Source organism: Streptomyces sp. CNH287 (assembly GCF_000424825.1).
In genome coordinates, this window is record NZ_AUKQ01000012.1 from 112020 (window position 1) to 166656 (window position 54637).

At 73.3% G+C, this 54637-nt stretch carries 60 protein-coding genes and 1 pseudogene (2 of these 61 only partly in view); 34 read left to right on the top strand and 27 right to left on the bottom strand.

The window, feature by feature from the left end:
- Positions 1-764, bottom strand: the 5' portion of a protein-coding gene (locus H299_RS33945; protein WP_051262424.1) for a DJ-1/PfpI family protein. The gene continues 202 nt to the left of window position 1, outside the view; only the first 764 of its 966 coding nucleotides appear in the window; it begins with the start codon at positions 762-764; its stop codon lies beyond the left edge, outside the window.
- 190 nt (positions 765-954) lie between these two features.
- Between H299_RS33945 and H299_RS0113315 the strand changes: the two genes are divergently transcribed.
- On the top strand, positions 955-1842 hold the full coding sequence (locus tag H299_RS0113315; protein WP_078512729.1) for a DJ-1/PfpI family protein: 888 nt from the start codon (positions 955-957) through the stop codon (positions 1840-1842).
- Between the two features lie 116 nt (positions 1843-1958).
- Positions 1959-2456 carry an SgcJ/EcaC family oxidoreductase gene (locus H299_RS0113320; RefSeq protein ID WP_027748814.1) on the top strand — a complete coding sequence of 166 codons (498 nt, stop codon included), beginning with the start codon at positions 1959-1961 and terminating at the stop codon, positions 2454-2456.
- 29 nt (positions 2457-2485) lie between these two features.
- On the opposite strand, the gene H299_RS0113325 is transcribed toward H299_RS0113320, so the two are convergent.
- Positions 2486-3316 (bottom strand): alpha/beta fold hydrolase, encoded by an 831-nt coding sequence (locus tag H299_RS0113325; RefSeq protein ID WP_051262425.1) that lies wholly within the window; start codon positions 3314-3316, stop codon positions 2486-2488.
- 57 nt (positions 3317-3373) lie between these two features.
- Between H299_RS0113325 and H299_RS0113330 the strand changes: the two genes are divergently transcribed.
- The gene (locus H299_RS0113330) at positions 3374-3745 is read left to right on the top strand and encodes a MerR family transcriptional regulator (protein ID WP_027748816.1); all 372 of its coding nucleotides are present in this window, start codon (positions 3374-3376) and stop codon (positions 3743-3745) included.
- Positions 3746-3786: 41 nt separating this feature from the next.
- On the opposite strand, the gene H299_RS33950 is transcribed toward H299_RS0113330, so the two are convergent.
- The 4 genes from H299_RS33950 to H299_RS33955 form a co-directional block, all read right to left on the bottom strand.
- Positions 3787-5370, bottom strand: a complete 1584-nt coding sequence (locus tag H299_RS33950; protein ID WP_051262426.1) for a serine/threonine-protein kinase — start codon at positions 5368-5370, stop codon at positions 3787-3789.
- Positions 5371-5673: 303 nt separating this feature from the next.
- Positions 5674-6525 carry an alpha/beta fold hydrolase gene (locus H299_RS0113340; protein ID WP_037758902.1) on the bottom strand — a complete coding sequence of 284 codons (852 nt, stop codon included), beginning with the start codon at positions 6523-6525 and terminating at the stop codon, positions 5674-5676.
- 35 nt (positions 6526-6560) lie between these two features.
- Complete coding sequence (locus tag H299_RS0113345) at positions 6561-6848, bottom strand: DUF397 domain-containing protein (protein WP_037758903.1); 288 nt, start codon at positions 6846-6848, stop codon at positions 6561-6563.
- The gene (locus tag H299_RS33955; RefSeq protein WP_051262427.1) at positions 6821-7675 is read right to left on the bottom strand and encodes a Scr1 family TA system antitoxin-like transcriptional regulator; all 855 of its coding nucleotides are present in this window, start codon (positions 7673-7675) and stop codon (positions 6821-6823) included. The genes H299_RS0113345 and H299_RS33955 overlap by 28 nt, the downstream gene beginning before the upstream one ends.
- A gap of 126 nt (positions 7676-7801) precedes the next feature.
- Between H299_RS33955 and H299_RS33960 the strand changes: the two genes are divergently transcribed.
- Genes H299_RS33960 through H299_RS0113365 form a run of 3 tightly spaced genes read left to right on the top strand, consistent with a single transcriptional unit; the run spans position 7802 to position 9037 of the window.
- Positions 7802-8098, top strand: coding sequence for a hypothetical protein (locus H299_RS33960; protein ID WP_158692323.1), 297 nt, complete (start codon positions 7802-7804; stop codon positions 8096-8098).
- A 1-nt stretch (position 8099) separates the two neighbouring features.
- A complete protein-coding gene (locus tag H299_RS33965; RefSeq protein ID WP_051262428.1) occupies positions 8100-8408 on the top strand; it encodes a hypothetical protein in 309 nt (102 codons plus the stop codon).
- Positions 8405-9037 carry a DUF433 domain-containing protein gene (locus H299_RS0113365; RefSeq protein WP_027748819.1) on the top strand — a complete coding sequence of 211 codons (633 nt, stop codon included), beginning with the start codon at positions 8405-8407 and terminating at the stop codon, positions 9035-9037. The genes H299_RS33965 and H299_RS0113365 overlap by 4 nt, the downstream gene beginning before the upstream one ends.
- Before the next feature lie 118 nt (positions 9038-9155).
- Here the strand turns inward: H299_RS0113365 and H299_RS0113370 are convergent, their stop codons facing one another.
- Entirely contained in the window at positions 9156-9938 is a 783-nt protein-coding gene (locus H299_RS0113370) for an SDR family oxidoreductase (protein ID WP_027748820.1), read from the bottom strand.
- Positions 9939-10019: 81 nt separating this feature from the next.
- On the bottom strand, positions 10020-11111 hold the full coding sequence (locus tag H299_RS0113375; protein WP_027748821.1) for a phosphotransferase: 1092 nt from the start codon (positions 11109-11111) through the stop codon (positions 10020-10022).
- 246 nt (positions 11112-11357) lie between these two features.
- Between H299_RS0113375 and H299_RS0113380 the strand changes: the two genes are divergently transcribed.
- The gene (locus H299_RS0113380; RefSeq protein ID WP_027748822.1) at positions 11358-13430 is read left to right on the top strand and encodes a PhoX family protein; all 2073 of its coding nucleotides are present in this window, start codon (positions 11358-11360) and stop codon (positions 13428-13430) included.
- Positions 13431-13572: 142 nt separating this feature from the next.
- On the opposite strand, the gene H299_RS0113385 is transcribed toward H299_RS0113380, so the two are convergent.
- Positions 13573-14358, bottom strand: a complete 786-nt coding sequence (locus H299_RS0113385) for a helix-turn-helix domain-containing protein (RefSeq protein WP_078512702.1) — start codon at positions 14356-14358, stop codon at positions 13573-13575.
- Between the two features lie 221 nt (positions 14359-14579).
- Between H299_RS0113385 and H299_RS33970 the strand changes: the two genes are divergently transcribed.
- Together H299_RS33970 and H299_RS33975 are read left to right on the top strand one after the other, a co-directional pair.
- Positions 14580-15008 (top strand): ATP-binding protein, encoded by a 429-nt coding sequence (locus H299_RS33970; RefSeq protein ID WP_051262430.1) that lies wholly within the window; start codon positions 14580-14582, stop codon positions 15006-15008.
- An 83-nt stretch (positions 15009-15091) separates the two neighbouring features.
- Positions 15092-15763: a ScbR family autoregulator-binding transcription factor gene (locus H299_RS33975; protein WP_037758905.1), complete on the top strand. Its 672-nt coding sequence runs from the start codon at positions 15092-15094 to the stop codon at positions 15761-15763.
- Between the two features lie 24 nt (positions 15764-15787).
- On the opposite strand, the gene H299_RS0113400 is transcribed toward H299_RS33975, so the two are convergent.
- Genes H299_RS0113400 through H299_RS0113410 form a run of 3 tightly spaced genes read right to left on the bottom strand, consistent with a single transcriptional unit; the run spans position 15788 to position 17501 of the window.
- A complete protein-coding gene (locus H299_RS0113400) occupies positions 15788-16129 on the bottom strand; it encodes an Asp23/Gls24 family envelope stress response protein (protein WP_027748824.1) in 342 nt (113 codons plus the stop codon).
- Complete coding sequence (locus tag H299_RS33980; RefSeq protein WP_051262431.1) at positions 16126-16914, bottom strand: Asp23/Gls24 family envelope stress response protein; 789 nt, start codon at positions 16912-16914, stop codon at positions 16126-16128. The genes H299_RS0113400 and H299_RS33980 overlap by 4 nt, the downstream gene beginning before the upstream one ends.
- Positions 16905-17501 (bottom strand): RNA polymerase sigma factor, encoded by a 597-nt coding sequence (locus H299_RS0113410; RefSeq protein ID WP_051262432.1) that lies wholly within the window; start codon positions 17499-17501, stop codon positions 16905-16907. Before H299_RS0113410 ends, H299_RS33980 begins: the two co-directional genes overlap by 10 nt.
- Positions 17502-17688: 187 nt before the next feature.
- On the opposite strand from H299_RS0113410, the gene H299_RS0113415 reads away from it, so the two are divergent.
- The gene (locus tag H299_RS0113415) at positions 17689-18198 is read left to right on the top strand and encodes an Asp23/Gls24 family envelope stress response protein (RefSeq protein WP_027748826.1); all 510 of its coding nucleotides are present in this window, start codon (positions 17689-17691) and stop codon (positions 18196-18198) included.
- 78 nt (positions 18199-18276) lie between these two features.
- On the opposite strand, the gene H299_RS0113420 is transcribed toward H299_RS0113415, so the two are convergent.
- Positions 18277-18693 carry an ATP-binding protein gene (locus tag H299_RS0113420; RefSeq protein ID WP_051262433.1) on the bottom strand — a complete coding sequence of 139 codons (417 nt, stop codon included), beginning with the start codon at positions 18691-18693 and terminating at the stop codon, positions 18277-18279.
- A 293-nt stretch (positions 18694-18986) separates the two neighbouring features.
- On the opposite strand from H299_RS0113420, the gene H299_RS40415 reads away from it, so the two are divergent.
- The 9 genes and pseudogenes from H299_RS40415 to cobF all read left to right on the top strand — a co-directional run bounded on the left by H299_RS40415 (position 18987) and on the right by cobF (position 26547).
- Positions 18987-19082, top strand: coding sequence for a putative leader peptide (locus tag H299_RS40415; protein ID WP_106965788.1), 96 nt, complete (start codon positions 18987-18989; stop codon positions 19080-19082).
- Between the two features lie 306 nt (positions 19083-19388).
- Positions 19389-19943 carry an NADPH-dependent FMN reductase gene (ssuE, locus tag H299_RS0113425; protein WP_027748828.1) on the top strand — a complete coding sequence of 185 codons (555 nt, stop codon included), beginning with the start codon at positions 19389-19391 and terminating at the stop codon, positions 19941-19943.
- Positions 19936-21015: an ABC transporter substrate-binding protein gene (locus tag H299_RS33985; RefSeq protein ID WP_051262434.1), complete on the top strand. Its 1080-nt coding sequence runs from the start codon at positions 19936-19938 to the stop codon at positions 21013-21015. The genes ssuE and H299_RS33985 overlap by 8 nt, the downstream gene beginning before the upstream one ends.
- A 5-nt stretch (positions 21016-21020) precedes the next feature.
- On the top strand, positions 21021-21860 hold the full coding sequence (locus tag H299_RS0113435) for an ABC transporter ATP-binding protein (protein ID WP_051262457.1): 840 nt from the start codon (positions 21021-21023) through the stop codon (positions 21858-21860).
- Positions 21857-22765, top strand: a complete 909-nt coding sequence (locus H299_RS0113440) for an ABC transporter permease (protein ID WP_078512705.1) — start codon at positions 21857-21859, stop codon at positions 22763-22765. The genes H299_RS0113435 and H299_RS0113440 overlap by 4 nt, the downstream gene beginning before the upstream one ends.
- Before the next feature lie 73 nt (positions 22766-22838).
- Positions 22839-24194: an LLM class flavin-dependent oxidoreductase gene (locus H299_RS0113445; protein WP_027748830.1), complete on the top strand. Its 1356-nt coding sequence runs from the start codon at positions 22839-22841 to the stop codon at positions 24192-24194.
- A 97-nt stretch (positions 24195-24291) separates the two neighbouring features.
- The gene (locus H299_RS33990) at positions 24292-25263 is read left to right on the top strand and encodes a TauD/TfdA dioxygenase family protein (RefSeq protein ID WP_078512706.1); all 972 of its coding nucleotides are present in this window, start codon (positions 24292-24294) and stop codon (positions 25261-25263) included.
- Between the two features lie 80 nt (positions 25264-25343).
- Positions 25344-25679, top strand: a pseudogene (locus H299_RS33995) (winged helix-turn-helix domain-containing protein); the annotation flags it as partial.
- A 70-nt stretch (positions 25680-25749) separates the two neighbouring features.
- Positions 25750-26547, top strand: coding sequence for a precorrin-6A synthase (deacetylating) (gene cobF / locus H299_RS0113460; RefSeq protein ID WP_027748831.1), 798 nt, complete (start codon positions 25750-25752; stop codon positions 26545-26547).
- On the opposite strand, the gene H299_RS0113465 is transcribed toward cobF, so the two are convergent.
- The gene (locus tag H299_RS0113465) at positions 26477-27277 is read right to left on the bottom strand and encodes a cobalt-precorrin-6A reductase (RefSeq protein WP_027748832.1); all 801 of its coding nucleotides are present in this window, start codon (positions 27275-27277) and stop codon (positions 26477-26479) included. The genes cobF and H299_RS0113465 overlap by 71 nt on opposite strands.
- Before the next feature lie 185 nt (positions 27278-27462).
- Between H299_RS0113465 and H299_RS0113470 the strand changes: the two genes are divergently transcribed.
- The 8 genes from H299_RS0113470 (at position 27463) to H299_RS0113505 (ending at position 36521) form a co-directional block, all read left to right on the top strand.
- Complete coding sequence (locus H299_RS0113470) at positions 27463-28098, top strand: XRE family transcriptional regulator (protein ID WP_027748833.1); 636 nt, start codon at positions 27463-27465, stop codon at positions 28096-28098.
- Positions 28099-28158: 60 nt separating this feature from the next.
- Entirely contained in the window at positions 28159-29403 is a 1245-nt protein-coding gene (locus tag H299_RS0113475) for an FAD-dependent oxidoreductase (RefSeq protein ID WP_051262435.1), read from the top strand.
- Positions 29400-29657 (top strand): (2Fe-2S)-binding protein, encoded by a 258-nt coding sequence (locus tag H299_RS0113480; RefSeq protein WP_027748835.1) that lies wholly within the window; start codon positions 29400-29402, stop codon positions 29655-29657. Before H299_RS0113475 ends, H299_RS0113480 begins: the two co-directional genes overlap by 4 nt.
- Positions 29654-31195, top strand: coding sequence for an FAD-dependent oxidoreductase (locus H299_RS34000; RefSeq protein ID WP_078512707.1), 1542 nt, complete (start codon positions 29654-29656; stop codon positions 31193-31195). The genes H299_RS0113480 and H299_RS34000 overlap by 4 nt, the downstream gene beginning before the upstream one ends.
- On the top strand, positions 31192-32115 hold the full coding sequence (locus H299_RS0113490; RefSeq protein WP_027748836.1) for a dihydrodipicolinate synthase family protein: 924 nt from the start codon (positions 31192-31194) through the stop codon (positions 32113-32115). Before H299_RS34000 ends, H299_RS0113490 begins: the two co-directional genes overlap by 4 nt.
- 1 nt (position 32116) lies before the next feature.
- Positions 32117-33151 carry a proline racemase family protein gene (locus H299_RS0113495; protein WP_027748837.1) on the top strand — a complete coding sequence of 345 codons (1035 nt, stop codon included), beginning with the start codon at positions 32117-32119 and terminating at the stop codon, positions 33149-33151.
- A gap of 291 nt (positions 33152-33442) precedes the next feature.
- On the top strand, positions 33443-34894 hold the full coding sequence (locus tag H299_RS0113500) for an alanine/glycine:cation symporter family protein (protein WP_027748838.1): 1452 nt from the start codon (positions 33443-33445) through the stop codon (positions 34892-34894).
- A gap of 112 nt (positions 34895-35006) precedes the next feature.
- Positions 35007-36521: an aldehyde dehydrogenase (NADP(+)) gene (locus H299_RS0113505; RefSeq protein WP_078512708.1), complete on the top strand. Its 1515-nt coding sequence runs from the start codon at positions 35007-35009 to the stop codon at positions 36519-36521.
- A 68-nt stretch (positions 36522-36589) separates the two neighbouring features.
- Here the strand turns inward: H299_RS0113505 and H299_RS0113510 are convergent, their stop codons facing one another.
- Positions 36590-37858, bottom strand: a complete 1269-nt coding sequence (locus H299_RS0113510; protein ID WP_051262436.1) for a cytochrome P450 — start codon at positions 37856-37858, stop codon at positions 36590-36592.
- Between the two features lie 270 nt (positions 37859-38128).
- Between H299_RS0113510 and H299_RS0113515 the strand changes: the two genes are divergently transcribed.
- Positions 38129-39130: a Scr1 family TA system antitoxin-like transcriptional regulator gene (locus H299_RS0113515; RefSeq protein ID WP_078512709.1), complete on the top strand. Its 1002-nt coding sequence runs from the start codon at positions 38129-38131 to the stop codon at positions 39128-39130.
- Positions 39131-39179: 49 nt separating this feature from the next.
- On the opposite strand, the gene H299_RS0113520 is transcribed toward H299_RS0113515, so the two are convergent.
- Entirely contained in the window at positions 39180-40202 is a 1023-nt protein-coding gene (locus H299_RS0113520; protein ID WP_027748842.1) for a hemolysin family protein, read from the bottom strand.
- Positions 40199-41587, bottom strand: a complete 1389-nt coding sequence (locus H299_RS0113525; protein ID WP_027748843.1) for a hemolysin family protein — start codon at positions 41585-41587, stop codon at positions 40199-40201. Before H299_RS0113525 ends, H299_RS0113520 begins: the two co-directional genes overlap by 4 nt.
- Positions 41588-41997: 410 nt before the next feature.
- Between H299_RS0113525 and H299_RS0113530 the strand changes: the two genes are divergently transcribed.
- On the top strand, positions 41998-42453 hold the full coding sequence (locus H299_RS0113530; protein ID WP_027748844.1) for a tellurite resistance TerB family protein: 456 nt from the start codon (positions 41998-42000) through the stop codon (positions 42451-42453).
- A gap of 290 nt (positions 42454-42743) precedes the next feature.
- Here H299_RS0113530 and H299_RS0113535 read toward each other — a convergent pair whose 3' ends face one another.
- Both H299_RS0113535 and H299_RS0113540 read right to left on the bottom strand, forming a co-directional pair.
- Complete coding sequence (locus H299_RS0113535) at positions 42744-43745, bottom strand: M56 family metallopeptidase (protein WP_027748845.1); 1002 nt, start codon at positions 43743-43745, stop codon at positions 42744-42746.
- Positions 43746-43749: 4 nt separating this feature from the next.
- The gene (locus tag H299_RS0113540) at positions 43750-44205 is read right to left on the bottom strand and encodes a BlaI/MecI/CopY family transcriptional regulator (protein ID WP_078512732.1); all 456 of its coding nucleotides are present in this window, start codon (positions 44203-44205) and stop codon (positions 43750-43752) included.
- 79 nt (positions 44206-44284) lie between these two features.
- On the opposite strand from H299_RS0113540, the gene H299_RS34005 reads away from it, so the two are divergent.
- Both H299_RS34005 and H299_RS0113550 read left to right on the top strand, forming a co-directional pair.
- A complete protein-coding gene (locus tag H299_RS34005) occupies positions 44285-44590 on the top strand; it encodes a DUF2087 domain-containing protein (RefSeq protein ID WP_037758906.1) in 306 nt (101 codons plus the stop codon).
- Between the two features lie 150 nt (positions 44591-44740).
- Positions 44741-45187 carry a nitroreductase family deazaflavin-dependent oxidoreductase gene (locus H299_RS0113550; RefSeq protein WP_027748847.1) on the top strand — a complete coding sequence of 149 codons (447 nt, stop codon included), beginning with the start codon at positions 44741-44743 and terminating at the stop codon, positions 45185-45187.
- 24 nt (positions 45188-45211) lie between these two features.
- Here the strand turns inward: H299_RS0113550 and H299_RS39600 are convergent, their stop codons facing one another.
- The 3 genes from H299_RS39600 to H299_RS34010 are packed head-to-tail and all read right to left on the bottom strand — an operon-like array spanning position 45212 to position 47017.
- The gene (locus tag H299_RS39600; RefSeq protein WP_027748848.1) at positions 45212-45556 is read right to left on the bottom strand and encodes a CU044_2847 family protein; all 345 of its coding nucleotides are present in this window, start codon (positions 45554-45556) and stop codon (positions 45212-45214) included.
- Between the two features lie 51 nt (positions 45557-45607).
- Positions 45608-46057 (bottom strand): hypothetical protein, encoded by a 450-nt coding sequence (locus H299_RS0113560; protein WP_027748849.1) that lies wholly within the window; start codon positions 46055-46057, stop codon positions 45608-45610.
- A gap of 21 nt (positions 46058-46078) precedes the next feature.
- Positions 46079-47017, bottom strand: coding sequence for a trypsin-like peptidase domain-containing protein (locus tag H299_RS34010; RefSeq protein ID WP_037758907.1), 939 nt, complete (start codon positions 47015-47017; stop codon positions 46079-46081).
- A 268-nt stretch (positions 47018-47285) separates the two neighbouring features.
- On the opposite strand from H299_RS34010, the gene H299_RS0113570 reads away from it, so the two are divergent.
- Positions 47286-47705 (top strand): PPOX class F420-dependent oxidoreductase, encoded by a 420-nt coding sequence (locus tag H299_RS0113570; RefSeq protein WP_027748850.1) that lies wholly within the window; start codon positions 47286-47288, stop codon positions 47703-47705.
- A 9-nt stretch (positions 47706-47714) separates the two neighbouring features.
- On the opposite strand, the gene H299_RS0113575 is transcribed toward H299_RS0113570, so the two are convergent.
- The 3 genes from H299_RS0113575 to H299_RS0113585 form a co-directional block, all read right to left on the bottom strand.
- Entirely contained in the window at positions 47715-47903 is a 189-nt protein-coding gene (locus H299_RS0113575) for a hypothetical protein (protein ID WP_027748851.1), read from the bottom strand.
- A gap of 321 nt (positions 47904-48224) precedes the next feature.
- Complete coding sequence (locus tag H299_RS0113580) at positions 48225-48902, bottom strand: hypothetical protein (protein WP_027748852.1); 678 nt, start codon at positions 48900-48902, stop codon at positions 48225-48227.
- Positions 48903-49106: 204 nt separating this feature from the next.
- Positions 49107-50030: an NAD-dependent epimerase/dehydratase family protein gene (locus tag H299_RS0113585; RefSeq protein ID WP_027748853.1), complete on the bottom strand. Its 924-nt coding sequence runs from the start codon at positions 50028-50030 to the stop codon at positions 49107-49109.
- 173 nt (positions 50031-50203) lie between these two features.
- Here H299_RS0113585 and H299_RS0113590 point away from each other — a divergent pair, with 173 nt between their 5' ends.
- On the top strand, positions 50204-50971 hold the full coding sequence (locus H299_RS0113590; protein WP_027748854.1) for an IS5/IS1182 family transposase: 768 nt from the start codon (positions 50204-50206) through the stop codon (positions 50969-50971).
- 229 nt (positions 50972-51200) lie between these two features.
- Here H299_RS0113590 and H299_RS0113595 read toward each other — a convergent pair whose 3' ends face one another.
- Complete coding sequence (locus tag H299_RS0113595) at positions 51201-51419, bottom strand: hypothetical protein (RefSeq protein WP_027748855.1); 219 nt, start codon at positions 51417-51419, stop codon at positions 51201-51203.
- A 245-nt stretch (positions 51420-51664) separates the two neighbouring features.
- Here H299_RS0113595 and H299_RS37570 point away from each other — a divergent pair, with 245 nt between their 5' ends.
- Positions 51665-54127, top strand: coding sequence for a coiled-coil domain-containing protein (locus tag H299_RS37570; RefSeq protein WP_158692324.1), 2463 nt, complete (start codon positions 51665-51667; stop codon positions 54125-54127).
- 325 nt (positions 54128-54452) lie between these two features.
- On the opposite strand, the gene H299_RS0113610 is transcribed toward H299_RS37570, so the two are convergent.
- A protein-coding gene (locus tag H299_RS0113610) for a CatB-related O-acetyltransferase (RefSeq protein ID WP_486587265.1) crosses the window boundary here: on the bottom strand, positions 54453-54637 show its end. Its footprint extends 415 nt past the window's final position; the window shows 185 of its 600 coding nt (coding positions 416-600); its start codon lies off the right edge, out of view; the stop codon is at positions 54453-54455.

Below are 54637 nucleotides of genomic sequence, written 5' to 3' on the forward strand. Positions count from 1 at the left end.
GGCGTCGTGCCGAGGTGGGCGGAGAAGAGGCGGGTCAGCTGGCGGGCGCTGACCCCGGCACGGTCCGCGAGGGCGCCGGGCCGCAGGTCGGCGGCGGGGTGTGCGGTGATGTAGCCGACGAGGTCGCGTACGAGGCGGTCCTCGGGGCCGGGACCGGCCAGGAACACGCTGATCTGGGCCTGGTCCGCCGGGCGGTGCAGATAGGCCACCAGCTCACGGGCGGTCGCGCGGGCCAGCGTGGGTCCGTGGTCCTCCTCGATCAGGGCCAGCGTCAGGTCCAGCGCGCTGGTGACGCCCGCCGAGGTGTAGACGTGGCCGTCGCGGATGTACAGCGGCGCGAGGTCGACCTCCACCGCCGGGTGGCGGGCGGCGAGTTCGTCCCCGTGGCCCCAGTGCGTGGTGACCCGGCGTCCGTCCAGCAGCCCGGCGGCGGCCAGCACGTACGCGCCCGTGCACACCGAGGCGAGGCGGCGGGTGCGGGCGGCCAGCCGCCGTACCTGGGAGAGCAGTTGGGGATCGGCGGCGGCGGCCCCGTGCCCGGCGCCGCCCACGACGACCAGGGTGTCCAGCTCGCCCGTGACGGCGGCCAGCGCCGCACCGGCGCCCAGCCGGATGCCCGAGGAGCTGTGCACGGCCCGCCCGGCGTGGGTGGCCAGTTCGATGGTGTACGGAGGCGTCGCGCCCAGCCTGTTGGCGAGGTCCAGGGCGCCGCTGGGGCAGGCGATGTCGAGGATCTGCGCGTCGTCGTAGCCGACGATCACCACCCGCCGACGGCCGCCGCGCGCGCCGTCCCTGCGGTCCAAGGCGTCCCTACGGTCCAAGGCGTCCCTACGGTCCAAGGCGTCCCTACGGTCCAAGGCGTCCATGCGGTTCATACCATCACGCGGGACATGCTCCGCAGGAAGCGGGACATGGCCCGCCCGCCGCGTGCGCTGCGGCGGCAGAGTGCCCCGCATGACGCATACTCCGGACACCTCACCGCAGCCGGACTCCCCGTCCGCGCCCGGCACTTCACCCCACCAGGGCACCGACCGCCCGCACCGCCGCACGGTGCTGCGCGGCGCCGTCGCCGGGACCGGCCTGGCGGCGCTCGGCGCGGTCACCGCCTCGGGCGCGAGTGCCGCCCCCGCCGCCCCCGCCGCCGCACCCGCCTCGGCCGGGAGCTGGGGCGCCGAGGAGCGGAGCGGGGAGCCGCGCGGCCCGCACATCGGCGTCCTGCTGTTCGACGGCTACACCCTGCTCGACCCCGTCGGCCCGTCCGAGGTGCTGTGCAGGCTCCCGGACGCCCGCCTCACCATGATCGGCGAGCGCCGGGGCCCGGTCGTCTCGGACACCCGCGATGTGTCCGTGCACGCCGAGCGGTCCATGGACGAGATCCGCCGGCTGGACGTGCTGGTCGTGCCCGGCGGCGGCGAGCGCGGGACGCTCGGGGCCATCGGCAACCCCCGGATGCTCCGCTGGATCGCCCGGATGGACCGGCACACCACCTGGACGACCTCCGTCTGCACCGGCTCCCTGATCCTCGGCGCGGCCGGGCTGCTGCGGGGCCGCCCCGCCACCACCCACTGGAACTCCACGCCCTACCTGGCCGACTACGGCGCCCGGTACCAGGCGGACCGCTACGTGCGCTCCGGGAAGTACCTCACCGCCGCCGGGGTCTCCTCGGGCGTGGACATGGCGCTCCTGCTGGCCGCCCGCATGTCCGGGGAGACGGTGGCGCGGGCGATCCAGCTTGCCATCGAGTACGACCCCCAGCCGCCGTTCGACAGCGGCTCGGCGGAGCACGCCTCCCCGGAGCTGAAGGCGCTCGCGCTGCGCCTGCTCGTCGACTCGCAGAGCTGATCGTCTCCGCCGCCGTCGCGCAGTTGACTTGAACCTCGGTTGAAGTCGCATGCTGTCGGTGTGCCGCCCGCCGGATGCGGGCGGCACACCGAACCGCTCGACGCGAGGAGATCCCCATGAGTTTCCAGGTCACCGGCGTAGCCGCCCCCCAGTCAGAGGTGGACGCCATCACCGAGCTGGTCGCGGGCGTGCAGCACGCCCAGCAGAACGCGCTCCCCGACGCCTTCCTGGACTTCTTCCGGCCCGACACGGTCTGGACCACCGCCCACGGCAAGCGGCTGTTCGGCCTCGACGAGATCAGCACCTTCACCCGCAAGGTGCTCCCTCCCCAGGCCGACAACCCCATCACCGCCTCGTACCAGGTGGAGCACATCCTGTTCATCCGCCCCGACGTGGCCGCCGTCAAGCTGCGCCAGCGCCCGGTCACCCGCGACGGGGTGGTCCTGGACGAGGTGTTCCGGGGCCACGAGGACCCCTCGGCGCTGGCGGCCGAGCGCCCCGAGGCGGTCCCCGGCTCACCCACGTACGTCCTGGCCAAGGATGACGGGCGGTGGCGCATAGCCATCGCGCAGAACACCAGCGTCATCGACCCGGACACGCTGGCCGCGACCTGAGCGCGGCCCGCGCCGGGGCCACCCGCCGGTCACCTGCCGACGTCGTCCAGGAAGTCCGTCATCAGCGCCAGCCACTCGTCCGGGCGCTCCACGAACGGCAGGTGGCCGGAGGCCAGTTCGGCCCAGCGTGCGCCGGGGATGCCGTCCGCCAGCTGCCGGTGGTGGAAGGGGGTGGCCAGGTTGTCGTGCACGGTGGAGATGACGAGCGCCGGCAGGCCGAGGCGCGGCAGGTCCGCCCGTACGTCCGTCGCCTCGATGAGCGCCAGATGGTCCGGCGTGCCCGGCGGTACGGTCGCCGCCGACCCCTTCAGGGCCGCGTCCAGGTCGTCCTGGCCCATCTCGTCCAGGAAGGGGACGCCCGCGCCGATCAGTGCGCCGAACTCGGCCACCCGGATGGGGTCTTCGGCACGCAGCAGCTCCCCCCACAGCCGCACCGCCGTGCGCAGGCGCGGGTTGGGTGCCGCGAAACTCGCGGTGAGGATCAGCGCGGTGACCCGGTCCGGGTGCCGGACGGCCGCCCGTACGGCCAGCGGGCCGCCCATCGAGTAGGCGGCGACGGCGAAGGTCTCCAGGCCCTCCTCGACGGCGGTGGCGACCAGCTCGTCCGCCAGGCCGTCCAGGGTGAGGGGCTCGTCCCGGCGCGGTGTCCGGCCGGTGCCGGGGTAGTCCGGGCCGACGACCCTGCGGTGCGCGCCGAGCCGCTCCAGGAGCGGGCCGTAGTTGGCGTCGATGCCGCCCCCGCCGCCGTGGGCGAGGAGCAGTCCGGGCCCGCCGGAGCCGTGCACGACGCGGCCGAGCGCGGAGGCGGGTAGCGGGATGGTGGGGGAAGAGGGCGAGGGAGGTGTGTGTTCCGAGGTCATGTCGAGACGGTAAAGTCTGACATCAGTGTCGGAGTCAAGCGGTGAGGGGCAGGCCGTATGCGCATGGGAGAAATGGTCCGGCAGACCGGGGTCAGCGAGCGGCTGCTGCGCTACTACGAGAAGCAGGGCCTGCTGCACCCCGAGCGCCGGCCCAGCGGCTACCGGACGTACGACAGCGCGGACGTCGCCGTCGTCCGCCGCATCCGCGCCCTGCTGGCGGCCGGGCTCTCCACGGCCACCATCGCGCAGGTGCTGCCCTGCATACGCGAGGACGGCCCCCGCCTGGTGCCCACCTGCCCCGACCTGCTGGCCCGGCTGCGGGCGGAGCGCGCGCGGATCGACGCCTCGATCAGCGAACTCAGCACCTCCCGCACCATGCTGGACACGGTCATCGACGCCGCACCCCCTGAGCTGGCGGGGGCGCGCTGAGGGCGCCGGGGGCCGCGCGGGCTCCCGGGGCTCGCTCCGGCTCAGAGGTCGTTGATGCGCAGGTGCTTCACCGCGTCGTCGTAGATCTTGTCGGCCTTCGTGCTGTCCCCGTAGTCGCGGGCGATCGTCTTGCCTCCCCCGTCCTTGATGGGGACGATGCCGCTGGTGGGCACGCTCATGGTGAGGTTCCAGGTGGCGCCCTTGTCGTTGACGTAGTACAGCTCCCGCATCCGCCAGATCGGGCCGTCCTCGCCGTCCTCCTTGCTGCGGAAGGTCATGATCAGCTCGGTCGCGGGCTTGCCCTGCACGGAGGCCGTGTTGAGGGAGATGTTCGTGTCGTACTTGTCGTCGTCCTCGGCGTAGACGTCCACCCAGGTCTGCGCCTCGGCCAGGGCCGTGTCCCCGTCGGCGTCGGCGGTGCGCTTGAGGATGATGTCGTACTCGCCGGTCGGGTCCACGAACATCACCGAGCCCTTGCCGTGCGTCTCCGGGTCCCGCTCGTAGTGGCCCGGTACGGCGATCGAGGCGCCGGTGGCCTTCTCCTCGTGCCGCTTCCAGCCCTTGGGCAGGGTCTCCTTCGGCGCGCTCGCCGACTTCTCCGGTTTCGCCCCGCCCGTCTTCTCGTCCTTGTCCTCGCCGAAGGGGGAGGGCAGGAGCCAGCCCCCGAAGGCCGCCGCGAGCGCGACGGCCCCGGCCGTGAGCCCGTACAGCGCCTTGCTGCGGGGCCGGGCCGCGGGGGGCGCTCCGGGCGCGTCCGTCGTCGGCAGGCCGGCGGGCGGCTGCGGCGAGGACGGCTGCCAGCTGGGCGGGGCCCCGTTCGCGACCTGCTTGAGCACGGTGGCGATGTGCTCGGGGCTCGGCCGCGCGGACGGGTCCTTGTGCAGCAACTGCATGATCAGTGCGGTGAGTTCACCCGCCTGTTGCGGCGGGTGCGGCGGGGCGCTGGCCACCGCGTGCAGCGTCGCGGCGTTCGTCTGCCGCTGGAACGGCGGGAACCCCTCCACCGCCGAGTACAGCAGCACACCCAGGGAGAAGAAGTCGGACGCCGAGCCCGGCTTGTTCCCCAGGACCCGCTCCGGCGCGATGTATCCGGGGGAGCCGATGAAGACACCGGTCTCCGTCAGCGGCGCCTCCCCCTCGATCTGCGCGATGCCGAAGTCGGTGAGCACGACCCGGTCGTGGGAGCCCAGCAGCACGTTCGCCGGTTTGACGTCCCGGTGCAGCACGCCCTGCTGATGCGCGACGACCAGCGCTTCGAGCACGGGCAGCGCGATACGGGCCGCCTCCGGCGGCCGGAGCGTGCCCTCGCCCAGCGCGTCCGCCAGGGACTGGCCCCGCACCAGCTCCATGACGATCCACGGCTGGGAGTTCACCTGCACGACGTCGTAGATGTCGACCACGGCCGGGTGGTCGATCCGGGCTGCCGCACGCGCCTCGCGCTGCATCCGGACGAACGCGGTCTCCCGCTGCCGCGCGTTCAGGCTCTCCGGCAGGCTCGGCTCCTTGAGGGCGACGTCCCGGTCCATCACCTCGTCATGGGCGCGCCACACCGTGCCCATGCCGCCGGAACCGAGGCGCTCACCCAGCCGGTACCGGCCCGCGATCACCCAGCCGCTGGCGGGCACGGGGGCCGCAGCCGGTCTGCCTGGCCGGGGAACCCGCGGATCATGCGCGCCCGACACCCCCGGTGCGTGCGTCGGCTGCGCCCTCTCGTCCCCGTGACCACCGGGTATGTGCCCTGCGCTCGTCATGGCTCCATCTTCACGGCTCGGACGGCGCGATGTCCGTCCCTTCCACGCGTCGATCACATCCGGCCCTGACGGCCCGGATCTCACACCATAACCTTTTCAACTACCCTGCTGTCAGGCGGAGTTCACGCCGGAACTGTCAACTCATCAGTCGCACCGGTCTCTTGGCCCGCCCCCGGCTCACCAGCCGCGCTCGCGCAGCCAGCGCAGCGCGTGCGGCGCCGAGTGCAGCACGGAGAGGTGCCCGTCCTCCGGGCGCAGCCACCACTCGGCCGAGGGGCAGTGACGCGCGAGCCACTCGCCGTGCGCCTGCGGCACCACGCGGTCCCGCGCGCCGTGCAGCAGCAGCACGGGCGCGCTGATCCGCGACGGGTCGAAGCCCCACGCCCCTACGTACGCCAGGTTGTCGTCCACCGTCCCCTCGAAGCCGGTCTGCGCGCCCTTCCCGGCCACCTCGCCCATCCAGGCCCAGTCCCCCTCCAGCGCCGCGTGGTCCGCCGGGGTGAACACCTCCGGGTCGAAGCCGGCCGAGTTGAGCCGCTCCGTCAGCGCCGCCCGGCCCCGGACGGACGCCCGCAGCTCCGCCTCGGAGGCGGCGGCCATACCCGCGAACCAGTCCAGCCCCTCCGCGCCGTACGGCGCCAGCCCCGCCACGCTCACCGCGCCGACCACCCGCCCCGGCAGCAGCGCGGCACACGCCAGGGCGTGCGAACCGCCGCCGGACACGCCCATCACCGCGAAGCGGTCGACGCCCAGCGCGTCCGCGACGGCGGCGACGTCCGACGCGGTCGAGGCGAGATCACGGCCCGGATGCGGCGTCGAACCGCCGTACCCCGGCCGGTCGTAGGACACCCAGCGGACGCCGACCTCGGTGGCGGCCGGGAACAACGGCTCGGGGGGCTCGCCGACGTTCGGTGTGGCGTGGTGCCACACGACCGGCAGGCCGACACCCGCACCCTCCGTACGGGCGTCGTACACATGCAGCACCCGGCCGTCGCCCAGCGCGACGTCGCTCTCCGTCACGTTCACCATGCACAGAGCCTACGGCCCGCCACTGACAACCCGCGTCAGCGGTCCGCGCACACCCCGGCCACGAACGCGGCCCACGCCGGCGCCCCGAAGACCAGCACGGGCCCGTCGGGCACCTTGCTGTCCCGTACGGGCACGAGGCCGACGACGCCGTCGGCGACCTCCAAGCAGTCGCCACCCTGGCCGTTGCTGTGACTCGACTTGCGCCAAGTGGCGGCGCCGGGGAAGCGCTCGGCTATCTCCAGGCAGTTGCCGCCCTGGCCGTTGCTGTGCCTGGACTTGCGCCAAGTGGCGGCGCTCAGGTCGAGTTCGTGGGCGGTGGCCATCCGTAGCGCTCCTTCAGCGTGGTCCTGATCAGTTCCCAACTCTCCCAGGGTGACAGGGATTGGACGATCAGACGGTCAAAGGCCATCGCGTACTGCTTCACGGCCTGCTGCGACTCTACAATTTCTCCGTTCCCGAGGCCCTCCAGATAGGCGACATCCGGACCGTCGGGGAAGTCCATGAGGGTCAGGGAGCCGTCCATCAGTCCGTGGGAACCGGCCTTGAACCGCAGCACTTGAAGTTCGATGTGCGGCAGTTCTGCCATAGCCAGCAGATGGCCGAGCTGTCCCCGCATGATCTCCGGATCGTCGCCGAAGGGGCGTTGAAGAATCGCCTCGTCCAGAATCGCCCAGAGATAGAGCGGGTCCGAGCTCTCCAACAGGCTGCGGCGGCTTGTCCGTGCTTCGACCTGTTGGTTCAGCGCCTGCTCGGACAGGCCAGGCTGGCTGATCTTGAACAGTTCGTGCGCGTAGGCAGACGTCTGGAGGATTCCGGGGACGAGCTGAAGCGCGTGTTGACGCAGGCGGCTCGCCCGCTTCTCCAGGTCGATGTACTGCCGTACCCAGGCCGGATAGCCCGCCCGGTTCATGTGGTGCCAGGCCACGTTCACCTCGTCGTCCGCATCCAGGACGCGGTCCAGGTCGGCCGCCAGCGCCTCGTTCGGCGGGTCCGTGGCCAGTTCGATCTGGGCGATGCGGCTGGCCGAGACGTACATCCGGTCGGCCAGGTCCTGCTGCGTCCATCCCCTCACCTCCCGCAGCTTGCGGATTCTCGATCCGAGCGCGGCGGCCAGGGAGGCGCGGGGATCAAGTGACTTCGAACGGCCCATGGGCACCCCTCGTCTGCGCTTCTTCAATTCTCCGAGTTAAAGCTGTCACCCCTGGTAAGCGTACGACTACGGCTGAATCCTGAGTGGCAGAACGCAAGAACTGCCGCAAGGAGATGCCGGATGGACATGACGGCGAGCGAAAGGCTGCGCCCCCACGTGGGTGCGCTCGTACGGGACGAGGCGCTGGGGAGGATCGGCGTGCTGATGGCCGTCGGGGCCTTCCACGACCCGCAGCGCACCGAACCGCACCCGGAGACCGCGTGCCCGCCCCCGCTGGCGTACGTACGGCCGTTCTCCGGCGGGCGCGAGTGGACGACCCGGCCCGAGGCGGTGACCGTTCTGGACTCACCGGACGCGCTGCTCGCCAAGCTCCGCTGGCGCAACGGGCAGTCCAGCACCGACAAGTACGGGCAGCGGGGCTGACATGCGCCGTGCCCTGACCGCGCTCCGGCGGTGGCTGTGCCCGGCGCGCGGCACGCACCGCCGCGTCACCCCGCCCACCACCGTGCGCCCGCCGCGCGTGCCCCCGCTCCCCGCGCACCGCAGCCCGTACGCGGCGGAGGCGGCGAACCCGCCCCCGCCCCTCGACGCGGACGCCCTCCCTCTGATCCGCCCCTACCTCCTCGCCCATGAGCGCCGCCGCGCCCGGCGCCCGCTGCTCCTCGCCGCGCACGGCCTCGACCTGAACCGGCTCCGCCCACCCGCCCCTCGGCTGATCGGCTGCCGCTGGTGACCGACCGCTTCACGCGCGGCCTCCTCACTCCCTCGGAGGCCGCCGCACACTTGCAGATCCCCGCCTCCACCCTGCGCCGCTGGCTGACCGAACAGGCCGCCGGGGCACCGCTGGTGCACCGGGTCGGGCCGGTGCGTTCGAGGCAGCCCTCGATACCGTTCGTCGCGGTGGCCGAGGCGTACGTCCTGCGGTCGCTGCGGAGGCTGGGCCTGCGGATGAGTGAGATCCAGGAGGCGGCGGAGGTGATCCGGGAAGCCTTCGAGACCCCGTACGGCCTGGTGTCCCGGCAGGTCGCGACCGACGGCGTGCGCATCCTCGTCGCGCTGGGACTCGGGCACCCGCCGATCCATGAGGTGGTCGCGGACTGCCTCCGCTACCTGTCGTGGGACGCGGGGGACGACTTTCCTTCCAGTCTCCAGCTGAGGCAGTACCCGGACGCGGTTCCCGTCGTGATCGACCCGAGGTTCGGGCACGGCCTGCCTGTCGTGGCGGCCAACCGCGTGCCCGTCCAGGCGGTGACCTCTCTGTGGGAGGCCGGAGAGGCGGTCGAGGACATCGCCTGCGACTACGGCATGGAACCTGACCAGGTGAACGCTCTCTGCCAGGCCGTGGTGCGCCTTGCCGTATGAGTTCATCCTGGACAGAAACCTGGGGCGCCGTGTCGCGGAGTCAGGCTGGCGAAGCCGTCGTTGCCGTGGCCCGAGCCGATGCCGTGGCGGGTGAGGGACTGGGCGCAGGCCGCGGTCGTCACAAGGCGTGGCCGCCCGCGACCTGGAGGACCTGGCCGGTGATCCAGCGGGACTGGTGGGAGGAGAGGAAGACCACGGCGTCCGCGATGTCCTCCGGGTCGCCCACCCGGCCCAGCGGGACGATCGCCGTCACCTGGTCGAGGAGGTCCTCCCCGATCCAACCGGTCTGCACCGGGCCGGGGGCGACGGCGTTGACCCGTACGCCCTGCCCGGCGAGGTCGAGCGCGGTGGCGCGGGTGAGGGCCTCCAGGGCGGCCTTGGAGGTGCCGTAGCCGATCTGGCCCGGGAACGCACGGGCGGCGTCCGTGGAGATGTTGACGACGGACAGCGGCCGTTCGCCGCCGCGCAGCCGTGCCGCCTCGGCGATCAGGAGCGCCGGGGCGATGGCGTTGACCTGGTAGTGCCGGGCCAGCGAGCCGGGGGTCGCGGTGTCGACGGTGTCCGGCGTCTCGCAGTGGGCCGCGTTGTTGACCAGTACGTCGAGCGGGCCGAGGTGTTCGGCGGCCGCGGATATCAGCTGGTGCGGCCCGTCCGGGAGGGACAGGTCCGCGGCGAGGGCGACGGAGCCGTTGCCCAACTCCCGTGCCAGCTCCTCCGCCTGGCCGCTAGCGGGCGTGACGTGCGCCCACCGCGTGCCCTCGGGGGCGGCGGGGTCGTGCGGGAGGTGGTGGACGGCCACCCGTGCGCCCTGTGCCGCGAAGGCGCGGCTGATGGCGGCGCCGATGTTTCCGGCGCCGCCGGTGACCAGGACGTTCTTGCCGCCGAGGCGGGTGTCGAGCATGTGCGGCTCCGTGGGACTGCCGGGGCCCGGCCGCGCGTGCGGGCGCGCTGCCGGGCGGCCGGGCGTGCTTGCTTGCGGCGTTCAGCGGCTGCCGGTGGAGGCGACCGCGCCGAGGCCGTCGGTCAGACGGGTCACGATATCGGTGAGGTCCGCCCAGCCGTGTGCCATGTCGGCGGTGGCCCCGTGGGGCCCGAAGAACCAGCCGAGGTAGACGGTCATGTCCTCCAGGTCCCAGCGCAGCCGGTAGAGCGCCAGCGCGGCCGGGTCCGGTCTGCGGCCGGTGGCCGCCGCGTAGCGGGCGAGGTCCTCCGGCTGTTCGGCCACCGACCACAGGTCGCGTTCGGGTACCGCCAGGCCCACCGTGTCCCAGTCGATCAGCAGCGGAAGGTCGGCGCCCTCGGGCCACAGCAGGTTGCCGGGGTGCGGCTCGCCGTGGGTGACCACCAACTCCGCGCCGCTGCGGCTCAGTTCGGTGATCAGGGAGTCGAACTCGTCGAGGCGTTCGCGGATGCCGTCGGCGTGGTACGCCAGCAGCGCGCGGGCGCGCTCCGCGTACGGGCCGTCCGCCTCCGGTGCCGCGTCCGCCGCCCGCGCAGCCGTACGCGCCCCCGCGCTTGCGCCCCTACGCGCCTCCGCGAGCGCCGCCTCCAGCCGGGCGCGCGAGCTGAGTTCGGGGGAGAGCACCGGTGTGGAGGGCGGCGCCTTCGTGCTGTGCAGGGCCGCCAGCAGCTCCAGCGCTCCGGCGCGCTCCCGCTCCGTCGGCTCGCGTTCGAAGGAGCCCGGGACACCGTCCTCGTACGGGAAGACGCTCACCCCGTACCGGCCGTCGGGACCGAGCGGGCGGACGGTCTCGCCGCCCGCGGTGAGCAGTGGGGCCACGACGAAGCCGAGCCCCGCCCCCGGCGTGCCGTCCCGCCCCGAGGCGAGCGCCGCGGCGGTGTCCAGGGCCTGGCGCAGACCGCGCAGCGCGTCCTGCGGGGTGTCGCCGCAGTAGTCCTTGTACGCCAGGTCCGCGACGGTGACGAACCACCTCCCGCCCCGCTCGTCGGCGGCGCTCCAGTGGTAGTCGCCGAAGCCGACGCGGGCGTACGTCAGGCGGGCGTCGGCGAGCCCCCACTCGGCCAGCGCGTGGTGCAGGGCATCCTCGTCCAGGTCCGTCGGCTCGTCCATCATGCTGCCGACGCTAGCGAACGGGGAGCGGGGGCGCATGCGCTTACGGCTCGTTCGCCCCGGTTTCCTCCGGTTATGTGCGCTGCTGCGGGCGGCTCGCGGCGTGCGGCGCGGTCCGGGACCGTGCTCGTACGGGTACGGGCGGTGGGTTGCCGGGCGGTTCACCCCCGCTTCACCTCGCCGTCGCTTCACGGCGTGCCCGCGCCTCTAGCGTCTCTCCTCGGCGTAGCTCGAACATCCGGAGGGACCATGCGTAAACTCCTGCCGCTCCTCGGCTCACACCCCGGCGGTAGATCCGCCCTCACCTGCCGGTACCGGTGCGGTGACGCCTGCTTCCACGAGGTGCCCAACAAGAGCGACAACGAATACGTCGGGGACGTCATCAGCGGCGCGCTGTCGCGACGTTCGGCGCTTGCCGCCGGTGCGGTCGCGACCGTGGCGGCGGCCACCGGGGCGACGGTGATCGGGCCGGGCGCCGCCCCCGCCGCCGCTCACGGGCGGGGCGGGCACGGCGGCGGCCACGGCCACAAAGGCGCCGCGCGGGGGCTGCGGTTCGAGGCCGTCGCGCCCAACACCGAGGACCGGGTGGTCGTGCCCCGCGGCTACGCGCAGGACGTCCTCATCCGCTGGGGCGACCCGGTGCTCGCCGGCGCGCCCGCGTTCGACGCGGACCGGCAGACGGCCCGGGCGCAGGCCCGCCAGTTCGGCTACAACAACGACTACGTCGCGCTGCTGGACCTGCCGGGTGACCGGCGCGGGCAGCTGCTCGTGGCCAACCACGAGTACACCACCGAGGTGATGATGTTCTCCGGCTACGACCCGGAGAACCCCACCCGCGAGCAGGTGGAGATCGCCTGGGCCGCGCACGGCTTCACCGTGCTCGCCGCCGAGGAGGCGCGCCGCGGCGGCAGGCTGACGGCCGTGCCCCGGCACCGGCTCAACCGCCGCATCACCGCGACGACCCCGTTCGAGGTGACCGGCCCGGCCGCGGGCAGCGACCTGCTGCGTACGAGCGCCGACCCGGCGGGCCGCACCGTCCTGGGCACGCTCAACAACTGCGCGGGCGGCACCACCCCGTGGGGCACGGTGCTCTCGGGCGAGGAGAACTTCAACCAGTACTTCGCGCACACCGACGCCGTCACCGACCCGGTGGCCAAGGAGCGGCTCGCGCGCTACGGCCTGGCGGGCGGGGCGTCGGAGCGCAAGTGGGAGCGGTACGACGAGCGGTTCGACCTGTCCAAGGAGCCCAACGAGGTGAATCGTTTCGGCTGGGTCGTCGAGATCGACCCGTACGACCCGGAGTCGACGCCGCGCAAGCGCACCGCGCTGGGCCGCTTCAAGCACGAGGCCGCCAACGTCCGGCTCACCCGCGACGGCCGTGCCGTCGTCTACATGGGCGACGACGAGCGGTTCGACTACCTCTACAAGTTCGTCTCCAAGGAGCGGATGCGGCGCGGCCAGGGCCGCTGGGTGCGCGAGCACAACGCGAAGCTGCTGGACGAGGGCACGCTGTACGTCGCGAAGTTCACCGGTGACAGCCCGGCGGGCCAGATCGACGGCAGCGGCGCGCTGCCCTCGGACGGCGAGTTCGACGGGCGCGGCGAGTGGATCAGGCTGGCCAGCGGCGACCGCTCGTACGTCGAGGGCATGACCGCTGAGGAGGTGTACGTCTTCACCCGGCAGGCCGGTGACAAGGTCGGCGCCACCAAGATGGACCGGCCCGAGGACGTCGAGCCCAGCCCGCGCAGCGGCAAGGTGTACGTGGCGCTGACCAACAACACCAAGCGCGGCACGTCCGGCGCGGCCCCGGCGGACGAGGCCAACCCGCGCAGCAACAACAAGCACGGCCAGGTGCTGGAGCTGACCGAGCACCGGAACGACCCGGTCTCCACCCGCTTCGACTGGCGGCTCTTCCTGGTCTGCGGCGACCCGGAGGACCCCTCGACCTACTTCGCGGGATTCCCCAAGGACCGGGTCAGCCCCATCTCCTGCCCGGACAACCTGGCGTTCGACAGCCACGGAAACCTGTGGATCTCCACCGACGGCAACGCGCTGGGGAGCAACGACGGCCTCTTCGGCGTCGCGGTGCACGGGCGGCGCGAGGGCGAGGTCAAGCAGTTCCTGACGGTGCCCAAGGGCGCCGAGGTGTGCGGCCCGGTGGTCGGCGACGAACGGGTGCTGGTCGCGGTGCAGCACCCGGGGGAGCTGGACGGGGCCAGCGCGGACAACCCGCTGTCGCAGTGGCCCGACGGGCCCGGCAAGGCGGTGCGCCCGGCCGTCGTCACGGTGTGGGCGGAGGACGGCGGCCGGATCGGCGACTGACCGTCGACCGGCGGGCACCGGCGGGCGCCCGCGGGCCGGGCCGGAGGTGCGCGCCGCCTCCGGCCCGGCTGCCCCGAGCCCGGCGCGCGCGAGGCCACCGGGCTCCCGGCCCGGTGCCGGACAGCCCTCAGCCGGACAGCCCTCAGCCGCGAGCCGGACCGCCGCCGCGGAACCCCTCGGGCAGCTCCGGCTCGACGGACGGTGCCGCCGCCAGGCCGGTGACCAGCCGCAGTTCGGGCCTGCGCATGGGCACCCAGGCGGTGAACGTCACCCAGGCCGGGCGCGGCTCCCAGTCCGGCATGATCATCGGCTGCGTGGTGCCGTACGCGTGGCTCCTCAGCTCGGCGGTCGCGAGCCACAGCTCCCTCACCCGGGGGTCCTCGCACACCTGGTCGACGACTCGGCGGACCGCGGTGCTGCGCTGGGTGATGGCGGCCTGGCGCAACCGGGCCAGGAGCAGGGGCGCCCAGCGCGTCTCCCAGTCCACGCACTGCCGCTTCCCCATCCCGTCGAGCAGCAGGGCGGTCATGATGTTGGCGCCCCGGCGGCTCACCCACGGCCAGTGATGTGCGGCGCGCGCGTTGTAGGCCAGGATGCGGAAGTCGGGCCCCTCGTAGAACCCGCCGCAGGGCAGGGCGTCCAGCCACGTCACGAGGTCCTCGGGGATGCTCTGATCGGCGGGGGCGGGACGGCGAGGGGCGGGCTGCCCCGCCCAGGCGTGGAGCACCCGCGCCTCGTCCGGATGGAGGGCGAGCAGCTCGGCCGTCCGGCTGACCGTCGCGCCCATCATCGGGCGCTTGCCGCTCTCCACCCGCTGGTAGTGGCGGACACCCATGCCCAGACGGCCGGCCATGTCCACCTGGGTGAAGCCCGCGCGGACACGCCACTGCTTCAGCAGCTCGGGCACTTCCGGTGACGGGGCAGGCACGGAAAGCCTCCCTACGGGTGATGACCTGCGGACAGTCTACGACCATCCGCTCATATCAGGCATAGCAGTGCATCGGGTGTGCATCCGGTGCGGCGGCCCGGCGAGCACGGCCTGGCCAGGCCGTCGGCCTGACCGGGCCCTTCCGGACGTCCCGCTCGCGCAGTCTCATGGGCAAAACAGACAGACATACCTGTTTGTCGCTCGGAGGAGGAACGAGCCCCATGACTTGTCTCCAGCTACCGCCGACCGCCGCAGCCCCCTTCGCGGCGCGCCGCTGGTCCGCCCAGCAGCTGCCCGACGACATCCGCGAGACCGCGCTCCTGGTGATTTCCGAACTCGTCACGAACGCGGTGTCGGCCTCCAGCGCCGCACCGGCCCCCGCGGCCATCACGCTGGAGATCGTCGTGGAACCGGGGCGCGTCGCGCTGTACGTCACGGACGCCAGCCCGCTCCTCCCTCCCGCCACGCCCGAGGCCGTGCCCGCGGACGCCGAGTCGGGACGGGGACTCCTCCTCGTCGCGGCCCTGGCCGAGGAGCACGGATGGGCACCGGCCGAACGCGGAAAGCGCGTCTGGGCCGCCCTCGACCGGGGCACCGAGGCGATGGCCGCGGCGCCCCCAGCCGAGTGCGTGGGAAGCGCGGCCTGCTGAGGCCGCCTGCCTCTCCCCGCAGATCCGGCTGTGCACAACCGACGCGGGTAGCGTCGGGACCGACGAACAGGAGGTGGTCCACGGTGCAGGACCGAGCCGCCAGCACCATCCGGCGCATTGTCCACGCCGCCGGCGAGATCTTCGACGAGGACGGATACGCGGGTGCCACCACCCCGGCCATCCAGCAACGCGCCCAGGTCAGCCGCGGGGGCTTCTACCACCACTTCCCCAGCAAGAAGGCGCTCGGGCACGCCGTCCTGGAGCACCAGAACGCGTTCTTCCAGCAGATGTCCGAGGCCGTGGCTCCCCCCGGGGGGAGGCCGTTCCAGGGCCTCTGGCTCCAGTTCCTCGTCGACACCTCGTACGCCTACTCCCGCGGTCTGCGTACCGACCCGGTGCTGCGCGCCGGGGTGCGGCTGTCGATGGAGCCCGGGCCCTTCCAGCGGCCCGGCAGCTACACGCCCCAGCTGGCCGCGGTCAGCGCGGTGCTGGAATCCGCCCGGGAGGCCGCCGAGCTGCAACCCGCGATCCGGCCTGAGCCGACCGCCCAGATCCTGGTCGGGTTCTTCACCGGCGTCCAGACCCTGAGTCACATCATCACCGGCCGCCAGGACCTCGACGAGCAGGTCCGCACCATGTGGTCCCTGTGCCTCCCCGGCATCGCCCGGCCCGAGGCACTCAGCCTGCTGCGCCTCGGGCCGCCGCCCGCGGAAGCGGACCCCGACGCCGCCCCGGGCGCGGCCCCGGCGGCGTGAACCCCGGACCGCAGGCCACCGCGGTCAGATGACGTCGGTGACGGTCACGGTCACGCGTACGGGCGCCCGCGCCGTGAGCACCGCCGCCACGGCCGCCTCCACCGACGCCCGCACCGCCCGGGTCACCGCCGCCGCCTGATGGCCGTACAGCACGGCGAGATGCAGGTGGACGTGCCAGCCCGCCGGATCGGTGCGGTGCTGCACCCGTACGCCGGGGGAGCCGGCCGACGCGCCCAGGGTGCGGGCCGCGGCCGAGCCGCGTACGAGATCGGCCAGTCCGGGGCGCAGGAAGGCCACACCGGCGGTTCCCTCGGCCGCCGTGGCGGCGGCGCGGGCCACCTGGGACTGGGTCTCCTGGCTGGTCACCACGGCCTCCCGCCGTCGTCGGCCGGTTCGTCGTCGGCCGGTTCGTCGTCGGCCGGTTTGTCGCCGGTCGGTCCCTCGCCGGTCGGCCCGTCGTCGGCCGGTTCGTCGATGAGGTCGACGACCGCGACGTCGATGGCCCGCACGTCCAGCCCGATCACGTCCCGCGCCGCGTCGGCCAGCTTGCGGCGTACCGCCTCGGCCACCTCCGGGACCGGCTGGGAGAGGTCGGCCGCCACCTCCAGCCGGACCCGGACCGGGCCGCGCGGCAGCGTGCCCCGCGAGCGGCTCAGCAGCGATGCGGGTCCGGACCCGGACCCGGACCCGGCCCCGGCCCCGTCCGCGTGCGGCGCGATGCGGCAGCTGCCCGCCCGTACGCCCGGCAGCGTCTCGGCCGCCGCGCGGAAGGTCTTGGCCGCTGCGGCCTCCACGATCCAGGCGTCCTCGTCCGGTTCGCCCAGCGGGAGCGAGCGGCCCGGCCGCAGCTCCAGCCGCACGATGTCCATCACCCGCGCGGTGAAAGCGTCGGCGCCGCCCGTGCCGCCGCCCGGCTGCCCCGGCTCGTTCGCCTGCCGCGCCTCGGCCTCGTCCGCCGCGCGCGCGGAGCGCACGAACTCGTCCAGCGCCCGCAGCCGCTCCAGCGCCGCGGTGCAGTGCGGGCAGGTGGCGAAGTGCGGGTCCGAGGCGGCCCGGTCCTCGTCCCAGGCGTCCCACAGCTCGTGGAGCGTACGGCCGCACGGCAGCGGCTCCTCGTCCTCGGGCGTTCCCGGGTTCGCGCTCAGCGCCATGCGCCCATCGCCTCCGTCAGATAGCGCCGTACGCGGAAGATGCGGCCCCGTACGGCGGCGTGGCTGATGCCCACCGCGTCGGCGATGTCGTCGTACGACAGCCCGTGCAGCTCGCGCAGCACCCAGCAGGCGCGCTGGTCGGCGGGCAGCCGCGACAGCACACCGTAGAGCGCGTCGAGCGCGGCGGACGACTCGGCCGCCCGCACCGGGGACGTCGCGTGTTCCGGCGCGGCCGGTTCCGGCAGGGTGTCCAGGTCGGTGGTGGGGCGGCGGGCGCGCAGCAGGTTGAGGCACCGGTTCGTGACGATGCGGTACATCCAGGTGAGGAAGGCGGACTCGCCGCGGAACTCCGGCAGGCGGCGCCAGGCGTTCACGAACGACTCCTGTACGGCGTCCTCGGCGTCGGCGCGGTTGCCCAGCAGCCGGTACGCCAGCTGGAGCAGCACCTGGCCGTGCCGCCGCACCAGGATCTCGAACGCGCCCTCGTCGCCCTCGCCCGCGCGGACCGCGAGCAGCGCGTCGTCCGGGCGGCCGGTGGGGGCGGCCGGGCGCGGCGCGGCGCGCTGCGCCGGGTGGTCCTGGGACACGCACCGCCTCCTTCACACCGTGGCCGTCCCGTCATGGTGTGCACACGGGCGGTGAGAATATCCGCCGATTCCGCGTGACGACCCGCGCGCCGGGGTGTCCAATCCAGTGACAGCACGTACGAGCCGGGCCGCGAAACCGGCGAGACCACCGGCCAGACCACGGACGAGATCACCGAGGAGACCTCCCATGACGACAGGTACAGCTTCCCCCAGCTCCCCGGCCGCCGCGAGCCCGAAGGTCCCGGGGAGGGACGCCGGCGGAGCGGACGCGGGCACCACGCTGCGGGCCGGGGCGACCGGGCCGGAGCAGCCCGCGGCGACGCGCGGGCGCACCTCCATCGCCGACGTGGTGGTGGTGAAGATCGCGGGCATGGCGGCGCGCGAGGTACCCGGCGTGCACGACATGGGCGGCGGGCTGTCCCGCACGCTGGGCGCCGTACGGGAGCGGGTGCCAGGCGGGCGGCCGAACGTCGGGCGCGGGGTGAAGGTCGAGGTCGGTGAGCGGCAGACGGCGCTCGATCTGGACCTGGTGGTGGAGTACGGGGTGCCCATCACGGACGTGGCGCGCGACGTCCGGGAGAACGTCATCGCGGCGGTGGAGCGGATGACGGGGCTGGAGGTCGTCGAGGTGAACGTGGCGATCGGGGACGTGCACCTGCCCGACGACGAGGGTGACGACGAGCCGCGGGTGGAGTGACCCGCCCCGCCGGACGCACCCCCTGTGCTGCCGTACGGCGGGCGCCCCGGGCCCCGCCGTACGGCTCCCCGCGGGCCGTCACGCCGTGGCGAGGACCGCCCGTACCGTCTTGCCGCCGCGCGCGTGCGGGGTCACGTCCAGCTGCTGGGTGAGGCAGCGGACCAGCGCGATGCCCCTGCCGCCCTCCGCGTCGGCCTGGGCCGCGCGCAGGACGGGGCCGCCGGGGCCGTGGTCGTGCACCTCTATGGTCAGGCAGCCCGCCGCGCTGCTCAGCCGCAGGCGGCACCTGCCGTGCCCGTGCAGCGTGGCGTTGGTGACCAGTTCGGAGACGACCAGCGCCGCCTCGTCGAGATGGCGCGCCGCCTCCGGGGGTGTGCGGGAGCCGCCCAGGAACCCGGCCGTCAGCCGCCGCGCCCACCGGGCGGACGCGTCCTGCGGCGGCAGGGCGTACTCGACACGTGCTCTGCGCCGGGTGCTTCGGTCGTTCGTGTGCATGCTTCCCACTCCCCCTCGTGGTTGACGGGTCCTCCCCGTACGCAACGGGTCATTCCCCGTGGGGACTTGACGAATCGGATTCGTGCGCACTGTCAACCCAGCACACCTGACTTTCACGAATCGTGACGTCCGTTCCGGTCTGTCCCCCGGGTACCCGGCTCGCCCGCTCGTACGCACCCGGTGTCGCGCCCCGGACCCCGGGGGACGATGCCTGACGGACCGTCAGTCCACGCCGCTATTCCGCATAACGAGACGCTTGTCATATTCATTGACTCCACGCCGGATTGGCTGGCATGCTCCCTTCTGTGAGTCAAGCTGAGATTCTCGTATCGCGTCTGCACGTCGATCTGCGACGTCACGCCAGCGCGCTTTGTGCCGCCGGCCGCTGACCTGCGTCCAGCTGACCTTTCCGCGCCCGGCGCCCCCTCCGTCCTGCTCTCCCTGATCTCCCCCGCTTGCTCGGATCAGCAGCTCAGGGCCGCCGCGGTGGCGCGGTAGCAGCGCTCACACCCCCTTCCCGGCGCGGCTGAACGGCCGCCTTGAGGGCTTACGGGCACTGCCGCCGACACCTCGTCATCGAATTCCCCGTTCGACCCGCCCTGAAGAGGGGCGTATTTCGGCGCGCGGAATTCCCCTTGGTCATCGCTGGGCTTTCTCCTGCCCTTTTCGTGATTCACCACACCGCGGAGCCGTGCATGACCCCCCTGCTCGCCGTATCAGGAAGTCCGTCCCCCAAGTCGCGCACCGCACTGGTCATCGGCCACGTGCTGGAGCGGCTCTCGCTCAGCGGTTTCGACGCCGCCCACCTCGCCGTACGGGACCTGCCCGCCGCGGATCTGCTGGCCGGACGCACCGAGACACCCCAGATCCGCTCCGCCCTCGACCGCGTCGCCATGGCCGACGGCGTCATCGTGGCCACCCCCGTCTACAAGGCGTCCTACACCGGCCTGCTCAAGGGGTTCCTCGACCTGCTGCCGCAGGACGGCCTCGCGGGCAAGACCGTACTGCCGCTGGTCACCGGCGGCACACTGGCCCACCTGCTCGCCATCGACTACGCCCTGCGCCCCGTGCTGGCCGCCCTGCGCGCCCGCCATGTGGTCAACGGATTGTTCCTGCTGGACAGTTCGATCGAACGCACCGCCGACGGCCGGGCCGCGCTGACCGCGGAGGCGGAACTGCGGCTGTACGAAGGCATCGAGGAGTTCGTCGAGTCCCTGCCCGTCAGTCCGGTGGTGGCCCGCCTTGCCTAGGACCAGGAACCACACGGGCAGGAGCACCACCAGCCGAAGGTCCTTCCTCGCGCTGGCCGGGGCCGCCGCGCTCACGGCGGGCTGCGGCTCCGCGGTGGGCGGCGGCGTCAAGAAGACGGACACCATCCGCTACCAGGGCTGGGCCGGGCAGGTCACCCCGCCCGAACTCGCCGCCGATCTGGGCTACCTGGAGGACGTAAAGCTCGACTGGGTCGGCAACACCACCAGCGGCCCGCAGGACATCCAGTCGGCCGCGACCGGACAGGTCGACATCGGCGGCGCCTTCAACGGGGCCGTGGTCAAACTCGCCTCGACGGGCGCCCCCGTCACCGCCGTCATCTCCTACTACGGCTCCGACAAGCGCGCCTACAACGGCTTCTACGTGCTCGGCGAGGGCGGACCGCGCACGCCGCGCGACGTGCTGGGCCAGCGCGTGGGCATGAACACCCTCGGCGGCCACGCCGAGGCCGTGCTCGACATCTACCTGCGGGGCGAGGGGCTCTCCGCGTCCGAGGCCGAACGGGCGCAGCCGATCGCCATCCCGCCGGTCAACCTCGAACAGTCGCTGCGCCAGGGGCAGATCGGGGTCGCCGCGCTCAGCGGCGTCCTGCGCGACAAGGCCCGCGAACGGGGCGCCGTACGGGAGCTGTTCAGCGACTACGAGATCCTCGGCGCGTTCAGCGCCGGCACCTACGTGATCGCGGACCGCTTCCTGGAGCGCAACCCGGACACCTCGCGCGCCTTTGTCACCGGGGTCGGCAAGGCGATCGACTGGTCCCGCGGCAAACCCCGCGAGGAGGTCATCGACCGGATGACCGAGATCGTCGCCAAGCGCGGACGCAACGAGGACGCCGCGCCGCTCCAGTACTGGCAGTCCTACGGGGTGGCCGAGCCCGGTGGCCGCATCGCCGAGAAGGAACTGGGCTTCTGGGCCGACTGGCTGGCGGACCGGGGCGACATCGAGCGGGGCGCGGTCAAGGTCTCCGACGCCTACACCAACGAGTTCAACGGCAACAGCCGCAAGGGTGCCCGGCCGGACAGCGGTCCGGCCTACCAGCGGAAGGGAACGTGAGCCCGGTGAGTGCCACGAAGCCATCCCGTCCGTCCGCGAAGATCAGCTTCCGGGGGGTCGGCAAGACCTTCCCCGTCCGGGGCCGCAAGGGCGGCAGCCCCGTCGCCGCCCTCCAGGACATCGACCTGGACATACCCGAGGGCGAGTTCACCGTGCTGGTGGGCCCCAGCGGCTGCGGCAAGTCCACCCTCCTCGACCTGCTGGGCGGCCTGACCCGGCCCACCGGCGGCGAGATCCTGCTCGACGGCCGGCCGCTGACCGGACCCGGCCTCGACCGGGGCATCGTCTTCCAGCAGTACGCGCTGCTGCCCTGGCGCACCGCACTGGGCAACGTCGCCTTCGGGCTGGAAGCCACCGGCGTGCCCCGCCGGGAGCGGGCCGAACGGGCCCGCGAGTACCTCGACCTGGTAGGCCTGTCCGGCTTCGAGGACCGCCATCCGCAGGAGCTGTCCGGCGGGATGAAGCAGCGTGTCGCCATCGCGCGCAGCCTCGCGTACGACCCGGACGTGCTGCTGATGGACGAGCCGTTCGCCGCGCTGGACGCGCAGACCAGGGAGTCGCTCCAGGACGAGCTGCTGCGGATCTGGGAGCGGACGGGCAAGACCGTCGTCTTCATCACGCACGGCATCGACGAGGCCGTCTACCTGGGGCAGCGGGTCGCCGTCCTCACCTCGCGGCCCGGCCGGATCAAGGAGGTCGTGCCGATCGGCCTGGAGGCCCGCACGAGCGTCTCCGACCTGCGCTCCAGCCCGGAGTTCGCCCGGCACCGGCACCGCATCTGGGAGTTGCTGCACGACGAGGTCACCCGAGCACAGCAGCAGGAGAAGGAGGCGGTCGCGCCGTGAGTGTGACAGTGGTCAAGACGGACGAGGCGCCCGCACCGGCCCCGCCGCGCCCGGCCCACGGGGAGGCGGTACGCCCCGCAGAACCGGCGGCGTCCCCGCCCCGGCGGCGCAGCCGCCTCGCCCGCGCCGGACGTCGCGGCGCCGGGCTGCTGCTGACGCTGCTCACCCGGACCGGGGTGGTGGTGCTGCTGCTCGGTCTGTGGGAGGCCGCGCCGCGCGCCGGGCTGGTGGACCCCACCTTCCTGCCGCCGCTCAGCGAGGTGGCGGACGCCTGGTGGGGCCTGGCCTCCGACGGCCAGCTGGCCTCCCACACCCGCGCGAGCCTGGCCCGTTCGGCCGCCGGGTTCGGGCTGGCGGTGCTGATCGCGGTGCCGCTGGGGCTGCTGATCGGCTGGTACCGCTTCGTGGCGGAACTGCTCACCCCGGTGCTGGAGATCTTCCGGAACACCGCCGCCCTGGCCCTGCTGCCGGTCTTCGTCCTGCTGCTGGGCATCGGCGAGACCTCGAAGATCACCATCGTGCTGTACGCCTGCACCTGGCCGATCCTGCTGAACACCATCAGCGCCGTACGGACCGTCGATCCGACGCTGCTGCGGCTGGCCCGCACGATGGACCTCTCGGCGCCGCAGGTCTTCCGCAAGGTGATCCTGCCCGCCTCGCTGCCGACGATCTTCACCGGTATCCGGCTCTCCGGGGGCGCCGCCATCCTCGTCCTGATCGCCGCCGAGATGGTGGGCGCCAAGGCCGGGCTCGGCTACCTCATCAACTCCTCGCAGTTCAACTTCGCCATCCCGCAGATGTACGCCGCGATCATCACCATCTCGGCCATCGGCGTGACCTTCAACCAGGTGCTGCTGACCCTCGAACGCCGCCTCACCGGCTGGCGCACGCAGCCGGGCAGCTGACCGCACCCGCACCCGCACCCGCACTGCACCCGTACCGCACCCGCACCCCGTACCTCCGAGCCCGAGGACCGCCATGACCCGCACCGATCCACCCCGGCAGTTCCATCTGAACGCCTTCCTCATGGGTGTCGGCCACCACGACGCCGCCTGGCGGCATCCGCGCACCCGTCCCGAACGGCTCACCGACCTGGCGCACTTCCAGGAACTGGCGCGGATCGCCGAACGCGGCCGTCTCGACTCGCTCTTCCTCGCCGACGGCCTGACCCTGCCGGGCAACGCCCGCTACAACGCGGTCGGCGGCTTCGAACCGCTCACCCTGCTCTCTGCCCTGGCCGCGAGCACCGAGCACGTCGGGCTGATCGCCACCGTCTCGACCACCTTCCACGAGCCGTACACCGTCGCACGCGCCTTCGCCTCCCTCGACCACCTCAGCGGGGGCCGGGCGGGCTGGAACATCGTCACCTCCGGCAACGTCGGCGAGGCGCGCAACTTCGGCTACGAGGAGCACCCCGCCCACCGGCTGCGCTACCAGCGCGCCGACGAGTTCCTCGACGTCACCACCAAGCTGTGGGACAGCTGGGAGGACGAGGCGGTCGTCATCGACCGGGAGCGCGGCGTGTACGCGGAGGGCGACCGCATCCACGAGATCGCCCACCAGGGCGAGCACTTCCGGGTCGCCGGGCCGCTCAACGTCCAGCGTCCGCCGCAGGGTTACCCGCTGCTGGTGCAGGCCGGATCGTCGGAGGACGGCAAGGAGTTCGCCGCCCGGCACGCCGAGGCCGTCTTCACCGCGCAGCAGACCCTGGCCGACGGGCAGTCCTTCTACCGGGACCTCAAGGGGCGGCTCGCGCGGCACGGCCGTACGCCCGACCAGGTGAAGATCCTGCCCGGCATCTGCCCCGTCATCGGCGGCACCGAGGCCGAAGCACGCGCGCTGGAACAGGAACTGACGGATCTTCAGGTTCCTGAATACGGACGGCAGCAGCTGTCCGGCATGCTCGGCGTCGACCTCTTCGGACTGCCGCTGGACGGGCCGCTGCCCGCGCTGCCCGAGGAGCGCGACATCAACGGCAACAAGAGCCGCTTCACCCTGGTGCGCGAACTGGCCCGGCGCGACGATCTCACCATCCGGCAGGTCATCGCCCGGCTCGGCGGCGGACGCGGCCACCGGGTCTTCGCGGGAACGCCCGAGCAGATCGCGGACCAGCTCGCGGAGTGGTTCACCGGCGGCGCCGCCGACGGCTTCAACGTCATGCCTCCCCATCTGCCCGGCGGACTGGAGGACTTCGTCGACCAGGTGGTGCCGCTGCTGCAACGGCGCGGGCTCTTCCGCACCGAGTACACCGGCCGCACGCTCCGCGAGCACTACGGCCTCGCCCGCCCGGCGAACCGGCTCGCACCGGGCCTCGCCGCCGCCCTTCCCGCCTGACCCCGCACCGCACAGACCTACCGCACAGACCCGCACCGCACAGACCCGCACCGCACGGACCCGCACCGCACAGACCCGCACCCGAGAGGAACACACCATGACCACCAGCACCGCGTACGACGTCCGCAAGGTAGGCGGCCGGATCGGCGCCGAGATCGTCGGCGTCGACCTGTCCGGCACGCTCGACCCCGCCGTCGTCGCCGAGATCAATGCCGCGCTCCTGGAACACAAGGCGCTCTTCTTCCGCAAGCAGCGCCCCGACACCTTCGACGACGCCGCGCAGCTGCGCTTCGCCTCGCTCTTCGGCGAACTGACCGCCGCCCACCCCACGGTGCCCTCCGTCGAGGGCAGCCCGCAGATCCTCCCGGTCGACGGCGACGGCGGCATCCGGGCCAACCGCTGGCACACCGACGTCACCTTCCTCCGTACGCCGCCCAAGGCGAGCACGCTGCGCGCGCTGGTCGTCCCCCCGTACGGCGGGAACACGCTGATCGCCAACAGCGCCGCCGCCTACCAGGACCTGCCCGGGCCGCTGCGCCGGCTGGCCGACGAGCTGCGCGCCGTGCACACCAACGACTACGACTACGCGGCGGTCGCGCCGCCGAGCGACAAGGCGGCGGCGCACCGCGCGCAGTTCGTCTCCCGCAAGTACCGCACCGCCCATCCGGTGGTCCGGGTGCATCCCGAGAGCGGCGAACGCGGCCTGTTCATCGGCGGGTTCGCGCAGAGCATCGTCGGCCTCTCCGCGTCCGAGTCGCGCGAGCTGCTGCGCATCCTCCAGTCGTACGTCACCCGCCCGGAGAACATCGTGCGCTGGACCTGGGCACCTGGTGACCTGGTGCTCTTCGACAACCGGATCACCCAGCACTACGCGCCCGACGACTACGGCGACCTCCCGCGGCTCCTGCACCGGGTGACGGTTGCCGGGGACGTGCCGGTCGGCGTCGACGGCCGCCTCAGCGAGGTGCTCGAAGGCGACGACGCTGCCCACTACACGCCGCTGCCCGGCGGTACGCCCGGCGGTGCGCCCGCCCCCGCCCCGGAACCCGCACAGGCGCCCGGCGCCTGAGCCCGATCCGTCCCCCGCGAAGGAGCAGCAGCGTGCAGCAGTCCACCGCCCACGTCATGGTTCTGCCTCTGCCTCCCCGTCCGCCGGCACCGGTGCCGACGGACGGGGAGGGCGTGCGGATCGACCGCGAGTGCTACACGGCGGCGGTCGACGGCAGGCAACTCGAGCTGACCTACCTGGAGTTCGAGCTGCTGGCCCACCTGGTCGCGCACCCGTACCGCGTGCACTCGCGCACCCGGCTGACGGAGGCCGTCTGGGGCCACTCCTTCGTGGGGGACGGCCGTACCGTCGACGTGCACATCGCCCGGCTGCGGCGCAAGATCGGCGCTCCGCACCGGCACCGCATCGTCACCGTCCGCCGGGTCGGCTACAAGTACGAACCCGGGGAGGACGGGCAGGCACCCGACAGGCGCTGAGCGCCGGCCGCGGGCGCCCGGACGGACACCCCGTCCGGGCGGCCCGGCGCGGGTGCGGCACACTCGCGGCATGCGACACATCCTCGTCATCGGCATCGGCGCGGGCGACCCCGACCAGCTGACCCTCCAGGCCGTCCGGGCCCTCGCCCGTGCCGACGTCTTCTTCCTCGTGGACAAGGGGCCGCAGAAGCAGGACCTGGCCGGGCTGCGGCAGCTCATCCTGGAGCGGCACGCGGAGCAGCCGTACCGGGTGGTCGAGGTGCGCGACCCCGAGCGCGACCGGAGCGCGGCCCCGGCGGCGTACGCGGGCGCCGTCGACGAGTGGCGGCGGCGCCGGGCCGACCTCTACGAGGCCGCGCTGCGCGACGAACTGCCGCCGGACGGCTGCGGTGCGTTCCTGGTCTGGGGCGACCCGGCGCTCTACGACAGCACGCTTGCCGCGCTGGAGGAGGTCCGCGACCGGGGCTCGGTCGAGTTCGGCTCCGAGGTGATCCCGGGCATCAGCAGCGTCTCGGCGCTGGCCGCCGCGCACGGTACGGGGCTCAACCAGGTGGGCCGCCCGGTGCAGATCACCACGGGGCGGCGGCTCGCGGCGGGCTGGCCGGAGGGGGCGGACGACGTGGTGGTGATGCTGGACGCGCACCAGGCGTTCACGGGCCACCTCGGCACCGGCCTGTGGATCTACTGGGGCGCGTACCTCGGGACGCCGGACGAACTGCTGGTCGCCGGGCCGCTGGACGAGGTCGCGGAGCGGATCACCGCGATGCGGGCGCGGGCCCGGGAGGAGAAGGGCTGGATCATGGACACGTACCTGCTGCGCCGCCCGGCCCAGGACCGCCAAGGCCCGGCAGGCCGCCCCGCCGCCTGAGCCAGCCGAGGGCGCCCGACACGTCCGCCACCGCCGTCACCCCCGCCGGGAGCGGCGGTCTGCGCACCATCACCACCGGCACCCCCGCCTCCCGCGCGGCGGTCAGCTTCGCGGCGGTGGCGTCCCCGCCGCTGTCCTTGGTGACCAGCACCTCCACCGAGTGCTCGCGCAGCAGCGCCCGTTCGCCCGCGAGGGTGTACGGGCCCCGGCCGGGCAGCAGCCGCACGTGCGGCGGCAGCGGCGGCTCGGGCGGGTCCACCGACCGGATCAGGAACCAGTGCCGGTCCAGCCCGGCGAACGCGGCGACCCCCTGTCGTCCGGTCGTCAGCCACACCCGCCGTCCCAGCGCGGGCAGCAGTCCGGCCGCCTCCGCCAGCGAGGCGGCGGGCACCCAGCGGTCGCCGGGCACCGGTGTCCAGCCCGGCCGGCGGACGACCAGCAGCGGGGTGCCGGTGGCGGCGCAGGCGTGCGCGGCGTTGCGGGTGACGGCCGAGGCGAAGGGGTGGGTGGCGTCCACGACGGCGCTCACCCCGTGCGCGGTGAGCCAGCGGGCGAGCGCCTCGGGGCCGCCGAAGCCGCCGCTGCGTACGCTGCCGCCGGGCAGCCGCGGCCCGGCGGTCCGGCCCGCGACCGAGCTGGTGACGCGGGGGCCGCCGGGCGTACGGGCGAGCACGTCGGCGAGGCGGCGCCCCTCGCCGGTGCCGCCGAGCACGAGCAGATGACCCGTCACCACGCTGCCGCGTCCCTTCGCCGTGCCGTCCCGCCGCGGCCCATGGTCCCACCGCCCCAGCCGCCGCCGACGCCGCCCGCGGTGACCGCCTGCGCGTTCCGCCCCGCCGCGCGGGGTCCGGGTAGCCTCTCCAGGGCTGATCCGCCGGGGACGGCGGGGCAGCCCTTAGCCGAGAGGGGGCCGGGGTGGCTCAGGAAAAGGCCGGGCGCATTCTGGCGACGAACCTGCGGATGCTGCGGGAGCGCGCCGGGATCACACTGTCGGAGCTGGCGCGGCGCTCCGGCATAGCGAAGGGCACGCTGTCGCAGCTGGAGTCCCGGCCGGGCAACCCGACGATCGAGACAGTGTTCAGTTTGTCGAACGCTCTGGGTGTGCCGGTCTCTTCGCTGCTGACGGAGCAGACCGACCCGGACGTCCTGCTCGTACGCTCCAGCGGCTTGGAGGTGCTCAGCAGCAATGCGGTGGATCTGCGCATGCTGCGCCGCATGGACGTGACCGACCGGGTGCTGGAACTGTACGACCAGCGGGTGCGCCCGGGGGAGACCCAGCACTCCGAGGGGCATCCCGGCCGTGAGCACGTCGTGGTGATATCCGGCCAGCTCAGGGTGGGCCCGCCGGAGGCGCCGTACGAGTTGGGGCCGGGGGACTACGTCTGCTTCGCGGCGCAGGCCCCGCACGTCTACGAGACCGTGGACGGCCCGGTCGCCTCCGTCCTGATGCTGGAGTACCCGGCGGACGCGGGTCCCGAGGCCCCGGCGGGCAGCTGCGCCGTCCCGGCCGCCGCGGCGGGTGGAGTGAACCGGAGGAAACTGGGGGGTTGACGCTGCCGTGGGCGGTCCATAGTCTCGCAGCGTTCATTTAAATGAACGGAGGTGAGATCAATGGTGACTCCAGCTTCTGCCGCACGCGGTGCCGTACGCGGTGCCGCACGCCCCGCCCCGGCCCCCGACGCCGTGGTGGTCGGCGCGGGCGTCATCGGCGCGGCCTGTGCCGAGGCGCTCAGCGCGTCCGGCCTGCGGGTGTGCGTGCTGGACCGCGGCGCGCCCGCCGCCGGCACCACGGCGGCCGGCGAGGGGAACGTCCTGGTCTCCGACAAGGGGCCGGGCCCCGAACTGGAGCTGGCCCAGGTCTCCCGGCGCCGCTGGCCCGAACTGCTGGCCGCACTGCGCGAGGAGCTGGGCCCCGGCCTCGCCGAGGCGGAGTGGGACGCCAAGGGCGGGCTCGTGGTGGCCACCACCGAGGAGGCCGTGGCGCCGCTGCGGGCCTTCGCCGACGCGCAGCGCGGAGCCGGTGTCCGGGCCGAGGAGATCGGCGCCGAGCAGGCCGCCGCCCTGGAACCGCAGCTCACCCGGCAGCTCACCACCGCCCTCCACTACCCCGAGGACGCCCAGCTCCAGCCGGTCCTGGCGGCGACGACGCTGCTGGCCGCCGTCCGCGCCCGGGGCGGCGAGGTCCGCTCCGGGGTGCGTGCCCTGGGTGTGGCCACCGGGGCGTCGGGCGCCGTCAGCGGTGTCCGTACCGACGGCGGGGTGATCCCCTGCGGCGCGGTGGTGAACGCCTGCGGCCCCTGGGCCGGGCACTTCGCGGCGGCGGCGGGCGCGCCCGTGGCCGTACTGCCCCGGCGCGGCATGGTGCTGGTCACCGGCCCGCTGCCGGAGGGCACCGTGCGGCACAAGGTGTACGACGCCGACTACGTCGGCGCGGTCGCCAGTGGCGACGCCGACCTCCAGACCTCCACCGTCGTCGAGTCGACGCGGGCGGGCACGGTGCTGATCGGCTCCAGCCGCGAGCGCGCCGGCTTCGACGAGTCGGTGCGCGTCGAGGTACTGCGGGAGCTGGCCCGCAAGGCGCTCGGGCTGTTCCCGGTGCTGGACCGGGTGCCGGTGATGCGCGCGTACGGCGGGTTCCGCCCGTACGCGCCCGACCATCTGCCGGTCATCGGCGAGGACCCGCGGCTGCCCGGGCTGTGGCACGCGACGGGGCACGAAGGCGCGGGCATCGGCCTGGCGGCGGCCACCGGGCAGCTGCTGGCCCAACTGTGGACCGGCGCGCGGCCGGTGGTGGACCCGGCCCCCTTCCGGGTGGGCCGCCCCGCGGTGATCGAGGAAGGCAGGGCAGCGGCATGAGGGTGCGGGTGGACGGGGACGAGGTCGCGGCGGTGCCGGGCCAGACGGTGGCCGGACTGCTGCTGGAGCAGGGCCGCGCCTCCTGGCGCACGACCCGCGGCGAGGGCAGGCCGCGCGGCATCTTCTGCGGGATCGGCGTCTGCTACGACTGCCTGGTCGTGGTCAACGGCGTGCCCGACGTACGCGCGTGCCAGCGGCTGCTGGCCGAGGGCGACGACGTGCGGGTGCAGCACGGCGCGGAGCTGCCCTCATGAGCGGCGCGCGGGGCGGCCCGCCCGGCACCGCGCCGGAGCGGGTGCCCGTCGTGGTGGTCGGCGGCGGGCCCGCCGGGATGGCCGCCGCGCGGGCGGCGGCCGGGGCGGGCGCCGCGGTGCTGCTCGTCGACTCCGGCGCCGCGCTCGGCGGCCAGTACCACCGGCAGAACGGCCTCGGACAGAACGGTCCCGTACAGAGCGGTCTCGAACAGGACGTGGCCCGGCCCCCGCAGGAACGGTTCGCCCTGCCGGCCGGGGTGGAGCACCTGCCGGACTCCGTGGTCTGGGCCCTGGAGGCCGCCCCCGGCGGGCACCGCGTGCACCTGCGCACCGGCCCCGCCGACGGCCCCGGACGGCGCGGACGCACCGTGGACACCCCCGCCCTCGTCCTCGCCACCGGCGCCTACGACCGCGCCCTGCCCTTCCCCGGCTGGGAGCTGCCCGGGGTGTGCACGGCGGGCGCGGCCCAGGCGATGGCCAAGGGGCAGGGCGTACGCGTCGGCGAGCGGGTGCTGCTGGCCGGCACCGGCCCCTTCCTGCTGCCGGTCGCCCGTTCGCTGACCGCCGTCGGCTCCCGGGTGCTGGGCATCCTGGAGGCCAACGACCCGGCCGCGGGCTGGCTGACCGAGCCCGCCGGCCTGCTCGCCGGGCGCGGCAAGACCGGCGAACTCGCCGGGTACGCGGCGCACCTGGCCCGCCACCGCATCCCGTACCACCGCCGCAGCACCGTCGTCGAGGCGCACGGCACCGACCGGGTCGAAGCGGTCACGTGGGCGCGGCTGGACCGGGACTGGAACCGCGTGCCGGGCAGCGAGCGGCGGATCGAGGCGGACGCCGTGTGCGTCGGCTTCGGCTTCACCCCGCAGCTCGAACTCGCCGTCTCCGCCCGCTGCGAGATCCGGGACGGCTTCGTCGCGGTGGACACCGCACAGGCCACTTCGGTGCCCGGGGTGTTCGCGGCAGGCGAGCTGACCGGGATCGGCGGCGCGGTGCTGTCCGCCGACGAGGGCACCGTCGCCGGTACGGCCGCCGCCCGCGTGGCGGGGGCTCGCGTGGCGGGCGCCCGGCCGGGCCCGCCCGCGCGGGCGCTGCGCCGGGTCCGCTCCGGGCGGCGGTTCGCCGCCGCGCTGGGGCGCGCGTACCCGGTGCGGCCCGGCTGGCAGGGGTGGCTGCGCGAGGACACCCTCGTATGCCGCTGCGAAGAGGTCGGCCACGGCGAGCTGTGCCGGGCCGTCGAGGAGCGGGACGCGCTGGGCGTCCGCTCGGTGAAGCTGGTCAGCCGGGCGGGGCTCGGCCCCTGCCAGGGACGGATCTGCGGACGCAACGTCGCGGAGCTGACCGGACTGCCGGACCCCGGCGCGGCGTTCGCCCGGCGTCCGCTGGCCGCGCCTCTGCGGCTGGGCGAACTCGCCGAACCCGCCGAACCACCACCGGAACGACCGGAATCACCGGTACCACCCGCACACCCGGTACCACCCGCACACCCGGAACCACCCGTACCACCCGTACCACCCGCACAACATGAGGAGCAGGAATGACGCAGGAGAAGCTCGACGGAGTCATCGTGGCCACCGCGCTGCCCTACGCCGAGGACCCGAGCGCGCCCGCCGGGCTGCGCGTCGACCTCGACCGCTACGCCGAGCACTGCCGCTGGCTCGTGGACAACGGCTGCCGCGGCGTCGGCCCGAACGGCTCCCTCGGCGAGTACTCCTCGCTCACCGACGAGGAGCGCCGCGCGGTCGCCCGTACGGCGATAGAGGCGGTCGGTGACGACGGCATCGTGGTCGTCGGCGTGCACGGCGTCGGCGCCCACCAGGCCCGCGAGTGGGCCGAGCGGGCCGCCGAGGACGGCGCGGACGGCGTGCTGTGCCTGCCGCCCACCGTCTACCGCGCCAACACCGCCGAGGTGCTGCACCACTTCGAGCAGGTCGCCAGCGTCGGCCTGCCGGTGATGGCGTACAACAACCCGATCGACACCAAGGTCGACATGACGCCGGAGATGGTCGCGGAGATCGCCAAGCTGGACAACGTGGTCGCCGTCAAGGAGTTCTCCGGCGACGTGCGCCGCGTCCTCGAACTCCGCGAGCTGGCCCCCGACCTGACCGTGGTCGCCGGTGCGGACGATGTGGCACTGGAGGCGCTGCTGATGGGCGCCACCGGCTGGTTCGCGGGCTTCCCGAACGTCTTCCCCGCCGAGTCCGCGCACCTCTTCGAGCTGGCGCGGCAGGGCAGGCTCGCGGAGGCCCGCGCGCTGTACGAGCCGCTGGTGGCTGCCTTCCGCTGGGACTCGCGCACCGAGTTCGTGCAGGCGATCAAGCACGGCATGGAGATCGTCGGCCGGTTCGGCGGCCCCTGCCGCCCGCCGCGCGGCCCGATCCCCGCCGACCAACTGGCCCTGCTGGACGCCGACATGCGCCGCGCCGTGGACTACCTCAACGCGCACCCGGTGGGCAGCTGACATGCGGGCGGGCAGGTACTTCGCCGCGGTCGACTCGCACACCGAGGGCATGCCGACCCGGGTCATCACCGGCGGCGTCGGGGTGATCCCGGGCGAGACCATGGCCGCCCGGCGCGAGTACTTCATGGCCAACCTCGACCACATCCGCGAGCTGCTGGTCAACGAGCCGCGCGGGCACGCCGCGATGAGCGGCGCGATCCTCCAGCCGCCGACCCGCCCGGACGCCGACTGGGGAGTCCTCTACATCGAGGTCTCCGGCTGCCTGCCGATGTGCGGGCACGGCACGATCGGGGTGGCGACCGTACTGGTGGAGACCGGCATGGTCGAGGTGATCGAGCCGGTGACGCGGGTGCGGCTGGACACCCCGGCCGGGCTGGTGGTCGCCGAGGTGGCGGTCCAGGACGGGCGGGCCCGGTCCGTCACGATCCAGAACGTGCCCTCGTTCGCGCTGGAGCCGGACGCCTCGGTCGAGGTCCCCGGTCTCGGCCGGGTGCGCTACGACATGGCGTACGGCGGGAACTTCTACGCCATCCTGCCGCTCGCGGACCTGGGCATCCCCTTCGACAAGGGGGAGAAGGACCGCATCCTGGGCGCCGGTCTGGCGATCATGGACGCGATCAACGCGCAGAACCGGCCGGTGCATCCGGCGGCCGAGGGGATCGGCGGCTGCAAGCACGTGCAGTTCGTCGCGCCGGGCACGCCGGGTACGCCGGACGGGTCCGGTACGCCGGGCTCCGGCAGCGACGCGCGGAACGCGATGGCCATCCACCCGGGCTGGTTCGACCGCTCACCCTGCGGCACCGGCACCTCCGCGCGGATGGCGCAGCTGCACGCGCGCGGCGAACTGCGGCTGGGCGAGGACTTCGTCAACGAGTCGCTGCTGGGCACCCGCTTCATCGGCCGCCTCGTGGAGGAGACGACCGTCGGCGGACTGCCCGCCGTGGTCCCCACGGTGACCGGGAGCGCGTGGATCACCGGCATGGGGCAGTACCTGCTCGACCCCACCGACCCCTTCCCCCGCGGGTTCACGCTCTGAACGACCGCCTGACCCGCCTGACCTGCTCGACCCGCCTGACCTGTCGCACCCGATCCCGCGCCGTGTGACGCAGGCCGCTGACCGCCCGGCGCCGTGATCCGGCGCCGCGCCCCGCACGTACGCACGTACGCACGTACGCACGTACGCCCGCACCCGCGCGGCGCCGGACGCCGTCCCCGGCCCGCCGACCGCCCCCGGCGTGCGGCCCACCCTCCGCCGTGCGTGTCAGCGGCCTGCCCGAAATCAGCCTGAAGCCCACGACCGTCCGAGCACTCTCCCCTTGGGGTGAACATGGATTTCCTCGTCTCTCTCAACGACTGGCTGTGGGACCCGCTGGTCTGGTTCGCACTGGGCTTCGGCCTCGTGCTCACCGTGCTCACCCGTGCCGTCCAGGTGCGCCGCCTCCCCGACATGCTCCGGCAGGTCGTCAGCAAGGAGCGCTCGGAGGCGGGCGTCTCCTCGTTCCAGGCGCTGATGCTCACGCTCTCCAGCCGCATCGGCGTGGGCAACATCGCCGGTGTCGCCACCGCGATAGCCGCGGGCGGGCCCGGTGCGCTCTTCTGGATGGCGGTGATGGCCTTCCTCGGCGGCGCCACCGCCTTCGTCGAGTCGACGCTCGCGCAGATCTACAAGAGCAAGGCCGACGGCACCTTCCGGGGCGGCATCCCCTACTACATCGAGAAGGGGCTGCGGCAGAAGTGGCTGGCCGTGGTCGCCGCCGTCACGGCGCTGAGCCTGTACGCCTTCCTGGCCCCCGGCGTCCAGTCCAACGCCATCTCGGCCAGCTTCGACAGCGCGATGGGCATCAGCCCGTGGATCACCGGCACGGTCGTCGTCGCGGTGCTCGGCTACATCATCTTCGGCCAGCGCAAGCGCATCATCGCCGTAGCCGACACGCTGGTGCCGGTCATGGCCGTCGGCTACATCCTGGCCGCCCTGCTCGTGCTGGTCGTCAACATCACCGAGGTGCCCGCGGTCTTCTCGCTGGTCATGGGCAGCGCTTTCGGCGCGGACTCGGTCTTCGGCGGCATCGTCGGCGCGGCCATCGCCTGGGGCGTGCGCCGGGCGCTCTTCTCCAACGTCGCCGGTGTCGGCGAGGGCACCTACGGTTCGGCGGCGGCCGAGGTCTCGCACCCGGCCAAGCAGGGACTGGTGCAGGCGTTCTCGATCTACATCGACACCCTCTTCGTCTGCATGGCCACCGGCTTCATGATCCTGGTGACCGGCAACTACAACGTCACCACCGAGGCCGGCGAGAAGATCGTCACGCACGTGCCCGGGGTGGAGGCGGGCCCCGCCTACACGCAGGCGGCGTTCGACTCGGTCTTCTCGGGCGCCGGACCGTACTTCGTGGCGATCGCGCTCGCGCTCTTCGCCTTCACCACGCTGGTCGCCTTCTTCTTCATCGCCGACACCAGCCTGACGTACCTCACCCGGGGCAGCCGCAACGCCGCGCTCACGCACCTCCTGCGGGTGGCCATGCTCGGTATGGTCTTCTACGGGGCGGTCGAGTCCGCGGACATGATGTGGGCCATCGGCGACGTGGGGTACGCCTCGCTGGCCTGGGTCAACATGCTGTGCCTGATCTTCCTGGCGAAGCCCGCGCTGATCGCCCTGCGGGACTACGAGGCGCAGCTGCGGCTCGGCGTCGACCCGGTGTTCGACCCGGTCAAGCTGGGTATCCGGAACGCCGACTACTGGGCGGAGCGCGCCACTTCGGAGAGTGACGGCGCGAAGAGGTGACCGGTGCCGCGGAGCCCGCACGCGGCACACCCAGGACCCGCGGCACCAGCAGGACCCGTACGACCCGCAGGACCGAGCACGACACCGCGCCCCCCGGCGCAGGAAAGGCAGGATGACCGTGACCGCTGAGGCCAGCGTCGACCCCCGTACCGCCGAGCCGTTCGGCGGGCCGTTCGCCCCGACCACCCCCGCCGAGGTGGCCCGCGCCACCGCGGAGGCAGCGGCGGCGGCGCCCGTGCTGGAGGCGCGCGGACGCGCCTTCCGGGCCGGGATGCTGCGCGCCATGGGCGCTGCGCTGGAGGCCCGGCGAGCCGACATCGTGGCGCTCGCCGACCGCGAGACCGCGATCGGCGCCACCCGGCTCAACGGCGAACTCACCCGCACCGTCTACCAGTTCGACCTCTTTGCCGGTGTCCTGGAGGAGGGCTCCTACCTGGAGGCCACCGTCGACCACGCCGGTGACACCCCCATGGGGCCCGGTCCCGACCTGCGGCGCATGCTCGTGCCGATCGGCCCGGTCGCGGTCTTCGGCGCGGGCAACTTCCCGCTGGCCTTCTCGGTGCCCGGCGGCGACACCGTCTCCGCGCTCGCCGCCGGATCGCCGGTGGTCGTCAAGGCGCACGGCGCGCACCCGGCGACCTCCCGGCTGACCTGGGAGATCCTCCAGGACGCGGCCCGCGCGGCCGGTGCGCCCGAGGGCACCGTCGGCATCGTGTACGGCAAGGAGGCCGGCGCCGCGCTGGTCGCCGACCCGAGGGTGAAGGCCGTCGCGTTCACCGGTTCGCCGCAGGGCGGCCGGGCGCTGATGGACATCATCGGCGGCCGCCCCGAGCCGATCCCGTTCTACGGCGAGCTGTCCGGGCTCAACCCGATGGTCGTCACCGAGGCGGCGGCCCGGCAGCGCGGCGCGGAGATCGCCGAGGGCCTGGTGGGCTCCTTCACGGTGGCCGCCGGGCAGTTGTGCACCAAGCCGGGACTGGTCTTCGTCCCCGAGGGCGAGGACGGCGACGCGCTGGTCGCGGCGGCCCGCACGCTGGTGGCGGGCAGTGCGCCGGGCGTGGCCCTGAACGCCGGCATCCACGCCTCCTACCAGGGCATCTCGGCCGGGCTCGCCGCGCTGCCCGCCGTCACCGAGGAGGCCGCGGGCGGCCCCCTGCCGGAGACCGGGTACGCGGTGGCGCCCCGGTTGCTGTCGGTGCGCGCCTCGGAGATCACCCCGGAGGTGACCGAGGAGTGCTTCGGGCCGCTGACCGTCCTGGCCCGCTACGGCGGCGCCGCCGAACTGCGGGAGGCGCTGGCCGCGCTGCCCGCCTCGCTCACCGGCACCGTCCACTCGGAGGCGGACGAGGAGGAGACCACCCGCGAACTGTTCGAGACGCTGCGCGCCAAGGCGGGCCGGGTACTGCACAACGGCTACCCCACCGGCGTGCTGGTGTCCTGGGCGCAGACGCACGGCGGCCCGTGGCCGTCCACCAACAGCCTGCACACCTCGGTCGGTGCGACCGCGCTGCGCCGCTTCCTGCGCCCGGTGGCCTGGCAGAACGCCCCGCAGTCGGTGCTTCCGGAGGAACTGCGGGACGGTGCCGCGGGGCTGCCCCGCCGGATCGACGGCCGCCTGGTGCTGTAGCCCGGCGGAGCGTCAGCCGGGCAGTGCGGTAGCCGGGCGGTGCCGGGCGCCCGGGGCAGCTGCGGCGGTCAACTCCTGGGCGGCACCGGCGAGAAGCGCACCGGCAGTACGGTCACCCCGCGCGGCAACGCGGCGGCCCGCCGGTTCAACGCCTCGGCAGGCACCGTGAGTTCGAGATCGGGCAGCCGGTCGAGGAGCACCTCGAGTCCGTGGCGCGTGATCACCTCGGCCACCTCGCGCGCGGGCACCGGGCACCGGAACTCCCCGTGCCCGAAGGCGAAGTGCGCGCTGTTGCCCGCCCGGCCCCCCGCCGCCCAGCCCCCCGCCGTCCGGCCGCCCGCCGTCCGGCCGCCCGCACCACCGGGCGCGGCGGCCCGTACGTCCGGGTCGGTGTTGGCCCCGGCCAGGCCGAGCAGCAGCAGGTCGCCGGCGCGTACGGAGCGTCCGCCGAGCCGGGTGTCGCGGGCGGCCCAGCGCCCGGCCGGGATGGGGACCGGGGTGTCCTCCCACAGCACCTCGTTCATCGCCTCGGGGACGCTGTGGGTGCCGCCGGTGAGCAGCAGCCGCACGGTGTTGCCGATCCAGTCGGTGGTGGGCACCTGTCCGGCGGCGAGCAGGGCGAGCAGGTCGAGGGCGTACTCCTCGTCGGTGAAGGGCTCCGGGTGCGCCAGCATCCGGGAGGGCAGGTCGGCTCCCGGGCGGGCGCGCTTCTCCGCGACGAGCAGGCGCATGCGCGCGGCGAGGGTGCCGTGCGCCTCGGGCGCCCGGAGGCCGCCGTCCGCCAGGTCGAGCAGCGCGTCCCCGAGCGGCGGCGCCTCGGTTTCGGGGAGTCCGAAGAGGCGGGCCAGCACGAGCAGCGGCAGCGCCCTGGCGTACTCGGCGATCAGGTCGGCGTCGCCGCGGGTGCCGAAGCCGTCGATCAGCTGGTCGGCCGACTCCTGTGTCCACCGGGCGAGTTCGAGCGGACTGACCGCCGCCAGCGCGCGCTGGACGAGCGCCAGATGCCGGTGGTGCGCGGCCCCCGTGGTGTGCTGGACGGCGGGTGCCTGGCAGCTGAGCACCGGCCGCAGCGGCCAGTCGGCGGGCAGTCCGTCCCGCCGGCTCCACCGCGCCGGGTCGCGCGGGAAGAGCACCGGATCGGCGGTGACCTGGTACAGCTCGCGATAGCCGATGACCAGCCAGGCGGGCACCTCGGCGGGCAGCAGCACGGGCACCAGCGGGCCGTGCTCGCGGCGCAACTCCTGGTAGAGCGGCCCGGGTTCGCTGCGGAACCGGGGGCTCGCGAGCGGCACGGCGGCCGTGTTCGCGGTGCGGTCGCGGTCGGGCTGGGTGGTCACGGGGTGCGACGATACTCCCCGCCGTACGCGCCGCCCGTGGATCGGTGGCGGTGTGGTGCAAACCAAGTACCTTACCGGTCGGGGGAGTTGCCCTCGGGCGGTGCTGCCCGGGGAAAGCGTGGAAACAGCACGGATCAGTGCCGGAACGGTGTGCGGCGCCGCCCAGCGGGGATTCTGAATCCGAAGGTGCCAGAAGTACGGCCTGCTGTGCTGCGAACTCCCGCGCGCAGGCCGTACCGTGGAGCGGCCCGCCCAGACGGAGAACGGATCATGCGGATAACCAGGCTCACCGAGGACTCACCCGTCAGTGCTGTACTGGGCCCGGGTCGGAGTCCCGATGCCTGGCTGGAGCCGGAGTTCGGCCGGGAGCCCGACCCCGGGAGGGAACCCGTGCCCGGCCCGGGGCCGGGCACCGCGCACGCCGGGCACACGGTGCCCCGGCTGCTGCTGGGGGAGTGGCTGCGCCGCCTGCGCGAGGCGCAGTACCTCAGCCGCGAGGAGGCCGCCGACACCATCCGGCTCGCCCCCGACAGACTGGCCCTGATGGAACTGGGGCGCACCAGCTTCCGCGCCCGCGACGTCCTCGACCTCTTCACCGCGTACGACGTCCACGAGGACGCCGACCACGCCACCGCGCTCTCCCTGGCCGAGCAGGCCAACATCCCCGGCTGGTGGTACCCGTACCGGGACGTCATGCCCGGCTGGCTGCACAGCTACCTGGGCCTGGAGCAGGCGGCCGGGCTCATCCGGAGCTACGAGGTGCAGTTCGTCCCCGGCCTCCTCCAGACCTGGGGCTACGCCTCCGCCGTGATCGCGCTGGGCCACCCGGCCGCATCGGCCACGCAGCTGCGCCGCCGCACGGAGCTGCGTACCCAAAGACAGCGGATACTGGACCGCACGCGCCCCCCGCACCTGTGGGCGGTGATCGACGAGGCGGCGCTGCGCCGCCCGGTCGGCGGCGCCAAGGTGATGCGGGAGCAGCTGGAGCACCTGATCACCGCCTGCGAGCTGCCGCACATCACGCTCCAGGTGCTGCCCTTCGGGGCCGGCGGCCACTCGGCGGCGGGCGGCCCGGTGGCGCTGCTGCGGCTGCCGCAGCAGGAGCTGCCCGACCGGGTGTACCTGGAGCAGCTGATCAGCGCCCACTACCCGGAGGACCCCGAGGACATCAACTACTACCGCCAGGTCATCGACCGGCTTGTCACCACGGCCGAGCCCCCGTCCCGTACGAGGGACCTGCTGTGCGAGATCCGGGACGAGGGCTGGGGCTGAGGGCCGGGGGTGAGAGCCGGGGTGGGACTGTGCGGCAGCCCCGTACGGCTCAGGTGGCCGCCGGGGCGGGACCGACCAGCTCCTCCAGCACGTCCTCCATGGTGACGAAGCCGAGCACCCTGCCGCCGTCCCCGGTCACCGCCGCCAGGTGCGTGTCCGTGGCCCGCATCGCGGTGAGCGCGTCGTCGAGCGGGGTGCGCTCCGGCACCTCGGTGACCGGGTGCAGCGCCTCGCGCGGGAAGGGCTGGTCGCGCGCGGCGACGCCGAGGCTGTCCTTGATGTGCAGATAGCCCAGCACCGTGCCGTCGGAACTGAGGACCGGGAGGCGGGAGTAGCCCGACTCGGCCGAGGCGCGCTCCAGCCGCCTCGGGGTGATCTGCTCGTCGACGGTCACCATCCGCGCCATCGGCGCCAGGATGCTGCCGACCGGCCGGGTGCCCAGCTCCAGCGCGTCCCGCAGCCGGGCGCCCTTCTCCGGCTCCAGGAGTCCGGCCGCGCGTGAGTCCTCGACCATGCGGGCCAGTTCGTCGTCGGTGAAGACGGCCGCGACCTCGTCCTTCGGTTCGACGCGCAGCAGCCGCAGCAGCGTGTTGGCGAAGGCGTTGATGCCGAAGATCACCGGCCGCAGGGCGTGCGTGAGCGCCACCAGGGGCGGGCCCAGCAGCAGCGCGGTGCGCTCGGGCGCCGCCAGGGCGATGTTCTTGGGCACCATCTCGCCGATGAGCATGTGCAGGTAGGTGGCCGCCGCGAGGGCGATGACGAAGGCGATGGGGTGCACCATCGCGTGCGGCACGTTCGCGGCCTCGAAGGCGGGCTCCAGCAGGTGCGCGATGGCCGGTTCGGCCACGGCGCCCAGCACCAGGGAGGAGACGGTGATGCCCAGCTGGGCGGTGGCCATCATGGCCGACACGTGCTCGATGCCCCACAGAGTGGTGCGCGCCCGCTTGTCGCCGCTGCGCGCGCGGGGCTCGATCTGACTGCGGCGCACCGAGATCAGGGCGAACTCGGCGCCGACGAAGAAGGCGTTGGTGAGCAGGGTCAGCGCACCGATGGCGAGTTGCAGGGCGGTCATCGCGCTTCCTCGGCGGGTGAGTGGGAGGCGGTGGCGGGGGCGGCCGGGGCGGTGATCCGTACCCGGTCGGCGCGGTGGTGGTCGACCTGGAGGACGTGCAGCCGCCAGCCGTCCAGCTCCACGGTGTCGCCGACGACGGGGATGCGCTCCAGCTGGTTCGCGATCAGCCCGGCGACGGTCTCGTACGGGCCGTCGGGGGAGCGCAGCCCGGTGGCGGCGAGCCGGTCCAGGCGTACGCTGCCGTCCGCGTCCCAGACGGGCGTGTCCGGGGTGTGCGGCCCGTCCGTCGCGTCCGGGCCGTCCGGGGTCCTCTCCGGGGCGGCGACGCGTTGCAGGTCGGGGCGCTCCTCGGGGTCGTGCTCGTCGCGGACCTCGCCCACGACCTCCTCGACGATGTCCTCCGCGGTGGCCACGCCCGCCGTGCCGCCGTACTCGTCGACGACGACCGCCATGGTGCGGCTGCGGCGCAGCCGGTCCAGCAGGCGGTCGACGGGGAGGGTGTCCGGCACGAGCAGCGGCTCGGTCATCAGGGCGGTGACGGGGGTGCCCGCGCGCGCGTCCTCCTCCAGCGCGAGGACGTCGCGGATGTGCACGGTGCCGATCACCTCGTCCAGCGTGTCGCGGTAGACCGGGTAGCGGGAGAGGCCGGTGGCCAGCGTGAGGTTCGCGGCGTCGGCGGCGCTGGCGTGCGCGTCCAGCGCCTTGACGTCCACCCGCGGTGTCATCACGTTCTCCGCGCTCAGCTCGCCGAGGTGCAGCGTGCGGACGAACAGCTCGGCCGAGTCCGCCTCGATGGCGCCCTGCGCGGCGGAGTGCTGGGCGAGGGCGACGAGTTCGGCGGGGGTGCGGGCGGAGGCCAGCTCCTCGGTGGGCTCCAGGCCGAAGCGGTGCAGCAGCCGGTTGGCGGTGTTGTTGAGGTGGCGGATCAGCGGCCCGAAGGCGGCGGTGAAGCCGCGCTGCGGACCGGCCACCACCCGGGCCACGGCCAGCGGGCGGGAGATGGCCCAGTTCTTGGGGACCAGCTCGCCGATGACCATCAGCATGATGGTCGAGAGGGTCACGCCCAGCAGCACGGCGACGGTGGACGTGGCGCCGTCCGGCAGGCCGGTCGCCTCCAGCGGGCCGTTGAGCATGACGGCGATCGAGGGCTCGGCCAGCATGCCGATGATCAGTGAGGTGACCGTGATGCCCAGCTGCGCGCCGGAGAGTTGGAAGGTCAGCTCGCGCGCCGCCTTGAGGGCGCTGGCGGCGCCGCGTTCACCGGCTTCGGCCGAGCGCTCCAGTTCACCGCGCTCGATGGTCGTCAGGGAGAACTCGGCGGCGACGAAGACCGCGCAGGCGAGGGTGAGGCCGAGGGCCAGCAGGAGGAGAAGAACCTGGGTCACTGTGCCACCTCCGCTCGCGGATGCGTTCTCAGCGGGCGGGACGTGGCACAGCACGTACTCGGAGGGCCGTCCATCGCGGTACCGCGACTCCTTCGGGCAGATCGGTCGGGGCCGTGTCCGGCGAATCCCGCCCCCCGCCCCGCGGGCGGACGGCGCTGTTCGTCAGGCACGGCCCAGGACGGCCGGCTGCCGTCGCTCTCCATGCTAGCGGTCCCTCTACAGGGATGTAGAGGGGCGCCGTCCGGCGGCGGCGCTGCGTAGCCGGACGGGTGCGGGGGGGGTGCGGCGGGCGGTGCCCCGGGCGGTGCGCGGCGGCGGCGTCGGGGAGCGTCGAGTGCGGGCTGTACACTCCTCGTCACCGTCAATTTCTACATGCGTGTAGATTTCACCCCGCCGCTCGGAGGACGCACATGGCACTGTGGGACCGGATCAAGGATTCCGCCGCGACGATGCAGACCCAGCTCAACACGAAGAAGAACGACCTCAAGAGCGGCGGATTCCGCGATGCCAGCATGGCGATGTGCGCGCTGGTGGCCGCCGCCGACGGGCACATCGACCCGGCCGAGCGGCAGCGCGTCTCCTCCCTGATCGCCTCCAACGAGGTGCTCCAGAACTTCCCCGCCCACGAACTCCAGCAGCGCTTCGAGGGCTACTGCCAGCAGTTGTCCGCGGACTTCGAGGTCGGCAAGGTCAGCGTCCTCCAGACGATCGGCAAGGTCGCCAAGAAGCCGAACGAGGCGCGCGCCGTGATCCAGATCGGCATCGTCATCGGCGGCGCGGACGGCGACTTCGACCGGGCGGAGCGGGGCGTCGTACGGGAGGCGTGCTTCGCGCTGAGCATCCCGCCGCAGGAGTTCGACGTCTGAGACGCCCCCGCGGACCCTCGCCGCGCGCGCCTCGCGCCGCGTCGGGGCGTTCACGGTGCGGGCCGGGGCGGCACGCTCCCCTTGGGCCCTGACGGCCCCGGCTCGCTGCGTTGCCCGGAAGTCCGGGCAGCCCGCTGCAAGCGGCTTCCAGCAGCTTTGCGGGAGCGTCCGACTTCCGGGGACCCGGGGAAGGGGCCGAGACGGAGCGAGCGCGGCGCACGCAGTGGCCCTGCGCCCCACGGCCCCGCCTCCGGCCGCACGCCGACACGTCGGCACGTCGACGACAGGACCTAGAAGGGCGTCGCGGCGTAGAGGATCAGGGTGAGCGCGACCGCCGCCGTCAGCGCGCACAGCGCAGACGCGGCCGTCCCCGCGGCGGCCACCCAGGCCGCCAGCCCCGCCGCCGTACCCGAGGGCGGCCAGCTTCGGCCCGGCGGCTCCGGCGCCAGCAGCGCGGCGACCCGGCGCGGCACCGGGCCGGGCACCGCGCCCGGCCCGCGCCCGGCGCCCGCTCCCGCTCCCGGGAGGGGCTGGGCGAAGCCCACCAGGCCCGGCGCGGGCGCGTGCCGGGTGACCAGCGCGGCGCGGGCGACCGCACGGGCCACCGCCCGGCGGCTGCCCACCACCCGGGCCGCCTCCTCGTCCGCCCAGCGCTCCGCGCTGTAGGCGACGGCCTCCCGCAGCGGCGCCAGCAGCGGATTGGCGCGCGCCGCCAGCTGGGCGAGGAGCAGGTAGCGGTGGTGCCGGGCGGTCAGATGCGCCTGCTCGTGGGCCTCCAGGACCCGGCGCTCCCCGTCGTCCAGCCGCGCCAGCATCGCCGTGGAGATCACGACCCGGGCCCGCCTGCCGGGGAGTCCGGGCAGCGCGTACGCGTACGGCTCGGCGTCCGGCAGCACCGCCGGCCCGGCCGGGTCAGCCGGGTCGGCGGGGAGCCCGTCCAGCGAGCGGTGCGCCCGCCAGCGGACGCGGAAGTGCCGGGTGACGGTGGCCACAGCGGCGACCAGCACGGCGCAGAGCGCGCCGATGGACACCTCGCCGACGTACTCCTCGTGCGGCACGGCGTCCCGCACCTCCGGGTCCGACCAGCCGTCCGGCAGCGGATTCCCCGGCAGCTGCGCGGTGCCCACGACCATCAGCAGGACCAGGCACAGCGTGCTGCACAGCGCCAGCATGCCGCCCACCAGCGTCAGCAGCCGGATCACGCCGCGCGGGTGGAGGTGCTGTTCGGCGAGCCGGGCGATCGGCAGCGCGGTGAGCGGCAGCACCAGGGGGAGGAAGACGAAGATGCCCATCCGGCTATTCCTCCGGCCCCTCGGCCGCCGCCCGGAGCAGGTCCCGCAGCAGCACCTCGTCATCCGAGGACAGGCTCGTCACGAAGCGCGCGAGCACCGCGCCCCGGTCCGACTCGCTGTCCAGCACCCGCCGCATCCGCAGCGCGGCCAGCCCGGCCTCGTCGGACGTCGCCCGCCATACGAAGGCCCGGCCCGTACGCTCCCGGGAGACCACGCCCTTGGTGTGCAGGCGGGTCAGGATCGTCATCACGGTCGTGTACGCCAGCTCCATCCCGAGCCGCTCCTGGAGCCGCCCCGCCGTCACCGGCCCGGCCTCCTGCTGCAACGCCGACAGCACGAGCGCCTCCAGTTCCCCCTGCGCCCGCCGCCGACCCTGGCCGTGCCCCTGGCCTGGTCCCGGTCCCGAGGCGCCACCACCTCCTGGCTGCTCCACACCCACACCCTCCGCCTCGTCCCGCATCCGCCCCATGGTAATGACGGGCCGCCCGCCGGAGGGAAAACGCGTTGCCGCACCCGGCGGGCTCTGCGAGCCTGCCGGGATGCCCGAGAAGACCTCCCGCAGTACGCCCCCGGTGGCCGCGCTGTTCTCCCACGGGCGGCTGACGGCCATCCCCCGCAGGACCGCGCGCCGTGAGCAGCTGCTCCGGCATCTCGCCGAGACCCTGTTCGAGCCCGGCCGCAGCTACCGCGAGCCCGAGGTCAACGAAGCGCTGCGCACGGTCCACGAGGACTGCGCGGCCCTGCGGCGCTACCTGGTGGTGGCCGGGCTGCTCGTCCGTTCCCGGGACGGCGGCAGCTACCGGCGCGGGCCGCTGCCGCCCCCGGCGCCCGCGCCCGCCGGGTGAGCCGCGCCCCCGCCCGCCGCGTCGTACATTCGAGCGCCCTTCGCGGCGCGGGGGGCGTGGATGATTGCGCCCCCGTGCGGTGTTGGACGAGTGTCACCACGCGACGGGCCCCGAAGCTCGGTGCCCGCAGGGGAAGAGGGGAAGTGCGCCGTGCCTCTTGAGGGCGAGTACGAGCCGAGTCCGACGAAGTGGGTCCGCGACCAGGTCGAGCTGTACGAAGGCTCGGGTGGCACCAAGGGCACGACGATGCGGGGCATGCCCGTGATCGTCCTCACCACCCGGGGAGCCCGCAGCGGCAAGATCCGCAAGTCCCCGCTGATGCGGGTGGAGCACGACGGTGCGTACGCGGCGGTCGCCTCGCTGGGCGGCGCGCCGAAGCACCCGGTCTGGTACCACAACGTGCGCGCCGACCCCCGGGTGGAACTGCGGGACGGCACCGTGCGGCAGGACATGGTCGCCCGCGAGGTCACCGGGGACGAGAAGGCGGTGTGGTGGGAGCGCGCCGTCGCGGCGTACCCGGACTACGCCGACTACCAGGAGAAGACGGACCGCGAGATCCCCGTCTTCGTCCTGGAGAAGGCGGCCACCGAACACTGACGGGGTGAGGGACGGGGGAGGCGGTCACGCCTGCGGGGGGACCGGATAGGTGAGGGTGACCGCGATGGACGCCTGGGCCGATCCGCTGAAGAGCACGATGTTCCCCTCGCTGGCGATCGTGACACCGAACGCGACGGTGACCGACTCGGGCGGCCCGGCCTGTGCGGTCAGTTCGGCGGCGGTGCGGCTGAACCGCTCGGCGACGGCGTGGATCGTGTCCTGGACGTGGTCGAGCGCCTCGGTCGCTTTCCGCCCCGCGAGGTCGCGCAGGCGCGAGGAGGTGGGCTCGGACCCGGGCAGCCGCTGAACGGCGATGTAGACGTCCTGGCCGCCGATGACGGTGGGCACCACGTCCTGCTGCGAATTCACGAGTGGGTTCTCCCCCGGTGCGTGTCGGATGGGACGGGCGGGCCGGACGGTTCAGCCGGTGGTCAGCTGATAGACCCCGGCGAAGATGAGGCTGCCGCCGGGGTACTGGTAGTAGCCGGTCTTGGCCGGCTCCTTGTCCCACTTCAGGAAATGCCGCAGCAGGAAGCCGCCGGTGCGGATCGCCCGGCCGACGGGGGTCGCCTGCATCAGGCCCTTGAAGAACCACGAGTCGCGGAGGACGTGGTACAGCTCCTGGAGTGGCTCGAGTTCCGTGTCGGCGTGGTCCAGCGCGAACAGGTAGCGCACGCCCTGGTCGTCGGTGAGGCGGAACGCCAGGATCACCCCCGTCCCGCGGTGTATGTAGGCGTCGCCGGTCCCGATCGTGATGGGCTCCTTGGTGCCGCTCGGGGCTTCGGCTGAGAAGCTCAAGGGAGCGGGGTTGACTCGCGAGACGTTCATCAGCCAGCTTCCGTAGTCGCTGTCGTTCGGACTCTTTTCCATGCGATCGGCCTTTCGCTCGCTCTACAGGTTGTCGGAGATCCAGCGGGCGACGCGTTTCAGCGTCCTGTGGGCCACCTCTTCGCCGATCGCGTCCGACGCGCCCGTGGCGCCGCCCGATCCGGCGGGCAGGGGCACGTCCGCGCTCCCGCCGGTGCCCGTTGTGCCGGTGCCGGGCGGGGCCTCCGGTGTGCCCGGCTCGCCGGGGCCGGGCCGCTGGTCCGGCGCGGCCACGCCGCCGGCGTCGGCCCCGGTGCCCGGCCGGTCGCCGGGCTTCCGCACCAGGTTCTCGGCCACCGCTGTGCCGGCTCCGGCCGCGGCGAGGCCGATCCAGCGGTTCTCGGCGAGGTCGACGCGGCCCTCGCACAGTTCGCGCAGGTCGTCGACGCGCGCCGCCCACACGCTGTGGGCGAGCCAGCCGTCGGAGGTGTTGTAGCGCGCGGAGACGACGCCGACCACACTGTCGTCGCTCCGCTGCCGCACCGGTGCGCCGCTCATGCCGGGCAGCACGTCCCGGCAATGGAAGCGCCCCAGGGTGACCTCGTCGGCGCGGCGCATCTCGCCCTGCCATTCGCCGAGCGCCTCCACCCAGACCACCGGCGGCTTGTCCACCGCCTCCTGGATCAGCGCGTGGCCCACGACCGTCACCGGTTCGGCGTGCGCGACCGCCCGCGAGCCGCGCAGCAGCCGCGCGCTGCGGGGGAACGCGGCGTCCGCCTCGAGCAGAGCGAGGTCTGCCTTACGGTTCTCGGCCAGGACGCGGGCGGTGATCCGGCCGGTGTGCGGCTCCGCCAACCGGTCGACGGAGAGCACCTCGTCGTCGCCCAGCGCCAGGGTGCTGCGCACGACATGCCAGGCGGTCACCAGGAACCCCGGCGCCAGCTGGAAGCAGGTGCCCTGAGGAGCACCGGACGGAGAGAGAATCCGGCCCACATAGGGCGGCACGGCACCCGACTTCTGCACGCTTACCTCCCCCGTGCGAACGACCGTGGAGCACGGGCTCCAAGGGCGGAAGCCGCGCTCGCGGCCTTCGTCCGAGGGGACGGGGCCAGCGGCGGGGGGGAAGCGAGCGGCTTCTCGCTTCATCGTAGGCACGTACCGGACCGCGAGAGTAGGACTTATCTGCGAGTGAGCGATATTGTGCACTTCTGTCGATTAATGATGCACTGTCGGCTCATTCTGCCGCTTCGGGCTTCGGGATCTCTCACGGGAGGACCGATACTCTCCCGACATGACCGTTGCGATGAACGATGCTGTACGAAATCTCCTCGACCGCCCTCATCCGGCCGTCCTGTCCACACTCAACCCTGACGGCAGCCCGCAGAGTTCGGTCGTCTGGGTGAGCCGCGACGGGGACGAGTTGCTGATCTCGACCGAGCAGGGCCGGCGCAAGGAGCGGAACGTCACCCGCGACCCGCGCGTCAGCCTCACGGTCTTCGACCTGGCGGACCCGCAGATGTACGCCGAGTTCCGGGGCGAGGCCACGGTCACCGAGGACGCCGGCCGCGCGGTGGCCGTACGGATCGCCGAGGAGTACGGGGGCCCGGGCGCCGGCCAGGTGTACGTGGAGTTGCCGCCGGAGCGGGTGCGCGTGGTCATCCGCGTCGTGCCGGCCAAGATCCTCGGGAACGCCACCCGCCTCAGCGGCTGAGCCACAGCGTCAGCGGCTGAGCCACAGCGTCAGCACCAGGGTGACGGCGGCCGAGCCCGCCGCCCCCGCCGCCCCGTACGCCGCCTGGCGCAGTGTGCCGCGCAGCAGTGCGGCCAGCCGGGTGCGCCGCGCGGGGGCGGCAGGGGTGTGGGCGGGCGTGTTTCGCCCGCACTCGCAGTGGGTGTGCCCGTCGTTCATCGCGTGGCGCTCCTCGGTGCCGGGGACCGTCCCCGGCTTCGCCCTCACATTCGGCGGCGGCCGGGGCGTTGCGTAAGTACGGCACGGGGTGCGGCCCGGATCGGCAGCGTTGCGCCGGTGCGGGTTGGCAGGCCGGCCGGCCTCCGCCGGACACGGCCTCAGCGCCGTGCCGGACCCAGCCGGTGCTGCCGGTCGCCTTCGCGGCGAGCGAGAAGCGCACCGCCGCGCTGGTGCCGAGTCCGGCACGGCACCGGCGAGGTGCTCGGCGGGTGCGCGCCGGCCACTCGCCCAGCCGTATGGCTTGCGGACAGCCGCTCCATGCTATTCGGCAAGCCCTGCCCGGCGAAGGCCCTGGAGAACTTCCAGCAGACTCTGGAATTGGCGGGACCGTTTGGGGGCCACGGCGACGATTGAGTCGAACGGAGTCCCTTCGAACCGGTTGAGGAAGAATCCTGATCCCGCCGGCAGGCTCTGACGGTCCAGCCCTGCCAGACGTTCGCGGCGCAGGAGGAACTGGGTTTCTGGGTCGCGCCTTACGAGGTCTCCCGGGACGTAGTAGAAACCCGCATCGGTGAACTCGGCCTCGGAGATGTCAAGTGCCCAGTCAATTGCCTTGTATGCGTCGATGAAAGCCTGATCGGCAGCAGGTCCCAGTTCCTCACCCAGTCTGGCCTGTGGGGGAACTGCCATGAGAGGACCGATCCTTCCGCGCAACGTGACCCGGGAGAATACGCACCCAGTCAGATAGAGCATCCCTCCCTTGACTGTCAGGTGGTCAACGGTGATGTCTTCGAAGCGGGTCCCGATTGCAGCAGCGTTGTCCAGAGTGCACCTGCTTGCATAGATGTGACGAAGTATCAGGCTCGGGCTCGCGTCGTCCTGCTGTACCGATGCGGAGCCGACGAGCGTGCACCGATCGAGTTCGATGTCCGCTACGATCTTTCCCGAGCCGATGGCGCGGACATCCTCGAACCTTTGCTGCGAGAAACGGATTGTCATGCTGGGTGCTCCTGCTGGGACTCGTGAAAATTCCTTCGAGGGCACGGCCCTGTGCCCGCCAACTCCCGCAACACGGTGGCCTGTTGGACGGAGAATCCTCACACTAAGGGTTGTCCCGCAAAGATCCGGATGCGGCGAGGCGGTTGGTGGAGTGGGGTGTTCCTCGGCTGCTCTGTAACCGCGGGGGGCACGCGTGGGTCGGACTCACCCGGGTTCGGGCGCCGTCAGGTGGTGGCGGACCCAGTCGGTGACGGAATTGCGGGCGGGCTTCCACCCCAACTGGTCTCGGGCTCGGGTGCCGCGCACCCGGCTGTTAGAGCCGAGGGCATACAGCGCCGGTTCGTATCCCCACTCCTGGATCGCCGAGTCGACGTCCCAGGGCTGGGCGGTGCCGAGCCCGAGGGTGTCGGCGATGGCTTGGGCCATCGCGGCGAATGATGCCTCGCCGTTCTCCGCGAAGTAGAACGACCCGGGCGGTGCCGAGTCGAGCGTCAGGACGAACAGGTCGACGACGTCATCGATATGGACCGTCGACCAGATGTTGTTGCCTGTGCCGATGTAGCGGACGACACCGCTCTTGCGGGCCTGACTGACCAAGCGAGGCAACTGCACACTGTCGCGTGCGATCCCGTACCCATGCCCGTAGATCAGGCTGCTGCACAGCACGGTCGAGCGGATATCGCGTTCCGCCGCGGCCAGGACGAGCCGGTCGATGGCCACCCGGGGGGCCTTGTCCGGCTCTGGCTGCCACGAGCCGGTGGGGGAAACTGTGGTCTCGGTGAAGGTCCGTTCCGCCGCCTGGCCACGGGCGTCGTCTCCCACGATGCTGGAGCCGCTGGCATGCAGGAGGGTCTTCCCGGTGCCGGCGAGTGCGTCGATCAGGGCTTCGACCGCGCCGCGGTGGTCGCTGTCGGCGGCATTGATCACCGCGTCGGCCTCGTGTGCGGCACGGGCCAGAACCTCGTGGTCATCGAGGCTGCCGCGTGCAGGGGTGATCCCGCGTGCTCGGAGCATCTCTGCGCGCGACTCGGTCCGTGCCAGGCCGATCACCTCGTGCCCTGCCTTGACCAGGCGGGTGGAGACGGAGCCGCCGATGTATCCGCTCGCGCCAGTGACAAATATGCGCATGACCAGTCCTCCGATTGCTAGCGTGCGCTTGATATAGTCGCAAGCAATAGTCAGCGTACGCAAGTACTCGCGTGGGCCCGAGGCCGACCTCCGAGCCGCTGGGCCGCGCGGTGAGCCAGCCATGAGTCCACTCTGGAGCTCGACGAGCAACCGAGAGTGAGACGATCTTGGTCATGTCTGGTGTGATCACAGCGTCGGAACCGTCCTGGATAGCCCCGTTCACCGGGTTGAGCCCCTGGGCCTTCGGCACGCTGGTGACGCAGCTGCGCAGTGAGGGCGCCGACGCGCCAGGCCGAGGCCGGCCATGGAAGCTACCTCTGGCGGATCGGGTACTACTGGTGGCCGCGTACTGGCGGACGAACCTGACGCTGCGCCAACTCGCCCCGTTGTTCGGGGTGTCGAAATCCACGGCCGACCGCGTCATCTACGACCTCGGCCCGAAGCTCGCCCTCCGGCCACGTGAGCGGTTCGCGAAGGACGCGGTGCTGATCGTGGACGGAACCCTGGTGCCCACCCGCGACCACAACGTGGCCGAGCAGTCCAAGAATTACCGGTACTCCACCAACCATCAGGTGGTCATCGACGCCGACACCCGCCTGGTCGTCGTGGTGGGCCGGCCGCTGCCGGGCAACCGTAACGACTGCCGGGCCTGGAGCGAATCCGGCGCCAAGGCCGCGGTCGGCAAGACCACGACGATCGCCGACGGCGGCTATCCGGGCACCGGGCTGGTGATGCCGCATCGCCGACGCGCCGGCGAAGAGCTCGCCGACTGGCAGCTCGCCCACAACAAGTCCCACAAGCAGGTCCGCGCCCGCGTCGAGCACGCCTTCGCCCGCATGAAGACCTACAAGATCCTGCGCGACTGCAGGCTTCGCGGCGAGGGCGTACATCACGCCATGCGCGGCATCGCCCGCCTGCACAACCTCAACCTCGCCGGATAGGCGAGCCAGCCCGCCCTGGATCCAACATGTCCCGACCAGCCGGAGGATCATTTACGGGACAGCCCTTAGGCCACCTGCCGCACGGGACATCAAGGAGCATTCTCGGCCTGACCACGGATCGGGTGACGGTGGCAGGGAGTGAGGGCGGCCAGGGCCCCGTCCCCACTCTGGAGCGGTAACGCTGAAGACGCTCAAGGGTTGCCCCGAAAACCCTGGCGAGCGCGCGGCGTCAGCGGCTCAGCCACACCGTCAGCAGCAGCGTGACGGCGGCCGAGCCGACGGTCCCCGCCGCTCCGTACGCCGCCTGCCGGAGCGTGCCGCGCGCCAGCCGGGCCAGCCGGTCCCGGACGCACCGCCCGGCGGGGGCCCCGGGTGCGGCCGGGGCTGGGGCCCGGGTGTCGGTGGGGGTCCTTCGTACGCACTCGCAGTGGGTGTGCCCGTCGTTCATCGTGAACCGCTCCTCGGGTCGCTGGGGTCTGTCTGCCGGCTGCAACAACCCTCGGAAACAGCAGGGGTGTTGCGTAAGTACGGCACGGACTGCGGCTGCGATCGGCAGCGTTGCGCCGGTGCGGCAGCGGCACGTTGCGCCGGTGCCGGTGTCGCCGTTTGTCCTGGCAACACCGGTTCGGCCCCGACAGCCCCTCTCCGGAGGGATGATGAGCAGCCATCGGCGGCGCGGCGTACGAGGTGAACGTGGCAAGCGACGGCAACAGCGGCAGCAGGGGCGGCAGGGGAGGCAGCGGACCCGACGGCATCCGCGGACCGGACGACATCTGCGGACCCGCACACACCAGCCCACCCGGCGGCACCGGCGGCGGGCACCCCGGCGGCGGTGCCGCCCTGGCCCCGCTCCGGGACGATCTCGACGCGGACAAGCGGAAGCTCGCCGAGCTGCTCCGCCCGCTCTTCGGCAGGCTCGACGTCAGCCTGCGCCGCTACGCCCTGCGGCACCACATCGACGCGGGCGCCGTCTCCCGCTACCTCAACGGCACCCGCACCCCGCCCTGGTCCTTCGTCACCGACCTGCTCGCCGACCTGCGTGAACAGGGCCGCCCCGTCACCGACGAGGTGGTGGAGACCCTGCGCGACCTGCACCGGCGTGCCCGCCGCAGCCACTCGCGTGCGGGCGAGGTGGAACGGTTACGCGCCCAGCTGGTGGAGGCGGACGAGGCCGCCCGCAGCGCGGAGCTGAACCGGGCCATGCTCGCGGACGCGCTGCGCGACGGCCAGCGCCACCTGGACTCCCTCCAGCGCCGCCTGCGCGGGCTGGACCGCGAACGCGAGGCGGCCGTACGCGCGCACGACGAGGCGCTCGTGCTGTGGACGGACGCCTACGAGCAGCTCCGCGAGGAACGCGACCAGCTGCGCGAACGCGTCGGCCGCCTCCAGGACGCGCTGCGCGGCGCGCGGACCGAGGTCCGGGAGGCCGAACAGCGGTGCACCGGGCTGGAGTCGGAGCTGGAGGATGCCGAATCGCGGCTCGCGGGCGAGGGCGCGGCCGAGCAGTCGCTGCTGGAGCTGCTGGAGAGCACGGACCGTACGGCCTCGGTGCCCGAACTGGTGGCGCTGGTCGGCCGGCTGAACACCCCGGCCCGTACGGTGATGGCGGCGGAGGTCGTCAAGTCGGCCGCCTGTACGCGCCCGGTGCGCGAGGGCGCCGCGCTCATCGAGGCGCTGTATGCGGCAGGCCAGCGACGGTACGCCGAGGCGGCACTGCCCGCCATGGTCGCGGCGCGGCCCGCGCTGGAGTCGGCGGAACTGGTCGCGGCGTTCGCCGAGTCCGGTCTCGACGAACCGGCCGCGGTCGTGCTCACCCGGGCCGTCCATCTGCACCCGCCCGAGGCGCTCGGGGCGATCGCCTCGCTCCTGCACCACCTCGGCCACCACGAGCACGCGCGGGTCGCGCTCGGCTCGGCGGCGACCATCTGGGACCCGCCGGACGTACTGAAGCTGTGCGAGAGCTTCCCCGAAGCGGAACAGCCCTTGCTGATCGAGGCGTTGGAGGTCTGCGGCCGTTCCCGCTACGCGGGCGACGTCGCCGAACTGATCGCCGTCTGCCGCCGGCGCGCGCTGCCCGCGCCCGCCGAGGCCCTGGTGGCCGCGGCGGCGGAGCGGCCCGCGCGGGAGGTGGTCGACGTGATGGTCGAGCTGCTCAGCCGGGCCGACCGCGCGCAGGCCGCCAGGCTGCTGCTGCTCAGCACCCGTACGCAGGACACCTCGGGACGGGTGGCGGCTCTCATCCTCGCGCTGAACAGCGCCAACCTGACTGATTTCGCCGGGCAGTTGATCGAGCGGACCACCCGCGACCGGGACCCCGTCGGCATCGGGGAGCTGGTCGCGGACCTGCACGGCGGGGGCGGCGGCCAGCACGCGGTGATCGCGCTGACCGAGTGTGTGCGCAAGCGCTCCGTCGCGGACTTCCACACCGTGGTGCGGACGCTGCACGACCGGACGACCGGGGGCGTACTGGTCGTGCTCCGCAGCAGCTCGGGGGTGGTCCCGGTGGGCGATCTGGCCATCGTCGTGGACCAGTTGGAGATGGCGGGATTCCCCGAAATCGCCTCCGAACTTCTGTGGAGGATCGTCAGCGGGTACCCCTACGGGCAGGTGCTGCTCCTGCTGGCCGCGCTGGACCGGAGCGGCTCGCAGGTCACCTCGCCTGCGGGCCTGCGCCGGCACGCGTCCCGGCCGCCGTGGGAGATCGCGCTGCTGGTCCGCGTGCTGGAGGAGGCGGAGTTGCACCAGGGCGCACGCGGCCTGCTCGCGGCGGCGCGTACGGGCGCCGGGCCCGCCGAACTGGTGGCGCTGCTGGTCGAGTTGCGTCGCCTGCTGGGCGAGCCCTCGGCCGACCGGTGGGCGCACACGCTGCTGACCTGGGTCGCCGCCGAGGCCGACGGGGCCACCACCGTCGAACTCTTCTTCGCGCTCGAGGGCGTGCCGCTGCGCGGGTCCGGCTACGCGCAGTACTTCGACCTCGCCGTCAGGCAGCGCGGGTCGGCCGAACGCCGGGCCTTCCGGTCGACGGTGCAGGCCACCCGGAAGTACCGGCGCCGGGAGCACGACCGGATCGCCGCCGACAGCCTGCGGACCGAACGCAGGGACCGCTGGCAGGCGCGGCGCGAGGGAATGCTGGCGCGCCTGACGGGGCGTGACTGAGATGCCGGGCAGGCCCCCCGCGGGGCGAACACCTGCTCCACGCCTCACCCGTTCCGACGGTCTGTCGCGTCAGGGCACGTAGAACCACCGCGCCGGGGCATACACAGCCAGTCACGACAGAAACAACTCTGGAGACTGCACCATGCGCCTTCGCCGAATCCTCACCCTGGTGGCCGCCACGGGCACGATGCTGGCCGCCCAATCCCTCCACACGGCGTCCGCAATCGGCATCGACCTGGGCGGCGGCCTCGCCTTCTGACCCCGGAGCCTTCGAGGACCCGGCCCGCCACCCGGCGGCCGGGTCCTCCGCTGTCCGGCCACGGCTTCAGGGGGCGACGGCCGCCAGATCGTCGGCGCTGCCGGAGCTGATGGTGCGCAGGTGCTCGGTGATGTGCTCCAACGGCCAGTCCCACCAGGCGAGTTCCAGCAGGCGGGCAATGTCCTCGGCGGCGAAGCGGCACCGCAGGAGTGTGGCCGGGTTGCCGCCGACGATGCCGTAGTCGGGGACGT

Coding starts and splice junctions, on each gene's coding strand:
- H299_RS0113445 (WP_027748830.1), top strand. CDS start 22,839: ATGACCCGCACCGATCCACCCCGGCAGTTCCATCTGAACGCCTTCCTC.
- H299_RS0113380 (WP_027748822.1), top strand. CDS start 11,358: ATGCGTAAACTCCTGCCGCTCCTCGGCTCACACCCCGGCGGTAGATCC.
- H299_RS0113480 (WP_027748835.1), top strand. CDS start 29,400: ATGAGGGTGCGGGTGGACGGGGACGAGGTCGCGGCGGTGCCGGGCCAG.
- H299_RS0113500 (WP_027748838.1), top strand. CDS start 33,443: ATGGATTTCCTCGTCTCTCTCAACGACTGGCTGTGGGACCCGCTGGTC.
- H299_RS0113515 (WP_078512709.1), top strand. CDS start 38,129: ATGCGGATAACCAGGCTCACCGAGGACTCACCCGTCAGTGCTGTACTG.
- H299_RS0113330 (WP_027748816.1), top strand. CDS start 3,374: ATGCGCATGGGAGAAATGGTCCGGCAGACCGGGGTCAGCGAGCGGCTG.
- H299_RS0113375 (WP_027748821.1), bottom strand. CDS start 11,111: ATGATGGACGAGCCGACGGACCTGGACGAGGATGCCCTGCACCACGCG.
- H299_RS0113495 (WP_027748837.1), top strand. CDS start 32,117: ATGCGGGCGGGCAGGTACTTCGCCGCGGTCGACTCGCACACCGAGGGC.
- H299_RS34005 (WP_037758906.1), top strand. CDS start 44,285: ATGCCCGAGAAGACCTCCCGCAGTACGCCCCCGGTGGCCGCGCTGTTC.
- H299_RS33990 (WP_078512706.1), top strand. CDS start 24,292: ATGACCACCAGCACCGCGTACGACGTCCGCAAGGTAGGCGGCCGGATC.
- H299_RS0113570 (WP_027748850.1), top strand. CDS start 47,286: ATGACCGTTGCGATGAACGATGCTGTACGAAATCTCCTCGACCGCCCT.
- H299_RS0113535 (WP_027748845.1), bottom strand. CDS start 43,745: ATGGGCATCTTCGTCTTCCTCCCCCTGGTGCTGCCGCTCACCGCGCTG.
- H299_RS0113590 (WP_027748854.1), top strand. CDS start 50,204: ATGTCTGGTGTGATCACAGCGTCGGAACCGTCCTGGATAGCCCCGTTC.
- H299_RS0113520 (WP_027748842.1), bottom strand. CDS start 40,202: ATGACCGCCCTGCAACTCGCCATCGGTGCGCTGACCCTGCTCACCAAC.
- ssuE (WP_027748828.1), top strand. CDS start 19,389: ATGACCCCCCTGCTCGCCGTATCAGGAAGTCCGTCCCCCAAGTCGCGC.
- H299_RS0113530 (WP_027748844.1), top strand. CDS start 41,998: ATGGCACTGTGGGACCGGATCAAGGATTCCGCCGCGACGATGCAGACC.
- H299_RS0113595 (WP_027748855.1), bottom strand. CDS start 51,419: ATGAACGACGGGCACACCCACTGCGAGTGCGTACGAAGGACCCCCACC.
- H299_RS0113490 (WP_027748836.1), top strand. CDS start 31,192: ATGACGCAGGAGAAGCTCGACGGAGTCATCGTGGCCACCGCGCTGCCC.
- cobF (WP_027748831.1), top strand. CDS start 25,750: ATGCGACACATCCTCGTCATCGGCATCGGCGCGGGCGACCCCGACCAG.
- H299_RS0113560 (WP_027748849.1), bottom strand. CDS start 46,057: ATGGAAAAGAGTCCGAACGACAGCGACTACGGAAGCTGGCTGATGAAC.
- H299_RS0113585 (WP_027748853.1), bottom strand. CDS start 50,030: ATGCGCATATTTGTCACTGGCGCGAGCGGATACATCGGCGGCTCCGTC.
- H299_RS0113420 (WP_051262433.1), bottom strand. CDS start 18,693: ATGCACACGAACGACCGAAGCACCCGGCGCAGAGCACGTGTCGAGTAC.
- H299_RS0113505 (WP_078512708.1), top strand. CDS start 35,007: ATGACCGTGACCGCTGAGGCCAGCGTCGACCCCCGTACCGCCGAGCCG.
- H299_RS0113340 (WP_037758902.1), bottom strand. CDS start 6,525: ATGGTGAACGTGACGGAGAGCGACGTCGCGCTGGGCGACGGCCGGGTG.
- H299_RS33970 (WP_051262430.1), top strand. CDS start 14,580: ATGACTTGTCTCCAGCTACCGCCGACCGCCGCAGCCCCCTTCGCGGCG.
- H299_RS33960 (WP_158692323.1), top strand. CDS start 7,802: ATGACGGCGAGCGAAAGGCTGCGCCCCCACGTGGGTGCGCTCGTACGG.
- H299_RS0113575 (WP_027748851.1), bottom strand. CDS start 47,903: ATGAACGACGGGCACACCCACTGCGAGTGCGGGCGAAACACGCCCGCC.
- H299_RS0113580 (WP_027748852.1), bottom strand. CDS start 48,902: ATGACAATCCGTTTCTCGCAGCAAAGGTTCGAGGATGTCCGCGCCATC.
- H299_RS33980 (WP_051262431.1), bottom strand. CDS start 16,914: ATGGCGCTGAGCGCGAACCCGGGAACGCCCGAGGACGAGGAGCCGCTG.
- H299_RS0113325 (WP_051262425.1), bottom strand. CDS start 3,316: ATGACCTCGGAACACACACCTCCCTCGCCCTCTTCCCCCACCATCCCG.
- H299_RS0113320 (WP_027748814.1), top strand. CDS start 1,959: ATGAGTTTCCAGGTCACCGGCGTAGCCGCCCCCCAGTCAGAGGTGGAC.
- H299_RS0113415 (WP_027748826.1), top strand. CDS start 17,689: ATGACGACAGGTACAGCTTCCCCCAGCTCCCCGGCCGCCGCGAGCCCG.
- H299_RS0113475 (WP_051262435.1), top strand. CDS start 28,159: ATGGTGACTCCAGCTTCTGCCGCACGCGGTGCCGTACGCGGTGCCGCA.
- H299_RS33965 (WP_051262428.1), top strand. CDS start 8,100: ATGCGCCGTGCCCTGACCGCGCTCCGGCGGTGGCTGTGCCCGGCGCGC.
- H299_RS34000 (WP_078512707.1), top strand. CDS start 29,654: ATGAGCGGCGCGCGGGGCGGCCCGCCCGGCACCGCGCCGGAGCGGGTG.
- H299_RS0113540 (WP_078512732.1), bottom strand. CDS start 44,205: ATGCGGGACGAGGCGGAGGGTGTGGGTGTGGAGCAGCCAGGAGGTGGT.
- H299_RS33955 (WP_051262427.1), bottom strand. CDS start 7,675: ATGGGCCGTTCGAAGTCACTTGATCCCCGCGCCTCCCTGGCCGCCGCG.
- H299_RS40415 (WP_106965788.1), top strand. CDS start 18,987: ATGCTCCCTTCTGTGAGTCAAGCTGAGATTCTCGTATCGCGTCTGCAC.
- H299_RS0113315 (WP_078512729.1), top strand. CDS start 955: ATGACGCATACTCCGGACACCTCACCGCAGCCGGACTCCCCGTCCGCG.
- H299_RS0113370 (WP_027748820.1), bottom strand. CDS start 9,938: ATGCTCGACACCCGCCTCGGCGGCAAGAACGTCCTGGTCACCGGCGGC.
- H299_RS0113345 (WP_037758903.1), bottom strand. CDS start 6,848: ATGGCCACCGCCCACGAACTCGACCTGAGCGCCGCCACTTGGCGCAAG.